Source organism: Bacillus sp. AFS055030 (genome assembly GCF_002574545.1).
In the GTDB taxonomy this organism is placed as follows: Bacteria; Bacillota; Bacilli; order Bacillales; family Bacillaceae_G; genus Gottfriedia.
On record NZ_NUGT01000008.1, the window covers coordinates 1 to 57,671 of the forward strand.

A 57,671-nucleotide genomic window follows, 5' to 3' on the forward strand; every position below is an offset into this window, starting at 1 on the left:
CAGTGAAAATTTTCACTGGCTATCGTTCTCAACATAATGATTCTGTAGGTCCAACAAAGGGTGGAATTCGTTTCCATCCTGAAGTTAACGAAGACGAAGTAAAAGCTTTATCAATGTGGATGAGCTTAAAATGCGGTATCGTTGATTTACCATACGGTGGGGGAAAAGGCGGTATCATTTGTGATCCAAGAAAGATGTCAATTTTTGAGTTAGAGCGTTTAAGTAGAGGATATGTTCGTGCGATTAGCCAAATCGTTGGACCAACAAAAGATATTCCTGCTCCAGACGTATACACTAACCCACAAATTATGGCTTGGATGNNTGAATATAGTAGAATTCAAGAATTTGATTCTCCTGGATTTATTACTGGTAAACCACTTGTATTAGGTGGATCAGAAGGACGTGAAACAGCTACAGCTCAAGGTGTTACAATTTGTATCGAAGAGGCTGCTAAACGTAAGGGAATCGATTTAAAGGGTGCTAGTGTCATTGTTCAAGGATTTGGAAATGCGGGTAGCTTCTTAGCGAAGTTCATGGTTGAAGCAGGTGCAAAAGTAGTTGGTATTTCTGACGCACTTGGCGCATTATACGATCCAGACGGTTTAGATATTCATAGCTTACTAGAAAAAAGAGATAGCTTCGGAACAGTAACTAACTTATTTACTGATGTCATTTCGAATAAAGAATTGCTTGAAAAACCTTGTGATATTTTAGTTCCAGCTGCAATTTCAAACCAAATTACAATTGAAAATGCTCATAACATTAATGCATCAATCGTAGTTGAAGCTGCAAATGGTCCTACTACTTTAGAAGCTACTAAAATATTAACAGAGCGTGGAATTTTACTAGTTCCAGACGTATTAGCAAGTGCTGGTGGAGTTTCTGTTTCATATTTTGAGTGGGTTCAAAATAACCAAGGTTATTACTGGTCTGATGAAGAAGTTGCTCAAAAACTTCGTGAAAAAATGGTACGTTCATTTGATAGTGTTTACCAAACTTCAGTTAATCGCAAAGTAAATATGAGATTAGCGGCATATATGGTTGGTATTCGTAAAATGGCGGAAGCATCTCGTTTCCGTGGATGGGTTTAATAGACTAATAGATTTGCTCCAGGTGGAAATTCCATCTGGAGCACTTATCTTGTATTGACAGATAATAAACTCTATTTTTATAATTAAGATATTATTTCGGTACAATAAGTTTGTATCCGCTTACAGATATTATCTGAAAATTTAGTCTTAAGGTAAGTTGATTTAGAGCGTTTTAGTGTTCATTAAGGAAATAAGTAAACTTGAATTCTATTATGTCAGAATATTTTTACTTATACGCACAATTTGCATCTAGAGGAGGGACTTTCATGAAACAACAAGAACAGGGGTTAAAAAAAGAGCTGAAAAGTAGACACTTGTTTATGATTGCTCTTGGGGGAATTATTGGGACAGGCTTGTTTATGGGATCAGGCTATACAATTAGTGAAGCTGGTCCGGGTGGAGCAATATTAGCCTACTTAGTAGGTGGAATCGTAATGTATTTAACAATGCTATGTTTAGGAGAATTAGCAGTTAGTTTACCAGATGCTGGTTCATATCAAACTTATGCAACTAAATATATTTCTCCGGCGTCAGGCTACGTAGTTGGATGGATGTCGTGGTTAAACTGGTCGGTAACAATTGGTTTAGAGTTAATTACAGTTAGTATGTTAATGAAGAGATGGTTTCCAGATGTATCAACTTGGATCTGGTGTGTAGTATTTGGGGTTCTATTGTTCGCAGTAAATGCTTTATCAACGAAATCTTTTGCTGAAGTTGAGTTTTGGTTTGCAAGTATAAAAGTAGTAACAATTGTTTTATTTATTATTTTAGGTGGAGCAGTCATGTTTGGTATTGTACCAGTAGAAGGGTCAAAAGCTCCAATGCTGACTAACTTTACAGACCACGGTGGACTATTTCCAAATGGCTTTTTAGCGATTATCGTCACAATGGTTGCAGTTAACTTCTCTTTCCAAGGAAGTGAGTTAGTAGGGATTGCAGCTGGTGAAAGTGAAGATCCAGCAAAAGCTGTACCAAAAGCGATTAACAACACTGTATTTCGAATTCTAGTATTCTATATTTTATCAATGTTTGTTTTAGCAGGCTTATTCCCTTGGGAGAAAGCTGGTTTAGTAGATAGTCCGTTCGTAGTAGTATTTGATAACATCGGTATTCCATACGCAGCCGATATTATGAACTTTGTTATTATTACAGCGGTTTTATCAGTTGCTAACTCAGGTTTATATGCTACTTCACGTATGATGTACTCAATGGCTCAAAAGGGAATGGTTAGTGCGAAGTTAGGTAAATTAACGAAAAAAGGTGTACCATTAAACGCGTTAACTTTTAGTATGTTCTTTGGATGTTTATCACTATTAAGTGGTATTTACGCAGAAGATACAGTTTACTTATGGTTATTATCAATTGCAGGATTTGGAGCAGTATTTATTTGGGCAAGCATTGCACTATCAAACCTTTTAGGTAGAAAGAAATATATCCAAGAAGGTGGAAAAGTAGAGGATTTAAAATTTAAAACGCCTCTATATCCAATCGTTCCAATCATTGCTCTAGTTTTAAATGTAGCTGTAATCATTAGTCTTGCATTTATCCCAGATCAACGCATTGCATTGTACTGTGGTGTGCCATTTATGATTGCATGTTTAATTTATTATCACTTCTCAGCTAAGCATAAAATTGAAAAACACGAGCAAGAAGAGAAGAAAAAAGTAAGTTAATATTCGTTTTAAGATTTGCTAAAAAATTTGTTGGACTCGCTAGTAATTTACTACTAGCGAGTTTTTTTGTAGTTGTTTAATTCTACTTTATTAACAAAGTTCACAATTTTTATTAACAATGTATATATATTGGTTAGTTTTTATTGGTTTTGAAGTGGAGAGAGACAACTTATCCACTGTTTTGATGTTAATAACCTTTCATTCATTCAATAAGGGAAGGCTACTTATCCACATTTTCACTATTATGATTTATAGAATTAAAAGGTAGGAGTATAACAAAAAAAGAACTGTCCCAAAAGTACATTGACTTGAGTGACAGTTACATTTTTACTGCTTATTTATTTTTTTCAGACTCTGCACTTGTTACAGAGATATCTTGTAAGTGACCTTGGAAGCCTTGACCAGCTGTTAAATCATAGCCTTTAACGCGCTTATTAACACCATCTAAACCGAAGCGGAATAGAGTAGGGATTACTGGCACTTCTTCATTTACAAGCTCTTGCCATTTATCGTATACTTCTTGACGGTATTTTTCATCAAACGCTTTTGCTGAAATACCTTCTTTTAATAATTTATCATTATCTTCATTTACCCAACGAACGTAGTTGAATGGAGCATTTTTCGCCCAAATTCCAGATGGGTCTGGGTCAGAACCTGTTCCCCAAGCTGCTGCGAAAATATCGATTTTTGGATTATCTTTTTCTACCATATCGTAGAATGAGTTGAATTCATGTAAACGTCCATCTAATAATTGAACATCTAAGCCAACTTCTTTCCATGATTGTAAGTAGAATTGAGCTAATGGTTCAGCGATATCGCCACCACTCATAGAAGCGAAGTTGATTTTAAATGGTTTTCCGTTTGGATCTTCACGTAAACCATCTCCAGTTACATCTTTGTAACCAGCTTCGTCTAGTAATTTTTTCGCTTTTTCAGGATCATGTGAATATCCTTTTAATGCTTTATCAAAGTATTTAGGGAATGATGGTGGAATGACAGATGTTGCTGGCACTCGTAATCCTTTGTATAATTTTTCCCCAACTGCTTTGTTATCAAGGGCAAAAGCCATTGCTTGACGTACACGCTTATCTTGGAATTTTGGATTATCCATTACGTTTACACCATTTTTTGCATCATAATGACCTAATTTAAATCCGATATAAGAGTAAGCTAATTCTGTTTTACCGACTAATGAGATATTTTTCAATTTTTTAGCTTGCTCATATTGGTCAGCTGATACAGAAGCGACATCGATATCTCCATTTGCTAGAGAAGATGTAGCAATAGTTGGATTAACAACTTTTAAAAGTACACCGTCAAGTTTAGGAGCACCGTTCCAATAATCTTTATTCGCTTCAAACTCTACAGCTTCGCCTGGAGTGATCTTTTTAATTTTAAATGGTCCAAAGCCGATTGGAGCTTTACGAATTTGGTCAGATGATACTAATTTTTCGATTGGAACATTCCCTAAATATTTTTTAGGTAGTGGGTATGTCCATAATCCAGTCAATACAGATGGATTTGCTTCTTTAAACGTAATTGAAATGTTATGATCATCAATTACTTTAACACCAGAAATATTCTTTGCTTTACCGTTATGGTATTCTTCCATACCTTCAATCATAGACATTTGTGAATCATAGCGTACACCAGTGTATTTTGGATTTCCAATTACAAGATATGCATACTCTAAATCTGATGCTGTAACAGGATCACCATTATGCCATTTTACATTATCACGAATTGTTAACGTAATTGTCTTTTTGTCATCGCTCAATTTGTATGTAGCAGCACCATCTTGGTCATAAATATAGTTTTCATCTGTTGAAAGTAGTGCCTCATCAAAGAATTGGAGTACTTGAGAATCTGGATCGCCTTCATAGAAAACTGTATTTAAAATTCCTTCAAATGGTGTATCAGAAACTAAACCGTATTTTAAAACGCCACCTGAGATCGATTTTTTGTTATTTGTTACTTTGATAGGGAAAGCAGCTTGATCAACTTTCTTAGGTGTAGTAGCAGTCTTTGTGTCGCCACCTTTACATGCTGAAAGGATCATCATAGATACTGCCATTGCGCTTAATACTTTTGTAAAACTTTTTGCATTTTTCATATTTCCACTCTCCTTAACTTTTTATTATCCTCTTCTTTGTCTAGCATCAGCTGCACGCTTTAGCGCTTCACCGATGAAATTTATACTCAGCATGAGCACCAAAATCATGCACGATGCAGGTAACCAGATCCACAGCTTATTTTGTAAAACATCAGGATTTGTTGCATAACTAACTAGTGTTCCTAAACTCGGTGTACTTTCTGGTAAACCAAATCCAAGGAAGGTAAGACCAGATTCAATTCCAATATTTCCTGCTAGGTTTAAAGTGAATGCAACGATAATTAATGAGCTTACATTTGGTAATACGTGTGAGATAATGATTTTCCAATTCGGCGTACCAATTGCTTTAGCTGCTGCCACATAGTCTAATTCGCTCTCTGATAAAACTTTTGAACGAATTAATCTTGCTTTACCTGTCCATAAGAAAAGACTCATAATAAGGACAAAATTTATAATTGAGAACTTAGGAACAACAGTTACGAATACAATAATTAACATTAATGTTGGTAAGGATAAGAAAAAGTCAATAATACGCATTACGACACTGTCAACCCAGCCACCAAAATAACCAGCTATTAAACCTAATGTTAGGCCCAGTAGATTTGTAATAATGGTGATAAAAAGTCCAATCGTAAAAGAATTTCTAGTACCAATAATGAGTTGTCCAAATATATCGCGTCCCCCATAGTCAGTACCTAACCAATGAGTTGAGGAAGGGGGCTGATAGATTGATAGAAAGTCGACTTTAACGATTTGGTCTTGGTCTAAAATAAGCGAAGTACCATACACACTTATTAATATTAGGCCAAGCACGATAAGAGAACTTAAAGCTAACTTATCTCGTCTAAATTCTGCCCAAATGACACTAAATCCAGATGGACTTTTTCGTTGCTCTGTAATATGAGTTTGATTTTCGATTTTTAATTCCATAAATTTCACCTACCCTATTCAATCCGTATACGTGGATCTACGATGCTTAGAATAATATCTGAGATTAATGTCCCAAATAGTGTTGCAAGACATGTCATTAAAACAAGCGCATTTACAACAGTAAAATCACGTAACATAACGGATTTGACGAACAGCTGCCCAATTCCTGGATAGCCGAAAATAGATTCTAAAAATACAGAACCAGCTATTAAACCAGTAATCTCATAACCTAAAAATGCAGCGATTGGTAAAAATGAATTTCGTAAAATATGTCGAGAATAAACTTTTGCTTCAGGAACACCTTTTGACCTAGCTGTTCTTACAAAATCTTTTAATTTTGTATCAATAATTTCACTGCGTAAATATTGAGAAATCCCTACAGTTGAAATAAGTGCACCTGATAAAGTTGGTAAAACAAGATGATCTAATTTACTTACATAATAAGCAAACGTTCCGTCAGCAACTTGAGGGTCTACGCTACCACCCGTAGGAAAAAGATCAAAATAAAATCCAAAAACAAACAACATGACAATACCAAAAATAAATAAAGGGGTAGCAAAACCTAAATAATTGTATCCGGTTATGAGCTTATCCGCCCACGTGTCATTATAGCGTCCACTAATAATACCAAGTGGGATTGCCAGTAAATAAGTCACAAGAAACACGCATAGGGCAAGTAATACAGTATTTCCAATACGATCACCAATTACATCTACTACATTGATTTTATGTGTATAGGAAACACCAAAATCTCCTTTTGCAACATTTTTAATCCAATGATAATACTGAACATATGCCGGATCATTTAAACCCATTTCTTCACGAATTTTTTCAATCTCTTGTGGATTAGCTTTTGGGTTGATCGATCGACCAGTTAGTGCATCACCTGGCATTGCTTTGGCTAGTGCAAAGATTAGTATACTCAAGATCAGTAGCTGAGGGATCATGATGAGTATACGGCGAATGACAAATTTTAACATATTCGTTACTCCTTTCTAAGGTAATGCTACTCGATGAGTATCTGAGATTGGTTTTAAATCAAATGGTCGACCATTTGCATCAAAGTAAGAAGAAGCATTTTGTTGATATTCCTGTCTAACTGCTTGTCTTTCTTTAATTTTTTCTTCACGAACTTCTGGACGAATATCTGGTATTGCCGCAATTAATCGTTTCGTGTAGATATGTTGCGGGTTGTTTAAGATATCTTCAGTAGTGCCTTCCTCAACAAGTCTTCCTCTATACATAACACCAATTCGATCACATAAATGGCGAATAACACCTAAGTCATGACCGATAAATAAATAAGTTAGTTTGAATTCTTCTTGTAAATCTTGCAAGAAATTAAGTACTTGAGCTTGTACTGAAACATCCAAAGCAGAAACAGGCTCATCTGCAACAATTAACTTAGGTTGTAAAGTTAAAGCTCTAGCAATCCCAATTCGTTGACGTTGCCCACCAGAAAATTCATGTGGATACTTATATAGTGACTCTTTAGATAAACCAACTTTATCAAGGTAGTAAAGTACTCTTTCACGCTCTTCTTCAGCAGTTAAATTTTCAAAGTTTCTTAGCGGTTCTGCAATTAAATCAATAATACGCTTTTTAGGATTTAAAGAAGAGTATGGGTCTTGAAAGATCATTTGAATCTCTTGTCGAAATGCTCGCAATTGCTTTTTATTTAGTTTGATTAAGTCATTGTCTAAAAACTTAATACTCCCATTAGTAGCATGTGTTAATTGAAGAATAGCCTTACCTGCAGTAGATTTTCCGCTACCAGATTCGCCAATTAAACCATATGTTTCGCCTTCTTTTAGTTCAAATGAAATTCCATCAACAGCTCGAACATGATCTACGACTGTTCGGAAAATACCACCACGAATCGGATAATGTACTTTTAAGTTATCAACCTTTAATAGAGACATTTACAATCGGTGCTCCTTTCTCGTTCTTGAAATGGAAATGCTTATAACAAGAACAACGTACATAATGATTTGGTTTAACTTCGTGCAAGATAGGTTGAATTTCATGAGCATAATTTTGAATCCATGGAATACGGTGGCTGAATCGGCAGCCACTTCTAGGTAGTTTGTCTAAAGGTGGCACTGTACCTTCAATAATATGAAGTCGTTGATTTTTTGAATGAGTAGTAGGAATAGAGTTTAATAGTGAGCGCGTATATGGGTGTAATGGATTATTTAGTATTTCTTCAACTGAACCAGTCTCAATGATTTGTCCAGCATACATAACAGCAACACGGTCCGCTACTTCAGCAACAACACTTAGGTCATGCGTAATTAAAATGATGCCTAGCTTCGTTTTCTTTTGAATTTCTTTTAATAAATCTAATATTTGAGCCTGGATCGTTACATCTAAAGCAGTAGTTGGCTCGTCTGCAATAATAAACGAAGGGTTACATGCAATGGCAATTGAAATCATAGCACGTTGTCTCATACCACCAGATAATTCGTGCGGGTACTGTTTATAAGTAACCTCTGGCTTTGGAATTCCAACTTGATCTAGTAGCTCTAGTGCACGCTCTTTTTTTTGTGTCCGTGAAAGATCAGTATGGAAATCTAAATTTTCTTCAATTTGTTTACCAATCGTCATTAATGGATTTAAAGCAGTCAGAGGTTCTTGGAAAATCATTCCGATTTCCTTCCCTCTAATTTTATTTAACTTACTATCATTTAGCGTTAATAAATTTGTACCTTTGTAAGAGATCGATCCATTCATTTTTGTACGATTATTTGAATGTAGTCCTAAAATCGATAGGGCTAATGCACTTTTACCGCAACCCGACTCACCCACAATTGCAAGAACTTCATTTTCATGGACAGTCAGTGATACATCATCCACAGCAGGGTAATATTGGTTGTTTATACGAAACGATGTCGTTAAATGTTCGATTTCCAAAAGAGGTTTTGACATTTCGTGTCTCCTTTCGAGATTTTATGCGCAGAATTATTTATATATTTTGAATTTTCATAAGTATAATATTATTACGCGAATGTTTCAATATGAAAACATTTACTGTAATATCTAGTCCTTTATGACTATAATTCATTCGGAATTCCGATTAACTAGTAAATTAATAGGAAAAAAATGTGATCGTGTTTCGGTGAAAAGGTTGATAGAGTAAATAAAATAAGGGAGAGTAAGAAAAATACAAAATGAAAACGTTTTCAAAACGATAGTTGAAGTTGATTATGAAATGTGTTTGAAAATGAAGGAGAAAAATAGGGGTTTTTGTCGGAAAATGGAATAATTTTGTGGAAAATATTATTTGGATGAGCAATTTGTAGTTTGAAATTCCTAGTTCAAATTGCCTGTTTTTCACATTGAAAATTAAGAAATAGATTAAAAAAAATAAGTATAACTAATCCTCATTTATAGATAAAGAGAAATGAAAAAAGCAGTGTAAACATAGAAGGATCACTAATCCTTTTATTTTACACTGCTTTTCTTAATTTAAGCTTAAGTTTAAATTCAATTTAAGTAAGCTGTTAACATCCAAACATGCTTTGTAAGCTGTTCACGAATGTCTAATAGTAAATCATGTGTAACTGAATCATTTTCAAACTCTGCAATTTCCATACCATCTTTTAATTCTTCAATTAAATAGTTAAAGTCCTTAGCAATGTCCTGTACCATTTCATCAGAAGTAATATTTTTATTAGCTTCTTTAAGACTTGAAGTATCAAGATACTCTCTCATTGTAGCTAGTGGTTTTCCACCAATTATTAACACTCGCTCTGCTAGCTCGTCAATATGTAAACTCGCTTCATTGTAAAATTCCTCAAATTTAGTGTGTAGAGTGAAAAAATTTGGACCTTTTACATACCAATGATAGTTATGTAACTTTACAAATAGAATATTCCAATCTGCTATTTGTTTGTTTAGCACATCAACAGTCGTTTTTGAGATGGACGATGTATCCATTAAAATCCCTCCTCTAAATGATGTAAAAGATTAAAAAACCATATAAACCATCTTAACTGATATTCAGTAAAAATAGTCATGGTAATATTTGATAGCTCAGACAACAATTAGTAAAATTAACGTTAAATTGTCAATAGCATTATATTGAAATAAAAAAACTACATTTTATTTGAGGGGGAGGATTAAAAAATGATTCTTTCTTACCCAAGAAAAGTTTGTAAGTTAACGGAAAGATGAAATGAAAATNNCTGTTATGAGGAAGTATCTTTCAAATTTTCGGCGGTTTTCTTCCTCATGAACCTGTTATAAGTATCTTTCAAATTTTCGGTGGTTTCCTTCCTCATGAACCTGCTATGAGGAAGTATCTTTCAAATTTTCGGCGGTTTCCTTCCCCATGAACCTGTTATGAGGAAGTATCATTCAAATTTTCAGTGGTTTCCTTCCCCATGAACCTGTCATAAGGAATATGAACCTGTTATGAGGAAGTATCTTTCAAATTTTCGGCGGTTTCCTTCCCCATGAACCTGTTATGAGGAAGTATCATTCAAATTTTCGCTCAAATATAAACTTAAACTTCTGTTGTTCAATATTGACAATGCTTTATTTCAACAGTAAAAGAATACCCCCATCACTAGGATGGGGGGGTATTCTATGAATGCTCATTTTCTTTAGGCAGAGAAAGTTTCGGATCTATTCTAAGTGCATCATCCTTATTTAAAGCTCTTTTCAATAACAAAAATAATGAACCAGTCATACCAAGAAGAATAATGACAAAAAAGAAAAAGATGAGTACATCATAGACCAATGATAAAACCCCCTTTTAAAATTTTTCTGTAATTATATATATGAATGAAGAAAAGGACAGATAACCAAAATTCACAAAGTGTTCAAAAATTAAATGCATATTTAAAGTGTGAATAAAATATTTTTATTATTTGGTGATTGAATGAACTAAAAGATAGCGATAACAGCATTCGTAACAGTTACACCTAAAATCTGGATTAGAACACGAAACAAAAAAATAGTTAAAACTCAAACTCATTACCGTTGACTTAGGTAAAAATAGTCGTTGAACGATCGAATAGTATCATGTTACATTTTTCACATATTTAACTGTGAGAATTTGATGGGGGTTTCAAATATAGTAGGCAAATAGTTAAACTATTTGTGTATTGCAAATAAATCGAATAAAGATACTAAACAAAAGTAATCTAATTTGCATGAATTTTTTTAGTCAAGATCAAAAAAGGAGCTATCTATGAATGTACTAAAAAAAATGATTATTATTTTCTTTCTAATAAATATTAATAACTTTCATGCAAGTGCAGCTGAAATGAATTTTGCAGTATCGCCTGTTATGCCAACTAATCAAATTGATCAGAGCAAAACTTATTTTGATTTGAGAATGAAACCAGGACAAAAACAAATCTTAAATGTTCAAATTAAAAATGATACGAATAAAAATATAGTTGTTCAGACAAAAGCTAATTCAGCGACTACAAATAGTAATGGAATTACGGATTACAGTGTTTCAAATTCAAAAGTAGACGATACGTTAGAAATACCTTTCGCTACGATTGCTAAAGTAAAAAAAGAGACAAAAATTCCAGCAAAAAGTGAGTCAACAATAGAGATTACGATTGAGATGCCGAATCAGCAATTCGATGGTGTTATACTAGGTGGACTTCATTTTAGTGAGAAAGAAGACGAAGGAAAAGCAAAAAAAGAAGATGGAAGCGTTCAAATAAAAAATAAATATGCGTATGTTATTGGTGTTTTATTAAGAGAAACCGATAAAGTAGTCAAGCCAGATTTGAAATTAAATGAAGTGAAACCAGCACAAATCAATGCACGAAATGTAGTGACAGCAAATTTACAAAATATAAAGCCAGCTATGTTAAAAAATTTGAGCGTAGATGCGAAAGTATATACGGAACATGGTGAAAAAATCCTTCATGAAACAATGAAAGAAAATCTAAGAATGGCACCGAATTCAAATTTTGATTATGCAATAGATTGGGATGACCAAGCGATTGAGCCTGGTAATTACCGTATAGAAATAAACGCCTCAGATGGTGAGCAATCATGGAAATGGACAAGAATATATACCGTTAAGAGCAATTCAGCAGAAGAACTAAATACTTTAGATCTGAACAAGGATAGTAAAATGTGGTACGTAATCGGCGGTATTTTATTCCTTTTACTAGTCATTTTTACGTTTATCTTAATTAGACGTTTAAAGAATATAGAGAAACAGTAAAGAAAAATTAATTTTGAAATGGGGAAACAAAATGGTGAAAAAAAGAAAACGTCTTTTTAAAGCAATTGTTTTAGCTTCTATTTTTGTCATCATAATGAGTGTGACAAAGCCGAATGAACTTGGAGTTAAGGGATTACTTAAACCTACTACTACAGAAGCAGCAACCTTTCCAAACTTATTTCAAAACTCTACATTTAATTTTGATAGTCAAACAACTACTTTTCCAAATTGGACATTTGTGTCGTATTTAAATAGAGGCCAAGAACTAGGTCCTTATAGCCCTAATTTTGAAGGGCAAAGTGGAGGTTGGTATAAGGTGTTTGGTGAAGTTGATCCACAAAGTTATGTTAAACCTATTTCAGGTATTGGAGGGATTTTATTAAAAGTTTTCAACACTGTAGATTCTCAAGAGTTTGTAGGTATGAAGCAAACGATTAATACAATTCCAGGGCAAACTTATACCTTAAAGTTTTCTTTTAACCTTATTGAACATAAGTATACCAAACCTAGGTATAGCTGGTTATTAAGTGATACTCTTCCTTCGCCAGTAAATGAATGGAAAGACTACACAGATCCTGAGAATATAACGTATACTTTCACCGCTATTGGAACAACAGTAAATTTTAGAATTCTTTTTGAAGACGGTGGACATGAAGCTATTGATGGTAGTGGATATCAAATCTTTCAGGTTTTTCCTGTTTCAGTCACATTGATCGATGCTCAAGCACCAAAAATAACGGATGCTATTATTACCATACCAGAAGATTACACAGGTGGTACATCATGGACCAATAAAAACACGACAATTCACTTCACAGCAACTGATGATTATGGGGTTGATCCGACATCGTACGAGGTTTCTACAAATAATGGTGCTACATGGAATAAAGATGGATTAAGTAATGCAACCTCAACAGGCGTTGATTATACAGTTTCAACCCAAGGTACGACAAATATTCAAATTAGAGTAAAAGATGATTCTGGAAACCAAAGTAATCCGGAAACTGATCCTGGAGCTAAAATTACTGTCAAAATTGATAAAGAACCTCCTATTACTAACTATGCAAACGGGCAATTATATAATAGTAATACAGCAACAAATATTACATTTAGTGATGCGCTAAGCGGTATTGATACAGCAAAATTAAATGGGACTACCATTACTTCTGGTACGATCAATCCTGATGATGGTGAACATACATTAGTCATCACGGATCTAGCAGGTAATCAAACAATTCGACACTTTACAGTAGACAAAACGATTTTACCGCCAGTTATTAATTCCATTACAGATATAAGTACAAGTATAACGGGAACAGCAGAGGCAAGTAGTACAGTAAGGATCATTTTACCAGATCAATCAATTCTAACGACAATCACTGAAACAGATGGTTCGTATTCGGTATCTATACCGCCACGGACGTTGTATGAGGGAGATGTAGTGAGGGCAACTGCAACCGATATTGCAGGGAATACTAGTACAGAAACATTTGCTACCGTAACAGCAGAAACAAAAAATCCAGTTGATCCAACAAACCCAACAAATCCAGTCGAGCCAGTAAACCCAACTGATCCAAATAATCCTCATGAACCAGGAACAAAGAGTTCATTAAGTATTGATTATGTCTCAAATTTTAACTTTGGTGAACATGAAATTTCAGGTAGTAATGAAGTTTATACTGCTCAATTAGATCAAGTAAAACAAACTTCCGATGGTTCAGTCATTCAAGTACCAAATTTCATTCAAGTAACAGACCACCGAAGAGCAAAAACAGGGTGGAAATTATCCGTACAACAAAATGAACAATTTAAGAGTGGAAATAATGAGCTATCTGGTGCCGTATTAAAATTAACTGATCCTATTTTAAACTCAACGACTGACGAGCAGTATAAACCAGTAGCCAAAACAGTAACATTGGTTCCAGGTGGAGGTGCACAGGATGTAGCCTTTGCAGATGAGGGAAAGGGATTCGGAACATGGACGATTTCATATGGTCTGAATTCATCAAATGTTACTCTTTTCGTGCCAGGAGGGGCCTATAAAGAAGTAGGAGCTAAATATAAGACGACTTTAACGTGGACTTTAGCAGATACACCACTTTAAAATCATGAAATAATTTGAAGTAAAAGGAAAAGTTAACCCCCTATCAAGCTGAATAATTGATGGGGGATTCTGTTCCTTTTTAATTTATTTGTAAAGGTTTCTATACTTATGCTGCTTGATTACGGTTCTTTTTAACATGAACAAGAACTGGCGCAGAAGAAAGTAAAATGATTAATAGAACTGCACTAATAATAAATGAAGGAACCATGTACCAAGCATTATATACTAATGAATAAAGTGAAACTGGTGTACCTTTTGGTGCGTATGAACCGTAGAAAACGATCCCAGCAATAAAGTGGCAGATGAATCGAGCAAGTGAGCCGATAAAAGTTCCTAAAATTATATAGGCTGCTGCTCTTTTTTTATTGCCATTTGTTAAGCTATTTTTTATTTGTTTATAAACAAGACCAGCTAATCCGAGACTTGTAAATGCGACAATATAGTCTAAAAATACTTGAATTGGATGAACGAAATATAGCTTTGTAACGATTTGTAGTGCTGCTAATAATAGACCAGTAATTAATCCTTCTTTAAATCCCCAACGAAAAGCAATTAGAAAAACTGGAATCATTGATAATGATACAGAGCCACCTTGAGGTGCAGTAAACAATGGTAAGAAATCAAAAACGATTGCTAGTGCTGCACACATTGCTATTTCCGCCATTAATTGAATCTTTGATGTCTTCATCTCTATTTCCCCCTTTATCTAGTGGACAACCTATGTAGTGAAACACTTTGAAAATAATGAAGTTAGCGACTAGTCGCATACATTTGTCATGCCTAGTTCGTGCGCCTTGCCCTTTGTGGAATCGAGGTATGAGGCGTGCCACTTCCACATTTCAAATTTAGGGAGATTTTAGTAGGAATAAATAAAAAAAGCAATACTGGGTAGCATGATGATCCCGGCATTGCTTTTCATCGTGCCACATCCCTACGTTAGTACTAACTAACAGGTTCAGAGGGTAAGAATAGCTTAATCTATTCACTCTCAGCCAAATGGCTCCCCTTGTGGTTTAACTTACATTTAGTTGTCTTTACTAAATATAGTCAAGGTCATTTAAAAATACAATTAATTTATCTGTAAAAATTAAAAATGTTGATCAAATTTAATGGAATTTGTGAAAGTATCGGTTCATACCTTACAAAGTTTTTTTTAGATAATCAATGAAATTATTTTAAAAAAATGAGTGTAATCATAGCTATTCTGTAAAAAATAAGCATGATAACTCTTATCTTATTTATACTAGCCATAAATTATTCACAATGGCTTGCTTTTCATTTTAAAATATACCGTGTAGAATAATACAAAAGAAACAGCTAAATTTTGGCATAAAGTGTAAATAATTTGAAGGAGACATTGAGATGATTCAAGTATTATTTGTCTGTTTAGGTAACATTTGTCGATCGCCAATGGCTGAGGCTGTTTTTCGTCATTTAGTGACAGAAAAAGGGTTAGATAAACAATTTATGATAGACTCAGCTGGTACTGGAGATTGGCATATTGGCCATCCTCCGCATAAGGGAACACAAGGTTTATTAAGTGAAAAAGGTATAAACTTCGAAGGTATGAAAGCTCGAAAAGTGACAGAAAATGACTTTAAATATTTTAGTTATATTGTCGCTATGGATGCACAGAATAAAGAGGATTTAATGAATTTAGCAAGAAATAATTGTATAGGAGAGATTTCACTACTTTCAGATTATGTTCCAGCATCAATGTGGAAGGAAGTGCCTGATCCATATTATACGGGTAATTTTAATGAAGTATATGAGATCATTACAGAAGGATGCACTCATTTACTTCAGCATATTTTAAAGCAACACCAATTAACAGTTTAGAGGAGGATGTAGAATGTCAAAACGTAACAAAGCTTTACGCAATATTCTAGTCGGAGTCGCAATTGGTGCAGGGGTTACTCTACTTAACAAAGAAAATCGTGAGAAAATCTCACGTAAAGGAAGAAGCGTAACAAACAAATTAAATCAAATTAAAGAAGATCCAGAAATAGTAAAAGGTGCTGTTCGAAATCAGTTGAGAGTAGTACAAAACTCAGTTGAGAAATTAGAAGGCAATGTACAAATTGTAAAAGATAAATGGATCGAAATTAAAGATTCAACACTAAACAAGTTTGATAAAGGCTCTTCTAAAGTAACAGAAAAAGCAGTTGAAGCAGTAGAAGAGAAAATTGAAGATTCAATTGACCTAGAAGAGGGTAAATCGCAAATTTCAGCGACTTCATTAGAAGTAAATCATGAAAATGAAACTTCTCAACATGAAACTTCTGAAACTGACGAGCAGTTAGAAGCTACTCTTGAAGGTATTGAAGAATTAACTGAAGAAAATGCAGATGAAGTACAAGAGAAAGTAGAATCAATTTTATTGGCAGGTAATACATCTAAAGAATAACAATTGAAGGTGTCAATTTGATTAAGAAAAAGAATTCTATTGTAGCATTTGTTTGGGATTTAGTGAAAAAATGTATGGAAGACGAAATAGTATCTCGTTCAGCGGAGCTAGCATATTACTTGATGCTATCTCTTTTTCCATTTCTACTTGTTTTAACGCAAGTCGTAACTTATTTACCGCTATCTACTGAGCAAATATTGTCATTTTTGAGTCAATATGCTCCGCCAGATGCAATGGCGATTATTCGAAGTAATTTACAGTTAATAATCGGACAATCACATGGTGGCGTTTTATCAGTCGGGTTAATCGCGACGATTTGGGCTGCATCCAACGGGATTAATGCAATTATCCGAGCGCTTAATGATGCGTATGATGTTGAGGATAAACGAAATTACTTTGTTGCAAGAGGTGTTTCAATCCTTTTAACCATTATTATGATTTTTGTGATCGTGTTTGCATTGTTAATACCAGTGTTTGGGAAAGTAATTGCGAAGTCTGTATTTGAATTTTTAGACATATCTAATGATTTCTTGGCCACTTGGAGCATTATTCGTTGGTCACTAAGCTTTGTGATTTTAATGGTTGTATTTACTGTTTTATATTCAATTGGACCGAGTAAAGTAGTTCACATTAAAAAAGTATTCTTTGGTTCTCTATTTGCAACATTTGGATGGATTATTTCTTCATTTGGATTTGCTTTTTACGTAGATAATTTTGGTAATTACACAATTCATTATGGTAGTTTAGGTGGAATTATTATCTTGATGATTTGGTTTTTTATTTCGGCAATGGTTGTGATTATTGGTGGGGAGCTTAATGCATTAATAAAGCAAAGACAATATGGTAAGCACAAACCTAAACCAAAATTAATTGACCCAAATAATCCAAATCCAAAATAATTTCTTCTATTGTATAATGGAGTTTTCTTCCATGAGTAGTCTTATTTTAGAGAGGTAAACTAAAATAGACTTCAAAAAGGGAGGAAATTTGAAATGAGTAATAATAAGAAAAATCATAATGATAAATCGAATAAGAAACAAAAAAGCAGCTCTCATCCAAAGAACAAAACTAGTGGTTCGGCAAACGGTCATAATGATTATCATTAAGTTTAGACTGACTAGAATAATTGCTTTTCCTGCTAAAAAGCTCATTATTAGTTAGTTTAAAAAAGAAAGCATCGTACAATTTTGTACGATGCTTTTTTTTTAATCTCTTAATAATCTTAATGAGTTAAGAATAACTAAAATTGTACTTCCTTCGTGACCGATAACACCATAAGGTAAATCAATGATTTGTAGGAAATTTGAACAGATCAGAAATGCAATTATGCTAAGTGAAAAGATAATATTTTGTTTTACGATTTTGTTCATGCGTTTAGATAAAGTGATTGCTTTTGAAATTTTCGTTAAGTCGTTTTTCATTAAAACGACATCTGCCGTTTCTAAAGCAACTCCAGTTCCGCCACCCATTGCAATACCTACATTTGCAGTTGCTAGAGCAGGGGCATCGTTTATACCATCACCAACCATTGCAACTTGACCATAGTTATCTTTTAACTTTTTAACAATCGAAACTTTTTCATCCGGTAAGCATGATGCAAAGTATTCATTGATTTCACTTTCGGCAGCAATTGCTTTTGCCGTTTGTTCTGAGTCACCTGTAATCATGACTGTTTGAACACCTAATTTATTTAAAGTTGATAAGGCTTGCTTTGATTCGTTACGAACTAAATCTTTTAATGAGAAAATCGCAACGACTTGATCTTGAGTACCAACATATACGATTGTATTTCCTTCTTGTTCCCATTGTTGTTCAAATTGAATAAGAGGATTTTGTTTCATCGTTACGAATTCTTTTTTACCTACTCTGTACTCAGTACCATTTAAAATCGCTGATACACCGAAACCAGGATGATCATCAATTTGTTCAAATGACGAAGATACTGTAATTCCTTGTTTCATTGCGTACTCAACAATCGCTGCAGCTAGCGGGTGAGTTGAGTATTTTTCAATTGAAGCAACGATCGATAATAACGCTGTACGATCAAAATCTTCTACTTTTTCAAAACCAGTTACCTCTGGCTTACCAATTGTTAAAGTACCAGTTTTATCGAATGCGATTGCTTTTAATACGCCTAATCGTTCTAAATGAATACCACCTTTAACAAGAATTCCTGACTTTGCTCCATTTGAGATAGCAGATAAAACAGCTGGTGTAATCGATGCGACTAATGCACAAGGTGATGCAACAACTAGTAAAATCATTGCTCGATAAAATGTTGTTGTCCAAGACCAATCTAATGCAAAATGCGGTAAAAACATCATCAATAATACGGCAATTAAAACGCCTTTAACATAAACGCCTTCAAATTTTTCAATAAATTGCTGAGAAGGAGTTTGTTCACTTTGAGCTGTTTGAACAAGATTAATAATTTTTTGGAAAAGAGTCTCATCACTATGTTTCGTAATTTCAACTACTAGTGTTCCTTTAATGTTGATTGTTCCAGCAAAAACTTCATCATTTAAGTTTTTAACAACTGGAATTGATTCACCTGTAAGAGCAGCTTCATCTACTAATGTTTCACCTTTAACGATTTGACCGTCAGCAGGAATTCGTTCTCCAGCTTTAATTAAAATATAATCGCCAATATTTAAACTTTTAATGCCGACAACTTCTTCAACATCATCCACTAATCGAATAGCAGTTTGTGGCTGAAGAGATAAAAGTGAAGAGATCTCTTTATTTGTTTTATTTAACGTATAAGTTTCAAGTGCACCACTTAAAGCAAATATGAAAATCAGTACCGCACCTTCAGTCCAATATCCAATTGCAGCCGAACCAACCGCCGCAATAATCATCAGCATTTCAACATTTAGTTCTTTTTCAGCAATCGTATCTTCAATACCTTCCTTCGCCTTTGCATATCCCCCAATACAAAATGCTAAAACATATAAAATAATCGACATGATTGAACTATCGTTTTTAACGAATGAAGCAATTAGAATTAATACACCCGAAACTAAAGCGGCAATTAATTCTCCATGTTTTGAAAGAAATGATGTAGATTCCACATGGTCAGCTTCATATGTAGCATGAATCGTAGTAACCTTTGGACTTGCTTCCATAATAAATACCCCTTTCTTATTTTCAATTGAGAAAAATAATCAAATTCACTATCCTTATAAAACACGAAAGCTGCCGTCCTTGGACAGCAGCGTACAGATTATAATACTTACTATTTATTTAATCACTATTTATTTAATCTCTATTTATTTAATCTCTTAGTTGTAGAGTTTCTTATTTAAAATAATTCTTATTAAATATATATTACCACATTACTTTAAATGTGATGAAAAAATTTGCTTGTTAATTAAAAAAATTTTAATGAATGTGTTTGAGTTGTGAAAATGTTGGTTAGTGGGGGGGAGACAGGACCAAAATTTTAAAATTTTTGACATTCATTAAAGAATTTTAAGCTACCAACCGATATTTATACAGTGAGCACAAAGTATATCAAATAAATAAAATAAAAGGCTGGTAGTGATTTTGAAAAAAAAATTAATACAATCAATTGCAATCATAGGATCTGTTTCATGCATTAATTCTATGGATCTATTAGAAGCAGATGCAGAAAGTACAAACACAAATCAACCTAAAGTATTGATGCCATCCGCAGACAATTATATTTCAAGTGGGAACGGAGTACGTATTCGTTCAGGGGCAGGAACGGATAATCCGATTTTAGGAAGTGTATATAAGAACGAAAAATTAGATGTTATATCTTCTGAAAATGGTTGGTATAAGGTTAATTATAAGGGAAGAATTGGATACATCGTTGGTACTTACGTAAAGAAACAAAATAGTTATGTTGAAAATGAAAAAATAGAAAACAATACCTCTAATTATATTTCAACAGGGAATGGGGTACGAATTCGATCTGGAGCAGGAACGAATTATCGTATTTTAGGAAGTGTAAATAAGAACGAAAAATTAGATGTTCTATCTTCCTTAAATGGTTGGTACAAAGTTAATTATCAAGGAAGAATTGGCTATATAAGTGACACCTATGTTCAGAAACAAAAGAAAATTGAAGACGAAAAACCTGTATACAATACGAGTAAATATACTGTAACTGGGACCGTAGTAAATATTCGCTCAGGTGCGGGAACGAATTACAATATAATAGGTAGTGCGACAAAAAATCAGAAGGTAGATGTTATTTCAACTTCAAATGGTTGGCACAAGTTTGTCTATCAAGGAAAAACTGCTTATATAAGTGCTGGATATACTGAAAAAGAAAAAGTTCAATCAAATAGTTCCTCTAGTAATGAGCAAGATATGCTTTCATTTGCAAAACGATTTTTAGGAGTTCCTTATAAGTGGGCAGGAGTTTCTCCTTCGGGGTTTGATTGTAGTGGCTTTATTTATTATGTCCTGAAAGAAAATGGTAAGCCATATGGAAGAACGAATGTATCAGGTTATTGGCATAATAATACTTTATTCCAAAAAGTAACAACTTCACAGCCCGGTGATTTGATATTTTTTCAAAATACATACACATATGGACCATCTCACATAGGAATCATGTTAAATGAAAATGAATTTATTCAGGCTAGTAGTAGTAGAGGCGTTACGATTTCGAATATAAATGAATCATATTGGAAAAAGCACTTTTTAGGATATAAGCGAATCATATCATAAAAAGACTCTAAGGCATTGTCTTTAACTTTAGGCACTTTATTTGAATCAAACCGATAGTAGGAATGTCCTATAGATGATAGAATAAACTGTATTCTATAGAGAGAAAAAGGCTTATGGGGGGAAACAATGTCTGCTAAGAGATTTTTTACACATCCTTTGGGAGTGATTGCATCAGCGGTTATTACAACTTTTTTATGGGGAAGCGCATTTCCGTTTATTAAGCTAAGTTATGAGCATTTGCATATTGAGAAGAATGAGATTTGGAAACAAATGATTTTTGCGGGTTATCGTTTCTTTTTGGCCTCATTATTAATTTTACTATTTTTTACGATCATTGGTAGAAAGTTAACCTTTAAGCGAGATACTTTTTTTGTAGTAGGAAAAGTAGGTTTGTTTCAAACGTTTTTACAATATGTGTTGTTTTATATTGGATTGAGCTTTACGACTGGAGTTCAAGGTTCGATCATTGCTGGAACTACTTCGTTTTTTCAACTGTTAGCAGCGCATTTTATGTATAAAAATGATCGTTTAAACTTACGTAAGATTCTTGGTGTAACGGTAGGGTTTGCGGGTGTCATTATCGTGAATATGACAAAGGGCACGCTTTCTTTACATTTAGGAATTGGCGAGATTTTATTATTGTTTGCAATGGCGTTTGGTGGCTATGGTAATGTACTTGCTAAGGAAGCTGCAAAGAAAGTGGATGTTGCCTATTTAACAGCCTATCAAATGATGATCGGTTCGATTGGATTGTTATGTATTGGTGGTTTAACAGCAGGATTTTTACCGTTCCACTTTGATTTAAAAACGTTTGGCATGTTAGTTTATTTATCGTTACTTTCATCTGTCGGTTTCATCCTTTGGAACAATGTCATGAAATATAATCAAGTTGGAAAAGTATCAATGTACTTATTCTTAGTTCCTGTTTTTGGTGTGATTTTATCATCAATCATGTTGAATGAAGTATTATCTTATCTTGTTTTTATTGGTTTAATGATGGTTACATCAGGTATTATCATTGTGAATTATCAAAAGGATCAACGTAGCACTCATATGAAGAGTGCGTCTTGACTCAAATAAAGTATAAAAGCAACTCTACTTTTTCATAATAAGGTGGAGTTGCTTTTTTTTGTGTAGATCGTTTATGAAGGGAGGTACATAGTTGTCGAAGTTTGATAAAGAGGTGAATAAAGAAGTTGAAACAGTTGTAGATGATGCTACTGACTTTAAAGTCTCCTTTCGAAAGAAACGTAGAAATAGTGGAAGTTTTATCGTATTTGTCGGTCCAGCCTTTCTAGTTTTTGCAGCTTTAGTACTTATTCCATTTTTAATGGGTCTGTATTATTCCTTTACAAACTGGAATGGGGTAGTTGGCAATATCCAGTATGTCGGTTTTGATAATTATAAGTACATATTTACGCAAGATGCAGATTTTAAACGGTCTTTTATCATTACGACAAAGTATACGTTTTTCGCAGTAATCTTAACGAATTTGATTGGTTTTGGTTTAGCTTTACTAGTGACAAAGGGGCTAAAAACAAGAAATATTCTTAGGACGATTTTCTTTTTACCAAACTTAATAGGTGGATTATTACTCGGGTTTATTTGGCAATTTATTTTTAATAAAGGTCTCACTTCATTAGGAGCAGCGTTAGGAATTGATTCTCTCATGCAGTCATTGCTAGGTACTGCAAATGGAGCGTTTTGGGCAATTATTATTGTAGCGATCTGGCAAGGTGCAGGTTATATCATGATTATTTATGTAGCCGCACTCCAAGGCGTACCGCAAGAATTGATTGAAGCAGCTCAAGTTGACGGCGCAGATCGTTTTACAACTTTAAGGAAAATTATCATTCCAATGGTAGCACCAGCTGTAACTGTCTGTTTATTTTTAACAATCTCATGGTCCTTTAAAGTATTTGACCAAAATTTATCACTAACTGGTGGTGGACCATTTAAATCGACAGAAATGCTTGCGTTAAACATTTATACAGAAGCATTTGTAAACAACCGATATGGTTTAGGGGAAGCAAAAGCAATTGTCTTCTTCGTCGTTGTCGCAGCTATTTCAATTCTCCAAGTTTATATTACGAAGAAAAGGGAGGTTGAAGCATAGTGGAAAACGAACGCTATACCGGACTGACGTTTTTGCTTGAGCTATTTGGAATCATATTAGCGATATTTTTCCTGGTGCCTTTTTACTATGTATTAGGAAACTCGTTTAAATCCTTTGCAGATATTTTGCAAAATACATCAACGCTACCAAAAACTTTCGATTTTACAAACTACTCACAAGCAATTGTCATTATGGATTTCTGGAGAGCTCTTTTGAATTCTTTAATCATAGCAGTTGCGAGTAATGCCATTATCGTTTTATTTTGCTCAATGGCAGCTTATAAACTAGTTCGCACAAAGCATAAAATTTCAACGATCATTTTCTTTATTTTTGTCGCAACAATGGTAATCCCTTTTCAATCAATAATGATTCCACTTGTTAAAGTCGGAAGTACACTTCATTTAATGAATAGTCATTATGGACTTGTTGTGATGTATTTAGCGTTTGGTTCAGCACTTTCGATTTTTCTCTATCACGGTTTTATTAAAGGGATTCCAATTGAGCTTGAAGAAGCAGCGATTATTGATGGATGTTCACCATTTATGGTTTTTTGGAAAGTAGTGTTCCCTTTACTAAAACCGATTACCGTCACAATAGTTATTTTAAATACGTTATGGATTTGGAATGATTTCTTGTTACCATCTCTCGTTTTGCGTGATCAAGAGCTACGCACAATACCACTGGCTACTTTTTATTTTTTCGGCGCTTATACGAAACAATGGAATTTAGCACTTGCCGGATTAGTTTTAGGCATTACGCCATTATTGATCTTTTTCTTTGCTGCCCAAAAGCAAATTATCCGAGGTATTACAAGTGGCTCAATAAAGTAAGTTAAGGAGGATCATATGAATAAAAAATTAGTTAAATCGATTGCCGTTTTATCAACTAGTATGTTGTTGTTTACTGGATGTAATAATAAAAAAGAAGAAACAAAAAAGCCTGGTGCAGGTGAAAAAATTACATTAAATATTTTTCAGTTTAAAGCAGAGATTGCAAAAGATTTAGAGGCTTTAACAAAGGAATATGAAAAGGAAAATAAAAACGTAACGGTAAAGGTTCAAACAGTAGGTGGAGGTGCAGATTATGGGGCAGCATTGAAAGCTCAATTTGCATCAGGAAATGAACCGGATATATTCAATAATGGTGGATATCAAGAAGCTGTTACTTGGAAGGATAAACTCGAGGACCTGTCAGATCAAGATTGGGTGAAGGATTTATATCCAGAAACCGAAAAACCGATGACAGTTGATGGAAAATTACTCGGAATGCCTATGAACACAGAAGGCTATGGATTCATTTACAATAAAGACTTATTTGATAAAGCTGGTATTACACAATTACCAAAAACATTAACTGAATTAGAAGCAGCGGCAAAAAAATTAAAAGCCGCTGGTATTACGCCGTTTTCAGTTGGCTATGGTGAGTGGTGGATTTTAGGAATACATTTATTAAATATTCCATTCGCACAACAACCAGACCCAGATCAATTTATCGCCGATTTAAATGCAGGCAAAGCAAAAATCCCTGATAATGATAAATTTAAGGACTTTATCAAATTATTTGATTTAACGATTAAATATGGAAATAAAAATCCATTAACAACGGATTATAATACACAAGTTACTAATTTTGCATCTGGAAAAACAGCTATGATGCAACAAGGAAACTGGACACAAGGTATGATTGATGGCATTACGCCAAATATGAATCTTGGTCTTTTACCAATTCCGATTAATGATGATAAAGAAGCAATGGACAAAATCCCGGTCGGCGTACCAAATAACTGGGTAGTAAACAAAAATTCAAAAAACAAAGAAGAAGCGAAGAAGTTCTTAAATTGGATGGTTTCTTCTGATACAGGTAAAAAATATATCGTAGAAAAGTTTAAATTCATTCCAGCAGTTAAAACAATCGAAGGAAAAGGCTTAGGTCCGATTGCTGATGATATTCAAAAATACTCAGCAGACGGAAAAGTACTTTCTTGGAACTGGTTTAAATATCCAAACGGTGCAACAAATGAATTTGGTGCTTCAATGCAAGCATATGTTGGCGGACAAAAAAATCCACAACAATTACTACAATCGCTTCAGGATACATGGGATAAGTTAAAGAAATAGTATATAGGAAAGACAAGCTTTATTTCGAATTAATGTTTCGAATTGGTTTGTCTTTTTTAATGCGGATTTTGTTGGTGATTTAACGATTGGAAGATTTTATAGGATGAATCAAATTAATTATCGTGATATAGTAATTATCGTTGTGGAAATAAATGAAATTCCTGAATTAACCTAAATCAATAGATTAATAGTAAGGGAGAGTAATCAACTATGAAAAAATCGATTAAAAATGTGATCTTATCAACCGCGATTGTCTTTTCTTTAGGAACAACAGTAGTCGGATCAGCTGATGCTGCTTCTGTTGTTTATAAAGTTAAAAAAGGGGACACGCTTTATAAAATTTCTAAAAAATATAAAACAACTGTTACAGAGCTTAAAAAGCAAAATAAACTAAAATCGAACTCAATTCGAATTGGACAAAAAATAACGATTCCTACGAAAACAAAAGTTGCTCCAAAGAAACCAACAACACAGACGAATAGTCCTGTGAAACTCCCAGCAAGTGAATCAGTGAAAAAGATGGCACTAGAAATCACTTCATGGTATGAAACAGCATCATCTGAAGCTGATGCATTCGGTGCAACAAGTGGTAACTTCGATGGTGCTGGTCTATCTTTTGGTGCGCTTCAAGAAAACTTTGGAACAGAAACTTTACAACCAATTATGAAAAATATGTTCACAAATCATAATGGTGTCGTCCTAAAAGCTTTCAATGGAGATATGAATTCATATAATACATTCAAAGATGTAGTGATGAACAAAACAACAAAAGAACAAGTAGCCTGGGGAGATTCAATCAGTGACCCTAATAATAAATACAAAGTTGTAGAGCCTTGGAAGACTTACTTTAAAAATCTAGGGACAAGTAAAGAATGTATTGATGAACAAATTAATGCGTCAAAATGGTACTTCGATCAAGCAGAAAAGTATTACAAAACATTCGGATTATGGTCAAAAAGAGGATATGCACTAATGTTCGATATCTTTGTTCAAAGTGGTGCAATCTCAGATAAAACGAAAAATTTAATTTTAGAAGACTTTAAAAAAATTGATACAAAAAACATGACAAAAGAACAAATCGAAACGAAGAAAATGAATATGATCGTAAATCGTCGAGCTGCAGATGTAAGTGAACAATGGAGAGAAACATGGAAATCTAGAAAATCAGTCATCGCAAACGGCAGCGGAACTGTTGTTGGTTATGGAGACTTCTTTGATGTAACTCCGTATGGTGCGACGTTAACACATGTTAATAAGTAAGTTATTTGAGGGAGTCCGAATGTGGGCTTCCTTTTTTTGTGGAATTTTTAATGAGTGAGGCAATCAATAATACAAAAAAACTGTATCCGATAAAGGACACAGCCGTAGTTATTGATGGAATATATGTTGTTTTTTAGTTGCTCCTAAGGAAGTATATAAACCTTTTGCCCATGTATATTCTATACCCAATGTAAGTCCCTAGAGTATTTAATATAACATCATCTATATCTGACCATCTAAAAGACATCATATATTGGACAACTTCTATACTTACTGATAAAAACAAGCCAACTAATATAACCTTTTTTGTTCGTTTAATGGAAGTCAAAATAAATCCAAATGGCACAAAAAGAAGGATATTTCCAATAACATTAACGATGAATTGCTTAAGACCAAACCCATTAAATAGTTGGATGAAAGGGATTAAATTTAATCCACCCTCGGATACGCCTATGCCTAAAGAAGCGACCGGAAAAAAAGTAAACCTAAAAATAAACAGAAGTGAAAAAATTAACAGTAAAATTTTGATGAAAATCGGCTTCAAAATAAATCTCCCAAAAATATGTATTAATTCATTTATTATACATTAATCATTTTGTATTTCCTCAACAAACCTTTCATTAAATGATGATCGATTCGTCGCACACTTAGATATGCCTGTCTAATTTTAGGAGGAAGAGTTTTGAAAAATGAGCCTGTCAACTACGCCAATTTTTGATTGATTTCCCCTAAAACCTGTCATGAGTAAGAAACTTTCTAATTTTTGGCTCGTTTACTTCCTCATGAATCTGTTATGAGGAAGTACCAATCTATTTTTGGTTGGTATACTTCCACATGAACCTGTTATGAGGAAGTACCTTTCAATTTTTGTTTGGCAGGTATACTTCCACATGAACCAGTTATGAGGAAGTATCTTTCAATTTTTGGCTCGTTTACTTCCACATGAACCAGTTATGAGGAAGTATCTTTCAATTTTTGGTTGGTATACTTCCACATGAACCAGTTATGAGGAAGTACCTTTCAATTTTTGGCAGGTGTACTTCCACATGAACCTGTTATGAGGAAGTATCTTTCTATTTTTCACAGGTGTACTTCCACATGAACCTGTTAAGAGGAAGTATCTTTCTATTTTTCACAGGTGTACTTCCTCATGAACCTGTTAAGAGGAAGTATCTTTCTATTTTTCACAGGTGTACTTCCACATGAACCAGTTATGAGGAAGTTTCTTTCAATTTTTGGCAGGTATACTTCCGCATGAACCAGTTATGAGGAAGTACCTTTCAATTTTTGGCAGGTATACTTCCTCATGAACCAGTTATGAGGAAGTATCTTTCAATTTTTGGTTGGTATACTTCCACATGAACCAGTTAAGAGGAAGTATCTTTCTATTTTTCACAGGTGTACTTCCACATGAACCTGTTAAGAGGAAGTACCTTTCAATTTTTGGCAGGTATACTTCCGCATGAACCAGTTATGAGGAAGTATCTTTCTAATTTTTGGCTGGTGTACTTCCTCATGAACCAGTTATGAGGAAGTACCTTTAAAATTTTTGTTTAAATAATATATACTTAGACGTTTGTTGTTCTATATTGACAATGTTTTATTTCAACAGTCTGCCGGCTAATTTTAGGCGGTTTTTGTGTTAATTCAAAATAAATTTTCCTAACATTAAAAATTAATAATGTTACATGGGTATTTGGAATAGACTTAAATGTACCGTATTTACATCTTAGGAGGGATCACTCGTGGAATGGTATTTAAAAGTATTAAAGAATTACGCAGTATTCAGCGGAAGAGCTAGAAGAACAGAGTATTGGATGTTTTTCCTGTTTAATGCCATTATCACTATTATACTTGCGATTTTACAAAGCATTGCCGGTATCGATGAACTATTAACTGGAATTTACGGTTTACTTACGTTACTACCATCTTTAGCAGTAGGTGCTCGCAGGTTACATGATTCGGGTAGAAGTGGTTGGTGGCTGTTAATTGGAATAATTCCGTTAATTGGTACGATTATTCTATTGGTTTTCTTCTGTTTGGATAGTGATGAGGGAGATAATCGATTTGGGGCTAATCCTAAGTAGTAGGTTATTGGATAAATAATAGAAGTGGAGGCCACCTTTTAAAGGTGGTTTTTTGTGTTTGTGGATTAACTTTGAACAAAGTGTATTTCCATACGATCATTTAAAGAAATAATATTAACTATTTCTCCATTTTGGTGAAAAAACCATTGAGAGACATGTTTAAGAGTGTATTTTGATCGGTATTCGGCAGTTTGTAGCCTATGTAAAAAATGACTAAGTATGTAAAACTAAAAACAATCTAGTCAATATATTCCACCCTACTGTTCAAATGAATACGTTTTCACAACTTGAGAGGTATTTTATGATGATAGTGGAGGTGTTACAGATGATTGAAACGAAAAAAGTGATTGATACAAATTTAACAGATGCCAAGGCAAAGAAGTCATCTAAAAAATTAAGAGATTTTTTAAATTATCTTACGTTTGTAGGACCAGTAACTATTGTTTTTGCAGCGATCGTGTTAACGCCATTTTTGATCGGCTTTTTCTATTCATTTACTGAGTGGGATGGTGTAGCTGATTCTGCTAAGTGGGTCGGGCTTGAAAATTATAAATACATTTTTACAAAGGATACGGATTTTATCCATTCGTTTATTTTAACGGGTAAATATACATTATTTGCTGTGATTTTGACCAATGTGATTGGTTTTAGTTTAGCGTTAATCGTAACGCAAGCATTGAAGACTAGAAATATTTTAAGAACGGTCTTTTTCCTTCCAAATTTAATTGGTGGATTATTATTAGGTTTCATTTGGCAGTTTATTTTTAATAAAGGTTTAATTTCAATTGGACAATTATTGCATTCAGACTTTTTACAAAGAGCACTTTTAGGAGAAGAAAAAGGTGCGTTCTGGGCAATTGTGATCGTAGCAGTTTGGCAAGGTGCAGGTTATATAATGGTTATTTATGTAGCGGCCTTACAAGGTGTACCACAGGAATTAATTGAAGCAGCTCAAATTGATGGTGCGAATAAATTCCAAGTGTTACGTAAAATCATTATTCCAATGGTAGCGCCTGCTGTAACAGTTTGTTTATTCTTAACAATTTCATGGTCATTTAAAGTGTTTGATACGAACCTTTCGTTAACAAATGGTGGACCATTTAAATCTACTGAGATGTTGGCATTAAATATTTACACTGAAGCGTTTGTTAATAACCGTTATGGATTAGGTGAAGCAAAAGCGATTGTATTCTTCGTAGTCGTTGCGTTAATTTCAGTTATTCAAGTGTACATTACGAAGAAGAGGGAGGTTGAGGCATAATGCTGAAAGAACGATATACTGGCTTAACTTTTATATTAGAAATAGCAGCGATTCTACTTGCTCTCGTCTTCTTAGTTCCTTTTTATTATGTGTTAGGTAACTCATTTAAATCATTTGCTGATATTTTACAAAATACATCTTCGCTTCCAAAGAGCTTAGATTTTACAAACTATCAACAAGCAATCGAAATCATGAATTTCTGGAAAGCACTATTGAACTCATTAATCGTAACAATTGTAAGTAATGTTGTAATCGTCTTTTTCTGTTCGATGGCAGCTTATAAACTAGTGCGTTCAAAAAGTAAAATTTCAAATATCATTTTCTTTATCTTTGTAGCAACAATGGTAATCCCGTTCCAATCAATTATGATCCCACTCGTGAAAGTCGGAAGCACGCTTCATTTAATGAATAGCCATTGGGGATTAGTCATTATGTATTTAGGTTTCGGGTCAGCATTATCAATCTTCCTATATCATGGATTTATTAAAACAATTCCAATCGAGTTAGAGGAAGCAGCAATTATTGATGGATGTTCACCGACTATGGTTTTCTGGAAAGTTGTTTTTCCACTTTTAAAACCAATTACGGTTACAATTGTGATCTTAAATACGTTATGGATTTGGAATGACTTCTTATTACCATCACTTGTATTAAGAGATATGGAGTTAAGAACGATTCCTCTTGCTACATTCTACTTCTTTGGAGCATATACAAAACAGTGGAACTTAGCGTTATCTGGACTTGTTTTAGGGATCACACCACTATTAATTTTCTACTTTGCAGCACAGAAACACATTATTAAAGGGATTACAAGCGGTTCAATTAAATAAGGTGACTGGGTGGAAGCTATCAATATATTCCACCCATCATGTCAATTTAGGCTATCTATAGTTGCTTATTTTTAAATGTATAATGAAAGCGTATTCAAAATAAAGAATATTGAGACGGGGGTTTATAGTAATGAAAAAGATGCTAAAAGTAGCAGCTGCATTAACAACTTCAGTGATGTTATTCTCTGCATGTTCTGGAGGGTCTTCAGACAAAGCTTCAAATGAATCAAAGGATAAAAAAGTAACATTAAACGTATTCCAGTTTAAAGCTGAGATTGCGAAAGATTTAGAACAAATGGCGAAGGATTACCATAAGGAAAATCCAAACGTAACAGTTAAAATTCAAACTGTTGGTGGCGGTGCTGACTACGGTGCTGCATTAAAAGCGCAATTTGCTTCAGGTAACGAACCAGATATCTTTAACAACGGTGGATTCCAAGAAGCAGAAACTTGGAAAGATAAATTAGAAGATCTTTCTGATCAATCATGGGTAAAAGACTTATATCCAGGAACTGAAAAACCAATGACAATTGACGGCAAACTTTACGGTATGCCAATGAATACTGAAGGTTACGGCTTTATTTACAATAAAGATTTATTCGCAAAAGCTGGTATTACTGAAGCACCAAAAACATTAAGCGAATTAACTGCTGCAGCTGAAAAGCTTAAAAAAGCAGGGATCACACCATTCTCAGTAGGATACGGTGAGTGGTGGATTCTAGGAATTCACTTATTAAATATTCCTTTCGCTCAACAGCAAGATCCAGACCAATTCATGGCTGATGTTTCTGCTGGTAAAGTGAAAATTCAAGACAATGAGCAATTCAAACAATTTATGAAACTGTTTGACTTAACAATCAAAAACGGAAATAAAAATCCTTTAACAACTGATTACAACACACAAGTTACAAACTTTGCTCAAGGTAAAACAGCTATGATCCAACAAGGTAACTGGATTCAAGGTATGGTTGATGGAATTACTCCTAACATGAACTTAGGCGTATTACCAATTCCAATCAACGATGACAAAGCAGCAATGGACAAATTACCAATGGGTGTACCAAATAACTGGGTAGTTAACAAAAACTCTAAAAACAAAGAAGAAGCTAAAAAATTCTTAGAATGGATGGTTACTTCTGACACTGGTAAGAAATACATTGTAGAAAAATTCAAATTTATCCCAGCACTAAAAACAATTGAAGGTAAAAACTTAGGACCAATCGCAGACGATCTATTAAAATACTCTGCAGAAGGTAAAACATTATCTTGGAACTGGTTCAAATACCCAGATGGAGCTACAAATGAGTTTGGTGCATCAATGCAAGCTTACGTTGGAAAGCAAAAATCTGCTGATGAAATGTTAAAATCGATTGAAGAATCTTGGATGAAATTAAAAAAATAAGTTCTTAATTGGAGGCTTTCCTAAAAGTTCCTCTATAGATTAAGGCTAACCCCACAAGGAGATTACTTGTGGGGTTTTATCTTTATAAATAACGATCTGTTTAATGAACAAAACTTCTTATTTGATTAGAAAGAAAACCATCCAATCAATTTAGTTCACAAAATGTTCTGGTTAAAAGCTTATATTTTACTAATCCCGTGATATGATTTTAGTATGAAATAATAAAGTGTATTAAAAAAATGATATTAACTGGGCATGCTGATGAAAAGGTGAGTGATGCTATGCTTGATGAAATGAGAACGTTCGAAAAAGGATTTCCTGACGGAGTTTTTGTAGAACCAAACTGCACAAGTGAACCTAAAGTAAAGGTTAAGGCATAGTATGAATACTGTAGGAAAAGCGGATTAAAGCCTAAAGATTTAACAGAAAATGAAAGAAAACAGTTTCTTGTTTATGAATGAAAAAATAAACTTTGTATTTAATAGAAGAAACCCAGTGAACTTAAGGAGTTTATAAGGGTGTTATTCGCTCTATATCTTTGATAAACTAATAATAGAAAGTGCAAACGTTTCCGCAAAGGATGTTATCATGAAAAACAGTATTAGAAGAAAGTTGATTACCTTATTGTTAATCGCGACCATTATTCCATTTGGTTTATCGATTATCGCAAGTTATTTTTATACGAAAAACACGGTTACGAAGGAATTTGTCAATACGAATTATGATTTATTGAAGCGTAGTGGGAATGATTTATTGAGTTATTTTAATGAAATTTACGGTATTCCATTGTCCATTTATAGTAATCGACCGTTTTTGTCTGTGTTAGAAAATGGTGCGACAGCTTATATCGAACAAAATTCTGCTGAAATTCAGCGTAGTTTATTAGGACTTTATTTTTCTAGAAGAGAGATCGAGCAGTTGCATTTATATTTAACGAAGGGTAAGGATGATTACACCGTATACAATGCAAAGGTGAGTAGTCGAGGGAAGTTGTATAATTTCAATAAAATTCCCCCATATAGAAATTTAAGTTTTTCGAGGGATTCGTATTATATTCAACCGACTCATCTGATTCAAAATTATAATAATTTATCTGATTTTCGAATTGAGCCAGTTAAGCAGGTCGTATCATTTCATTATTTTTTAAATAATGTTACGTCCGACCAATGGCTAGGCTTTTTATCAATTGATATTGAATTAAGCAGAATTAATGAGATTTTTGATCGTATTTATAAAAAAGGAGAGGAACATCTTTTCGTTGTTGGTGATGGGAATGTTGTTTTGTATTCTTCTGAAAAAAAGCTGATTGGTAAAAAGCTAGAAACGAAATGGTATAAAAAAATTAGCTCAGATCGATCAGGGGAAACTAGTTTTGAATGGAAGGACAAGGACTTTAGAGGGGTCTATGTGTATGACAAAATAAGAAGTAATCATCAACAATGGACAATCATTAAAAGCATTCCTTATAAAAATCTCTATCATAATTCGAATCAATTATTGAAGATTACCGTTACACTTGGGGCGATTTCAGTCTTATTAGTCATCATTTTAACGATTATCGTATCTTTCAGATTTACCCGACCAATACGAATCTTAATTCGAGATATGCAGCGAATTGAGAAGGGGGAACTTGCTGTTTCTTTTGATACGTTAGGAAATGATGAGTTTGGTCAGTTAGGTAAACATTTTACTTCAATGGTCGATACGTTAAATGATTTATATATAAAAGAATACAAGCTTCAAATTGAGAATAAAACGAATCAATTAAAAGTACTTCAGTCTCAAATCAATCCGCATTTTTTATACAATGCCTTGCAGTCAATTGGAACTCTTTCATTAAAAAATGACGGAATTAAAGTGTATCGATTAATTATGTCATTATCAAAAATCATGAGATATAGCATGAAAAATAATGAAGATTTCGTAACGCTTAAAGATGAATTAAACCATATAAAAGATTATTTATCGCTTCAAAATGAACGTTATGATGGTAGATTTGTTTATAACCTGGAAGTGGATGAAGGGGTAAAGAATGTAAAAATGCCAAAAATGATTTTACAGCCAATCGTGGAAAATTTCTTTAAACATGGCTTTGAAAAACAACAAAAGCTTGGTGAATTAAATATTTCGATTCATAGACAACAAGATAATCGTTTAAAAATAGTCATTGCTGATAATGGTGAAGGTGCATCGGAAGAGGAATTAGAAATTATCAATTCATCGCTAGCAGAAGGTGGATTAAATACGAATGAGAGTATCGGTTTAAAAAATATATCTGATCGCCTTCATTTCTATTATGGTAAAAAAGCAGAAGTAAAAATAGAAAGTGTGAAGCATGAAAACTTTGTTGTAACGATAATCTTACCGATTGAAATGACAAGAGGAGAAAGTTAATCATGAAGGTTCTACTAATAGATGACGAAAAGCATGTACGAGAAGGTGTAAAACTTCTTGCAGATTGGGATGCAATTGGTGTTACTGAAATATTAGAAGCAGAAAACGGAGCAATCGCTCAAGACATCATTATAAAGGAAAGACCAACAATCATTTTTACTGACTTAATGATGCCAGAGCTAGACGGTAGAGGACTATTAAAATGGCTTCATTCAGAAAATATTAATTGCAAAGTAATCGTTGTAACGGGATATGATGACTACCATTATATGAGAGAAGCCATCCAGTTCGGTGCATCCGATTATTTATTGAAACCAATTGATCCGGATATTTTGAATGAAACTTTAGTAAAAGTAGTTTCCGATTGGAATGAAAAAGAAAAAGAGAGAATTGATGCATTAAATGACTTTCGTTTACTGCAAGAAGTTTTACCTGTTTACAGAGACAAACAATTAACAAATGCAATTTACGGTAAAGAATATAATCAGAATATATTAAACCAATTAGGATACGAAGAAGGACAAACTTTACATGTTTCTTTACTAAAATTACGAAATCTAGAGACATTCAAAGACATCTGGCCGGAGGATTTATGCTTCTTTGCCCTATTGAATATAGCAAATGAAATTCTTCAAAACCAAAATGGAGGAATTGCATTTCGGAATTTACAAGGAACAAAAGAGATTTGCTTACTATATTGGGGCGAGCAAGTAACTGACAGGATCCAACATATCGCTAAAATTTTATCGACAGTTGTGCCTTTCCCGTTTCATTTTGCAATTAGTAGAAAGTTAACCATTGATTCGATCCAGTCTGGGTATGAGGAAGTTGTAAATGTCTTGCAGCATGTAAATATTTTAGAAAAACGAGATGTACCGGTTTATTCGTATGAAGATATAAAAGAGTATCAACCGATTAATCTAGTAGAAATCATCAACTTATTTGAACAAATGGTTGAGAAACAGGATATTTATATTTACGATGAAGTCATTCAACGTTTTAGTAAACGAATCGCACAGAAGAATTATCTACCTTTTGCACAATTACAATCATTGCATCAGGAGTTTCTAATCTTCCTTAATCACTGGATTAATAAACTATCGCTTCAAACCATTCAGGAAGTGGATTTAGAATTGTTCTGGAATGCGAAAGGACATTTTGAAATTGGTAATTATGTAGCGACTCAAAGGGAAAGAGTACAATCGATTATTCAAGAAAAAAATCAAACGAACCAAGAACTAAATAGTATTGAAGCAATTGCAAATTATATTCAACTGAACTATGCTGAAGAAATTTCACTACAGGAGTTTTCAGAGAAATTCTATTTAAGCCGCGAATATATATCCCGTAAGTTCAAACAAATTTACGGTGTGAATATTTCAGATTATATCGTTTCAATTCGGATCGAAAAAGCGAAGGAATTATTGAAGTTCCCCAATTTAAAAATTTATGAAATAGCTGGGAAAATCGGTTATCAAGATGATAAATACTTCCGAAAAGTGTTTAAGAAAATCGTTGGCATGACCCCAAATGAATACCGAAATATGAATAGTTAGTAAAAAAGTTGCAGGGATTCCTTGGAATCTGGGGAATATGTAATTAGATATGTATTCTATGGTCCGGGGGATTAAAAAATGGAACAGGCAGTTGAAAGAGTTTTTACGAAAGAGATTTTAACGAACGCAGCATCACAATTTGGTATGACAGTAGATGAAAAACCAGTCGGAGAATTCGAGAACTATCTATTTAAAGGTAAACTAGCAGATGGAACAGATCGCATTTTACGATTAACACATTCATCACACCGCTCAAAAGAAGAAATTGAGGCAGAGCTTAAGTTTTTAAAATACGCTAGAGAAAACGGAGCAAATGCAGCAGGTTCTTTAACTTCATTAAACGGTAATCTAGTAGAAGTCCAAAATGCAAGCGATGGCACATTTTTTTACGCATCAATGTTCGAATGGGCAGACGGTCAATTAGTTGATCGAACAAACCCAGCTGTGTGGAATGACAATCTAATGTACACATGGGGAAAAACAATCGGCAAGCTACACGCATTAACAGTTGATTACCCAGTAACAAATCACCGTGAGCATTGGGACGAAGAAGCTTATTTAAGTGAAATGTTAGCTGACGAAGAACTTGGCATTTTTACAAAGGAATTAATAGAAGAAATTCAAAGCTATGAAAGAAAGAAAGATTCATATGGATTAATCCATAGCGACTTGCATCTCCACAATTTCTTCGTAAATGATAAAGGTGAAATAACGACTTTTGATTTCGATGACCTACAATATAATTATTTCATATCAGATATCGCAATTGTCCTATATTATACTGCTTGGGGTAGTAAAACGTCATTCGAAGAAAAATCTAATTTCGCAAAAAGACAGCTAGAAATATTCCGAAGAGGTTATGAAACTGAGTATGTTTTAGATGAAGTATGGTACAGCCGAATTCCTTCATTTTTAAAATGTCGTGATATCGTTCTTTATCACGTGTTGAATATGAAGTATGAAGAAAAAACGCAAAGGGTTATTGAGCTTTGTGAAGAGTTGAAAGATCGAATTGTGAATCAGAAGACGATTATTGAACTTTAAAAGAAAGCTACGATTCAAACATGAATCGTAGCTTTTTTTATTTAAAATGGGGAATACAGAAATTGTTTTTATTAATTAGGTTGTGTCCTCTTTAATAAGATACAAATTTTTTATATAAAAAGTTAATTAAAAAAATTTTTTTGTACATACCCAAATAGACAAAAAAATATGGGAAAAACGGATAAATTTTAACATTTTTTTAACTTAAACAACAAAAATAACTAATGTGTTTGTTTACCAAATAATGGAAAAAATAAAATTTCAATATAACAAAAAGAAATATATGAAATACTCTTTTAAAATGTTTTTATCTCAAATTGAAGAAAATAGTCGGAGAAGTAGGACTTTTGATGTCTTTTTGTAAAATCGAAAAAAAGGTTATGTAAGTAGTTGGAAACAGTATTTACCAACGAAACGATTGAAAATGGAAAAGCTAGGTGAATCTAAAAATCGGGGTCACCTAGCTTTTTATTTTTATAAGTGCAGTAAACAAAAGTTGTAAGATCTTACTCAGAGTGATGTAGCATATACGTATAAGCCGTGTCGTAAAGGTGCTCTAAATCAGCATCCGTCATGAAAACTAAGTCCTCAGTTGAAAATCCTTTTGTTAATTCCAAAAATTGAACCATGTTTTTACGCTCTTCTCTACTCATCATTAACAACACTCCCTTTGATTTAAATGATTAATAATTTACTTTCAATCTGTTTTAATACAGTGTATTTATTTAATAATTATTATATAACAGAAAAGTTGAAACGTGCTAGTGATTTTTACTAAAAATGTAAAAAAATCATTAAATCAATTCATTGCCTAAAATTTAAATTACAGCATAAGTATTATCCTAAAATAATATCTAATGTTACAATTTTCGTTATCGAATGTAACATAACTAGACCAGTTTGTAAGGGTTTCCATAAATTGGGTGAAATAATCGACAAAAAAGCCTATTTTGTGGTAAAATTAACCAAAAAATCCAATTGATAGATTAATTTTTACTTAACATTGTGTTAAGTAATTGTTATACTAGGCACTGTTGTATTTGAGGGTTTATTTTAATAGAATAATAAAGTGCTAGAATTTAAGGAGGAAACGATGGAAGAGACGATTAGTTTACAGGAATTATTCGGCGTTATTAAGAAACGTCTAATCATGATAATTAGTATTACTGTTGTAGCCACAGTGGTTACAGGAGTCATTAGCTATTTATTTTTAACCCCGATTTATCAATCTTCAACACAATTATTAGTAAACCAAAAAGAAACAAAAGATTCTTCGATTTATCAGAATAACCAAGTACAAACAAATGTTCAGTTGATTAATACGTACAATGTTGTTATTAAGAGTCCAGCTATTTTAGATGAAGTTATTAATCAATTAAATTTAGATTATACAGTTGCAGAACTGACTAAAAATATCACTGTTGCAAGCGAAACAAATTCACAAGTATTTACAGTTTCTGTACAAGATTCTGATCCAAAGCAAGCACAAGCGATTGTTAATACGATTGCAAGTGTTTTCCAGACAAAAATCAAAACAATTATGAGTGTAAATAATGTAACTGTTTTAGCAAAAGCAGATTTAAGTGAAGATCCGATTAAACCAAATAAGAAATTAAATGTAGCAATTGGTTTTGTTGTTGGATTAATGATTTCAGTTGGTATTGCATTCTTATTAGAGTTCTTAGATAACACAGTAAAAACTGAAAAACAGCTTGAAGAATTATTAGAGTTACCAATACTGGGTGTAATTTCTGAAGTATCTGAAGGGAAAATCACTCCTAAAATAAATTTAAAATTAGGAAAGGGTGCGTAAAATGGTTAAAAAAACAACTAAAGAAAAATTAAAAAGATTTCTTATTACATTAACAAACCCTAAATCACCATTTGCAGAGCAATATCGAACAGTTCGTACGAACATTCAATTTTCTTCGATTGATCGAAAAATAAAATCTATTTTAGTAACATCTTCTGAACCTTCAGAAGGTAAAACAACGACTATTGCCAATCTTGCAGTTACATATGCTCAGCAGGAAAAGAGAGTGCTTTTAGTAGATGCAGATCTACGTAAACCGCAATTGCATTCTGTTTTTAAGTTGGAAAATTTTAAAGGTTTAACAACTGCAATTACACATGAAAAGTCCTTAAAGGACGTTATACAAAAAACTGAGCTTAACAATCTATCAATTTTAACTTCAGGTCCTATCCCACCAAATCCATCTGAACTATTGTCTTCAGAAAAAATGAAGAAATTGATTGAACAAATGTATGAACAATATGATGTGATACTTTTTGATGCGCCTCCATTATTAGCAGTTACAGATGCTCAAATCATTTCACAAGTTTGTGATGGAACGATTTTAGTTGTGCGAAGAGGGCACGCAGCAAAAGAAAAAATTAAAAAAGCAAAAGAGTTATTAACACTAGTAAACGCAAATATTCTAGGTGTGGTATTAAATAGAGCAGAACAAGAAAAAGACGGTTATTACTATTACTACGGTAACGAAAAATGATTGATTTACACTGTCATATTTTACATGGATTAGATGATGGACCGACTACAATGGAAGATAGTATTAATATGGCTCGAGCAGCTGTGGACAATGGGATTCATACAATTGTTGCATCACCTCATCATCAAAATGGACGTTACAATACAGACAGAAAAGAAATCCTAGAAAAAGTAGAAGAGTTAAATAATGTATTAAAAGAAAAAGCTATACCTTTAACGATTTTACCAGGACAAGAAGTAAGACTTTATGGAGAATTGATTCAAGACTATGAATTTAATCGAATCGTTTCAATTAATGATGGAAGACGCTATTTACTTTGCGAGCTTCCTTCATCTCGTATACCAAAATTTACAGAAAGATTGTTTTACGAGATGCAAGAAAATCGAATACTACCGATTATTGTACATCCTGAACGAAACAAAGTACTTATAAATGAACCTGATATTCTTTTTGAATTTGTCCAAAAAGGGATCTTAACTCAACTTACTGCTTCATCAATAACAGGTAAATTCGGTAAAAAAATTCAAAAATATGCTTTTAAATGTATTGAGTCAAATTGGGTGCATATTGTTGCATCAGATGCACACAACACGAAAAATCGGAATTTTGAGTTAAATGAAGCATATGAAATCATCCGAGAAAAATTTGGAATAGAAACTGAGTTCCAAATGAGAGAAAATGCGCAAACAATATTGAATGGTGATGTTCTTTATCCAGAAGAACCACTTAAGTTTAAACAAAATATTTTTAGTCGTTTACTAGGAATTTAATAAATGATAGGTGATATCTCCTTACCGTTATCAATGGGGGTACTCGGCTATATTGTGGTAGATGATTAAATAGTTTTCCATTTATCTTAATGCAAATAGACCTTATGAAATCACTCAAACAAAAAGGCTATGCGTATTCGAGAAAAGGAGTAATAAACTTGTAATCATCTGCTTAGACGCTGGTCGTCAGAGGTATAGTGTGAGGGGGGGTTAGATGCCCTAATTATTTATTAATATTTGATTTAAATGAACATAGAGTTTCTTCTTGTGTATTTATTCACATGAATATAGAAGTGGTAACTTTATTAACTTGGGGAAAGAAATCAATGGAGGGACTTAGGGAATGAAGAAAGTAAGAAAAGCAATTATACCAGCTGCAGGATTAGGAACACGCTTTTTACCTGCAACTAAAGCAATGCCAAAAGAAATGCTACCAATCGTAGACAAACCAACAATTCAATACATTGTTGAAGAAGCAATCGAATCAGGTATTGAAGATATCATTATCGTAACAGGTAAAGGAAAACGTGCAATTGAAGATCATTTTGATTATTCATATGAGCTAGAACAAAATTTATTAGAAAAAGAAAAATATGCGCTATTAGAACAAGTTAAAGCTCCATCTAATATCGACATTCATTATATTCGTCAAAAAGAACCTAAAGGATTAGGTCATGCTGTTTGGTGTGCTCGTAACTTTATCGGCAACGAACCATTTGCAGTATTACTAGGTGATGATATTGTTGAAGCTAAAACTCCAGGATTAAAGCAGTTAATGGACCAATATGACAATACATATTCTTCAGTTATCGGTGTTCAAACAGTACCAGAAGAAGAAACGCACAGATATGGCATTGTTGAACCGCTTATGCAAGAAGGTAGAAGATACGAAGTAAAAAACTTTGTCGAAAAACCAGCACCAGGTACAGCACCTTCTAATTTAGCAATCATGGGCCGCTATGTATTCACACCTGAAATTTTTATGTACTTAGAAGAACAAAATATCGGTGCAGGTGGCGAAATTCAATTAACAGATGCCATTCAAAAATTAAATTCAATTCAACGTGTATTTGCATATGACTTTGAAGGGAAACGTCATGACGTTGGTGAGAAATTAGGGTTTATTAAAACGACAATAGAGTTTGCATTAAAGAATGAAGAAATAAGAGATGATTTATTGACGTATTTACATGACATGTTAACAGTAAATATTAAATAAGGATGGATGATCAGATTGAAAGCAATGAGATTGGAACAATCAGAATATGCTTCAGGGCCACTCTTATCGATAGAAACAGTTGAAAAAAGAAGGATCTATTTAATTACAAAGAGATTAATGGATTTAATCGGAGCAATCTTTGGTCTTCTATTATTATTACCTGTGTTTATTGTAGTAGCAATTTTTATTAAGGTAGAAGATCCAAAAGGTCCGGTTTTCTTTTATCAAACAAGAGTCGGTAAAAATGGAAAAGAATTCAAAATGTACAAGTTCCGTTCAATGGTAACGGATGCTGAAGAACGATTGAAGGAGCTTCTAAAATACAATGAAGTTTCTGGTGCAATGTTTAAAATGAAGGATGATCCGAGAATTACAAGGATTGGTAAATTTATTCGGAAAACATCGATTGATGAGTTGCCACAATTCATAAATGTTTTATTAGGTGATATGTCACTTGTTGGTCCAAGACCACCACTTCCTCGAGAAGTTGATGAATATACAGATTATGATAAACAGAGATTACTAGTGACGCCTGGTTGTACTGGACTATGGCAAGTTAGTGCCCGAAATAGTGTAGGCTTTGATGAAATGGTTCAATTAGACCTACAATATATCAGAGAAAGATCATTCTTATTTGATATAAAAATTATTTTTAAAACAGTCCTTGTATTATTTGGATCAAAGGATGCATTTTAGGCCACTGAAGTCGTAAGAGGGAACAATATACCCTAGTTTTTTTATTCTGAATATTAAATGGAAGAATTACCGTTGAACACCTATCGAAGGAAATAAAATGAATAAAAGGAGCATTAAAAATTGATAAAGAAGAGAAATCGCAAACCACGATTATGCTTGGTATCTTCTTCAGGAGGTCATTGGGAGCAACTTCAAAAACTGCAACCTCTTATTGAAAAGTACGATGGTTTTATGGTGACTGAGCAAACAGTGTTCGAAGCAAATGCTAAGTATTTAATGAAGCAAACTGATTTAAAGGATAAATGGATGCTACTTAAGATGTTATACAATACAGTATACTCACTCTTAATTTGGTTTAAGGAACGACCTGATTTTGTTGTAACAACTGGTACAATGGTTGCTTATCCATTTTATTTATTGGCTGTACTATTCAATAAGAAATTTATATTTATTGAAACCTTTGGTAGGGCAAATATGCCTACAGTAGCAGGAAAAAAGATGGAGAAACATACTGATTTATTTATTGTTCAGTGGGAGACTCAGAAAAAATTCTATAAGAAAGCTATATACGGTGGGTGTTTATATTGATTTTCATAACAGTAGGTTCAAGGAATTATCCCTTTGATAGACTCTTTATTAAATTAGACGAGTTATATGAGAGTAAGGTTCTTACTCAAAAAGTGTTTGCTCAAATCGGTGCATCCACATATAAGCCAAAACACTTTGAATATAAAGATTATATATCCCAAACCGAATTTCTTCAAAAGGTTCAAGAAGCTGAAATTGTGGTGAGCCATGGGGCTTCGGGCTCAATCATGAAGGCACTTAATGCTGGTAAGAAGGTAATCGCTGTTACCCGCCTTGAAAAGTATGGAGAGCATATTAACGATCATCAAATTCAGAACAATGAAGCGTTCGTGAGTAATAAATATGTCCTAATGGCTGATTTGGAGCTGACAGATTTAGGTGAATGCTTTCAAAAAATTTATGCTGGAACAGACGGACTGGTTCCTTGGGAAAATAAAGATCCAATGGCAATAATTAATCTCATAGATAACTTTATACAGGAAAATTGGAGGACATGATGGACAAAAAGAAATTATTAAAAAAAATAAAGTACTGTCTCCGTATACTCCCAGATTCATTGTATATTCAGATTTACTATTTTGCACAGTTCAAAAAGTTTTGTAATTTACACCAACCCCGAACATATAATGAAAAATTAAATTGGTTAAAAATACATGATCGAAATCCTGAATATATTAAGATGGTTGATAAATATGAGGTAAAAAAATATATTGCTCCAATTATAGGTAGTGAATATGTTGTTCCAACACTTGGGATTTGGGATACATTTGACGAAATTGATTTCGACAAGTTACCTAATCAGTTTGTTTTAAAGTGTACTCATGACTCAGAAGGTCTGGTTATTGTAAAAGATAAAAATAAATTGGATGTAATTGCCGCAAAGAAGAAAATTGAAGCAGCTCAGAAATGTAATTTCTACTATATTGGTCGAGAGTGGCCTTATAAACATCTAAAGCCAAGAATAATTGCAGAAAAGTATATGGAAGATCATGTTGATGGTGAATTACGTGACTATAAGTTTTTCTGCTTTGATGGGGTACCTAAAGCAATGTTTATCGCTTCAGACAGAGAAGTTGGAGAAACAAAATTTGATTATTTTGATTTAGATTTTAATCAGCTTGATATTATCCAAAATTATCCTAATTCCTCGAAAACACTTCGTAAACCTATAACATTTGAAAAAATGATTGAATTATCAAAGGTCTTGTCAAAAGATATTCCACATGTAAGAGTAGATTTTTATGAGGTTGATGGGAAGCTTTATTTTGGAGAATTAACTTTTTATCATTTTAGCGGATTTAAACCGTTTCAGCCTAACAAATGGGATAGAGCATTTGGTGATTGGTTAAAGTTACCAAAATAGATTTGGATGATTTAATATAAAGGATTGTATGGACGTTTTGAAAACTTGCTTTTGCAATTCATCTATTTATGAAAGTGTTATACAAAAAGCTTGATACAGCAGAAATGTTGTAACCTGCAAAAAAATGTAAGACGGAGAAATTAGATATGAAAATTATGATGGTCATTACAGGGATGCAATCTGGCGGGGCAGAACGAGTTATGGCAACGTTGTGCAACGAGCTTTCTAAAAGAAACCAGGTACGTTTGCTGGTAATGAAAGAAAAGAAAACAGATTATGAATTAAAAGATAATATTGAATTTGTTGCTGGTAATGTTACAAATCAGAGCCTTTTGAAATCCGTCCGATTTGTCCGCCAACAAATGGATGATTGGCAACCACAAGTAGTATTGTCGTTTATGACAAAATCGAACCTTATCACGCTTCTTGCCAAAAAAATGGCCAAGTGGAAGGCGCCGGTAATCATTGCAGAGCGTGCAAATCCTAACTACACTGGAAGTCTTCTGAAAGTACTCCGTAAATTTGTATATCCAAGTGCGGATGGCTGCGTATTCCAAACTAAGCAAGCTCAAAAGTATTATAATGATATTCTCAATTGTAACAGTATAGTATTACGAAATCCCTTGAACCCTAATTTTAAAGTTCAATTACACCAAGGGGTTAGAACAAAGAGAATTGTTTCTGTTGGGCGCCTATCTGTGGAAAAAAATCAAAGGTTGCTCATTGAATCATTTTCTAAGATAGCAGTTTCGTATCCGGAATATTCAGTTGAAATCTTTGGAGAAGGTCCATTAAGGAATGAATTGCAGAGCTTTATAAACAAGAAAAATCTGCAAAGTCAAGTTCGTTTAATGGGGAGAAAAGACAATATTCAGGAGTACATCTCTGATGCAGAGATTTTTGTACTTCCGTCAAATTCTGAGGGGATGCCTAATGCCTTATTGGAGGCTATGGCGTTGGGAATGGCATGTATAGCCACAGATTGTCCGATTGGAGGACCTGCAGTAATTATAGAAAATAAGAAAAATGGAATATTGGTGCCTATGAATGAGTCACAGATAATGGCTGATACACTGGAATTACTAATTGGTAATGATGGTCTATCCAGTAGGCTCAGAGCAGAAGCAAAAAAAGTTGTAGAGCATTATGACACAGAAAAAGTATGTGCAGAGTGGGAGACCTATATTAGGGGCGTAGTGAGTTCTATTGCCAAAAATGGTCGAAGTTAAAGAGAGTTAAGGGGATTGACATGAATATTATTGATAAATTTAAAAAGGATCCGAGCTTGTTCATGATTATGTCTCTTGGTCGAGTGTTGCCAGATACAGTAGGATGTGATGCATTTTATCTGAAGCTTCTATATAAAAACAGAATGAAGAAAAAGTTAGAGCTAACAAATCCACAGACATACAATGAAAAATTACAATGGCTGAAACTCTATAATCGACGCCCGGAGTACACAATGATGGTTGATAAATTTCGAGTAAAGGAATATGTTGCTTCTGTTATTGGAGAGGACTATATAATTCCAACTTTGGGTATTTGGGAACGTTTCGATGATATTGATTTTGATAAATTGCCGAATCAATTTGTATTGAAATGTACACATGATAGCGGCGGCCTAGTTATATGTAAAGATAAAACTAAATTGGACAAAGCCAAGGCGAAGAAGCAAATCGAAAGATGCTTAAAAAGAAAATACTTTCTCAACACTAGAGAATGGCCTTATAAGGACGTTTTGCCGCGTATTATAGCAGAAAAATATATGGATGACGAATCTGGAAATGGATTGAATGACTATAAGTTTTTTGCATTTGATGGTATTGTCAAAGCTATGTATATTGCTACTGATAGAGGGGCGGATACTGAAACCTGCTTTGATTACTTTGATAGAGATTTTGTACATCTTCCATTTCGTAATGGATATTCCAATTCACAAAAAAAGCTCGTTAAACCGGAAAACTATGAAAAAATGATTGAACTTGCTGAAAGATTGAGTAGAGATATGCCCCATGCAAGAATTGATTTTTATAATATAAACGGTAAAGTCTATTTTGGGGAGATTACATTCTACCATTGGAGTGGAATGAAGCCTTTTGAACCTCAAGAGTGGGATTATAAGTTTGGTGATTGGATAAATCTGCCGAAGAGATAAACGAAGGAATTAATTATATAAAGACGATTGATTATTATAGTCATACAACCAGCCTCCCTAAGTTAAAATTCCAATTTATTTACTCAATGCTGTGTAAAGAGGAGATTTAAATGAATTACAAAAATAAAAAAATAATATTTGTTACAGGCTCTCTAGCTGATGGCGGGGCAGAGCGTGTAATGTCAATTTTGGCAACAATGTGTGCAGAAGCGGGTGCAGATGTCACTCTAGTAGTTATGCGTGAAAAAAAGTATATATATCATGTATCAGATAAAGTAAATTGTATTCAGATTAAAACTGGTAGTAAAAAATTTAAAACAATTTCAAGGATTAAACAGTTGCGTTCAATATTGAAAAAAAGTGATGACTCGACGGTTATACCCTTTCTGCCATTGATTACGTTATATACTATGATTGCGAATATGGGGATCAATAAACGAGTTATAACTTCTGAACGATCCGATCCCCGTATTAGTTTCTGGGCTAAAAATTTAAGCTGGAAAGATCGAGTTGGAATCCTCATTATGCGTAAGATGGGACTTTATAATTTGGCTGAATTGATGGTATTTCAAACGCCAGATGCACAATCATATTACAATAAAAATCGTCAAAAGAGGAGTTGTATTATTCCAAATCCTTTAGATACAGATAAATTACCTAAAAGATATGAAGGAGAACGTGAAAAACGAATTGTGGCAGCTGGTAGGTTTTCTGAAGAAAAGAATTTTTCACTATTAATTGAAGCCTTTTCGATTTTCCATAAGAAACATCCGGAATATAATATGACAATCTATGGCGAGGGAGCACTGCGAAACCAATTAGAAAGAGAAATAAAGAAATATGACTTAATGAGCATTATTAAGTTACCTGGATTTGCATCAAATTTGCCTGAAGAAATCAACAAAGCTGCAATGTATGTTTCTACTTCTAATCATGAAGGAATATCCAACTCTATGCTTGAAGCTTTGGGCATGGGAATACCATCGATTGTAACAGACTGTCCTGTTGGAGGTGCAAGGATGTTTGTTAAGACCGATGAAAATGGCATTTTAATTCCAATGAATGACTGTGATGCATTAGTAGAAGCTATGAGTAAAATTGCAGAGGATAGAGCGTATGCAGAAAAAATTTCGGCTAATGCTACAAAAATCAGAGAAGAAATATCAGCAAAAAATATTTGCAAAATGTGGTTAGAACTAGTTTGATACCAGATAGAATAATTGAGTAGTATTTATCAAAGTAACTAAAATAATAATTTTTTGGAGGTGACTAGATGAAAGTATTGAAAAAAATTAAAGATCCCAAAAAGATAGCGTTGTATATCAAGTGGAAACTAGATAAAGCTGGTTTTTTTAATTTTTGGAATGATGAGACTTATTTGAAGTTTGTATATAGATTACGGATGGGTAAAAGGTTAAATTTAGCCAATCCTCAATCGTTTAATGAAAAAATGCAGTGGCTAAAATTGTATGATAGAAATCCACGGTATTCGTTAATGGTTGACAAATACGCTGTCAAAACTTATGTAGAAGAAATGGTAGGTCCAGAATACATTATACCAACGATAGGAGTTTACGATAAGTTTGAAGATATTGACTTCAGTCAGTTACCTAATCGATTTGTAATTAAATGTACCCATAACTCTGGAGGAGTAGTTGTAGTTAATGACAAAAAAGATATTGACATTAAAAAAATTGAAAAAGATTTTAAAAGGATGTTGAAGAGAAATTTTTTCTATGCAGGCCGAGAATGGCCCTATAAAAATGTTCCCCCAAGAATTATCATTGAGGAGAATTTGCAAGATGAAAATGAAAAGATACAGATTAATGATTATAAGTTGATGTGTTTTAACGGGGAATTAAAGTGTTCCTTTGTATGCTCTAATAGAAATTCAAAGCAGGGGTTATGTGTTAACTTTTACGATGAAGATTGGTTGCCAATGCCGTTTGAAAGACATTATCCTAGAAATTCAGTTGAAATTGAAAAACCGAGTCAATATGAAAAAATGGTACAATTGGCAAAAATTCTATCCAAAGATATTCCTTTCGTCAGGGTCGATTTTTATCAAAAGGGAGAGCAGGTATATTTTGGTGAATTGACCTTTTATCCAGGAAGTGGTGCAGAAGAATTTACCCCCGAAATTTGGGATTACAAATTAGGACAGTGGATAAATCTATCAACAGTATCACAGGCGCATTTAGTTGAGGAAGATAGGAATCATTCTAAAATAGGGGAGTTTTATGAAGATTAGTAGAAAAAAACTATGCTTGGGAATATTTGAGATAGCGTTTGTTTTCTTACTTTTCCAACAAAATATATTTCCGAGTGAATTGACATTTATTTCGTTATTATTAACAGTCATAGCAGGAATATTTTTGATTATGTTAGATGGGAAGTTTTATTTAAACCCATTTCTTATATCCTATGGTCTATTTTTCCTGTTTGCACTAATCTTATCCTTAATTGGCTGGGGTACAGGGAATGTTGAGGATCGATTGATGCTTTTGCTAATGAAGTACGTATCCTCCATATTTATTTATAATTATCTTATGCGTCTCGAAAAACCTGAAAAATTCATGAGGTTATATGTGGCTATTAGTATAATTTCTTTGGTTATAATATTCCTTTTAGTTGGTGATAATGCAGTAGCATCCAGGTTGGGGCATAACGGTTCTGGTAGTATAGTTAGTTATCAAATAGCAGGGGTTCCTATATACAAAAGTTCTAATGGAACTGCTACCTTTTGCGCTATAGCAACATTATTCTTACTATATTATTCTGTGCGATTTAAAAAGTGGTATTGTTATATTTTTATTGTCTTCTTAACAATTGGAATGTTACTTTCTGGATCAAGAAAAGGATTGTTGATTTATATACTATATATAATATACACGTATTTTTTTATGAGAAAGGGTATTACGTTAAAAAAAATAGTTTTGTTCCTTGTTGTTCCAATAGCAGGATATATACTTCTTTCTAAAGTCCCTATTATTTATGATGCAGTAGGGATTAGGCTTGAGTCTATGATAATGAACATATTTTCACAATCCAATTCATTAGATGGTAACTCTTATCTTATGCGGCAGCAACTAAAAAATGTAGCATATGAATGGATAGGAAGTAAGCCGTTTTTGGGATATGGTTTTAATACTTTCCAAACCGCGACGGGTTATGGTGCTGAAAATAACTTGTTACAAATTATGGTGGAATTTGGACTTATAGGAGCATTAATTTATTATAGTTTCTTATTCTCATTATTTAGAGTAATTTTAAGAATAAAAAATAAATCTGTTTTAGCAGGATTATTTTCTGTCCTAATTTTGTCAATCTTATTACAAGATTATGGAAGTGTAACATATTCGTGGCAACATATGACTATCTGGTATTCAGTATTCTGGGCAGTAGCTAATCATCACATGGAGAGGAAAAAGTTCATTAAACTTTATAATAAATAGGAAGTACGGGTTGGAAAATTGGGTGCCTGGGCTATGAGAATGAGCCTATGATATATATATAAAGCTACGAGCTATGTCCTTTATAAGTGGATCTGTCGAGTTAATACCTGACTTATTCAGTATATGGCCATAGGTCTTTTTCATTGCAAAGAACAACGAAATTGAACATTTGAAGTATTTTTAATAGTGAAATCGAATTATCTTAACTTTAGAAAAATAAATTAGTTCTGTTTTTATTAAGGGGTAAGTATTTTGAATGAGAAAAACCTTCAGAGTAAAGTTTTCCATGCAACAAAATGGTCATCAATAACAGAGATTACAGCAAAGTTATTTAGTCCAGTAACAAATATGATTTTGGCTAGGATTCTAGCACCAGAAGCTTTTGGCGTAGTTACAACAGTAACTATGATAATAAGCTTTGCCGATATGTTAACTGATTCTGGTTTTCAAAAGTATATAGTCCAGAATAAATTTAAAAATGAAGATGAGAAGAATAAATATGCTAATGTGGCTTTTTGGACAAACATGGGGATTTCAATCCTTTTGTGGGGAATTATTTTTATATTCCGTCAACCAATTGCAAATTTGGTTGGAAATCCTGGATTAGGTAATGTCCTTGCAATTGCATGTTTACAATTACCGTTAACCTCGTTTTCAAGTATTCAAATGGCATTGTACCGAAGAAGCTTTGATTTTAAGACATTATTTTGGGTTAGATTAATTTCTATTTTTATACCATTCATTGTTACAATTCCATTAGCCTTATTTGGGTTTGGATATTGGGCATTAATTATTGGAACATTAATCATTCAAGTTTCAAATGCTCTTATTTTAACAATCAATTCAAGTTGGAAACCTACTTTTTTTTACAGCTTTAAAAGATTAAAAAAAATGCTCTCATTCAGTGTGTGGTCATTAATTGAAGCAATTTCAATATGGTTAACAATCTGGGTTGATTCATTTATTATAGGAACAGTTTTAAACCAGTATTATTTAGGATTGTATAAAACATCAACTTCTTTAGTTAATACATTAATGGCACTGATAACTTCTTCAATAGTGCCGGTATTATTTTCTGGATTATCACGTTTGCAAGATAATGACACAAAGTTTAATCAACTATTTTTTAAGTTTCAAAGAATAGTGTCTATAATTGTATTTCCTTTAGGGATTGGTATGTTCCTTTATAGTGATATAGCGACTAAAATTTTGTTAGGAAGTCAATGGTCAGAAGCTAGTAATGTGATAGGAATATGGGCTTTAACCAGCTCAATGCAAATTGTCTTTGCTCATTTTTGTAGTGAAGTATATCGTGCTAAAGGTAGGCCAAAATTATCCTTTCTAGCACAAATACTCCACCTAATAGTTTTAGTTCCTACCTGTATCATTAGTTCTAAATACGGATTTTGGGCATTGGTATATTCACGATCATTGATAAGACTTGAAGGCATCTTAGTTCACTTTATTGTTATGAAATATTTAATTAGGTTTCCAATCTATAAAACATTTAAAAATGTTTTACCGACTATTATATCTGCAGTATCTATGGGGATAATCGGATATGCATTTCAGCAAATAAATGAGGGCTTCATATGGAGTTTTATATCAATTTTTCTATGCATAGTATTCTATTTTGGAATACTATTTTTATTTCCAAGTTTACGAAATGAGACATTAAAAATATCCAAGATGGTAATTTCAAAAAAAAATAAATAATAGCTAAAAAAAATATTAGATAAGGCATTTACCAAATTAGAGTAAATAATCTATAAAGCTCTAGAGCAACTTCGACTTTAAAAATTATAGTATTTGTTACCATCCTAGATATGTAGAGAACGGTAGTAATTGTTTTGTAAAATACATTGGTGATTACCATAAGTTACTTTATGTTCTGATTAGTTAAGTTATTTGATTTTATGTTTATGGATAGAGCGGAAGATAATTTTTAAATAATACTCTTTTGAATGATTAGATTTTTTTAATAAAAGAAACTGAGTTAATTTATGAGAAAAGGAAGCGAGATAATGTACAAGATAGCAGTTGCAGGTACAGGTTATGTCGGATTAGTGGCAGGTGTATGTTTTGCTGAAGTAGGCCACCAAGTAACCTGTGTGGACATCGACGAGAATAAAGTAAATATGATGAAACAAGGAATTTCTCCTATATTTGAGGAAGGACTTGAAGAATTAATGCAAAAGAATTACGCAGCGGGTAGATTAAATTACACGACAGATTATGCACAAGCTTATAAGGAAGCAGACGCTATTTTTATTGGTGTTGGTACACCAGAACTACCTGATGGTTCTGCTAATCTTTCATATATTGCAACAGTTGCTAGACAGATTGCTGAGTCAATTGAAAAGGATTGTTTGGTAGTTGTGAAGTCAACTGTTCCTGTTGGTACAAATGATAAGGTGGAGCAGTTTATCTATGACTTCCTTCCACATGACGGGGAAAAATATATTGGAAACTCCTCTAATAATGGCGAAAAAGAAATTAGAGTAGAAGTCGCATCAAATCCGGAGTTTTTAGCACAGGGTACAGCGGTTAAAGATACTTTACATGCTGCAAGAATTATAATAGGTACAGAAAGTAAATGGGCACAAGAATTGTTAATGAATATTTATGAGCCATTTAATATCCCAATTGTGTCTGTAAGTAGGCGTTCAGCTGAGATGATTAAATATGCTTCGAACGATTTTCTTGCTCTTAAAATTTCTTACATGAACGACATTTCTAATCTATGTGAGCTAGTCGGTGCTGATATTGAAGATGTAGCAGTTGGAATGAGCTTTGATGATCGGATTGGCAGTAAATTTTTAAATGCTGGTATTGGTTACGGTGGCAGCTGTTTCCCTAAAGATACGAAGGCATTGAAGTATATTGCAGAGCAACACGGGTATGAACTTAAAACAGTCAGCGCTGCAATTGATGTAAATACTGAACAAAAAACCCTACTTTATAAGAAAGCAAGTAAGAGATTAATAACATTTAGTGGTTTAAAAGTTGCAGTTTTTGGTTTAACATTCAAGCCTGGTACAGATGACTTGCGAGAGGCACCATCTCTAGACAATGTTCCTTTATTATTGGAACAAGGGGCAGATATTTATGCTTATGATCCGGTCGGAGCAGATAACTTTAAACGTGTTTATCCAGAAGGAAAGAATGGCAGAGGTAGTATAACATATGTTAAAAATCCTCAAGATGCGTTAAAAGATGCAAATGTTTGCTTCATCTTTACAGAGTGGGGCGAAATTAAGGCTATTAAACCAGAAGAATATAAAAATTTAATGAGAACTCCATTAGTTTATGATGGTCGAAATATTTATGGAGTTAGTTATATGAAAGAGGCTGGGGTAGAATACTACTCTGTTGGAAGACAAAATGGGACAAGCAGGCTTGCCATTGTAAAAAATACAAAGGAGAAGAATCTAAGTGAAACAACAGTTTAATTCTATAGACAAAAGCAAGACATACCTAATTACGGGTGCAGTAGGTTTTATCGGTTTCTATTTATCTAAGAAACTTCTTGAACAAGGGGCGCGAGTAATTGGTATTGATAATATAAATGACTATTATGATGTTAACCTTAAGTTTGCTCGTCTCGAGAAACTTAAACCTTTTGCTAACTTTACATTTATTAAAGGTGACATTTCAGATAAAACAATGATTGAGTCTGTTTTTGAGGAGTACAAGCCAAATGTTGTTGTTAACCTTGCTGCCCAGGCTGGGGTGCGTTATTCCATCGAGAACCCAGATGTATACATCCAAAGTAATATTATTGGCTTTTATAACATCCTTGAAGCATGTCGCTATTACCCGGTAGATCATCTTATTTATGCATCATCTAGCTCAGTCTATGGAGCAAACAAGAAGGTTCCTTTTGAGGAAACAGATATGGTAGATAACCCAGTTTCCCTTTATGCAGCAACTAAGAAATCAAATGAATTGATGGCACATACTTATAGCCATCTTTATAAGATCCCAGCAACAGGACTTCGTTTCTTTACAGTTTATGGACCAATGGGTCGTCCGGATATGGCCTATTTTGGATTTACCAATAAGTATTTTGCTGGAGAACCGATTAAAATCTTTAATAATGGTGATTTTGAGAATGATTTGTATCGTGATTTTACTTATGTAGATGATATCGTAGAAGGAATTGAACGATTACTTAACAATCCTTCTGTAGGTGAGGAAGACGTGCCTCATCGAGTATTTAACATTGGTAACAACAGTCCCGAGAAGTTGATGGTGTTTATTGAAACCCTCGAAAAGTGCTTAAGCAATGCATTGGAAAGGGAAGTAAAGTTTGAAAAGGTATTTGAGCCGATTAAGCCAGGGGATGTACCTGCGACTTATGCTTCAACTGAAGCACTAGATCAAGCTGTTGGATTTAAGCCAATGACATCTATTGAAAATGGATTACAGCAATTCGCGGATTGGTATATCGAGTATTATAAAAAGAACTAAATTTGACCTAAACCAACAAGTTAAGTAAGAAATCTCCATTTTTTGAAAGGGTCATATCTTTTCCTTGAGACCAAAAATAACCATACCTGTTACTTCTTGGTTGAATTCTAGAGTTGTAGGATTTCGGAATAGTAAAGGAAAAATACTAGGGAAATATTAGAACTCTATGCCATTATAGATGAATGGCATCAATTCTTTATGTAGGAAAAGTAGAATTTTTTAGGGATGTATTATTTGTTCCTTTGGGGCGTGTTTTACTTTAGCTTAGACTTATTTGTATTAATCCCAAGAGTAAAATTGCAAATGCGAATTGAAATTTAAAAAGCGTTAAAGATCTGATTTAAGAATCTTTAACGCTTTTTTATATTAATACAACTCAATTTAAAAGATAAAGGTAAGTTGGTTGAATTACTTATTTATTTCTGAATAAAATTAAAAATTAAGTCTGGGAAGTTGTATGCGCTTATTTTTGTCCTTAACTACATATTTGTATTTCTTTCCAAAACCCAAAATATTGTTTTGTAATACTAAAATGAAAAATTTAAAACAATCAATTTCAATGTTTATAAAAATCAATAATTGTCAATCGATTGTTTTACGGTTTTAAGAATAAGAGGTAAATTGTAGATGAATCATAAAAATCAATTCAAAAAATGGTACAACCATCCATCACTAGACAATGAACTAAAATCATTACTAGAACAAATGAAATCAAACGAAAAACTAATAGAAGACAGCTTCTACAAAAACCTAGAATTCGGCACAGGCGGAATGCGAGGAGAACTAGGCGCAGGTACAAACCGTCTTAACATTTACACTGTACGAAAAGCATCAGAAGGGTTAGCACGTTTCATCGAGAACCATGGTGAAGAAGCAAAACGTCAAGGTGTAGTAATTGCTTACGATTCACGTCACAAATCACCTGAATTTGCAATGGAAGCAGCAACGACTCTTGGTGCACATGGTATTAAAACATATGTATTCGAAAGCTTGCGTCCGACTCCAGTTTTATCATTTGCAGTTCGTTATTTAGGTGCGTTCAGTGGGATCGTATTAACAGCAAGTCATAACCCACCTGAATACAATGGCTATAAAGTATACGGTCCTGATGGTGGACAATTACCTCCTGCAGAAGCGGATGCATTAACTAGTTTCGTAGATCAGGTTGAAGATGAATTATCAGTGGAGGTAGCTTCAAAAGAAGAGTTACTGTCTAATGGTTTACTAGAAATGATCGGCGAAAAAGTAGATACAGCTTATTTAGAAGAGTTAAAAACAGTTGTTGTAAATGCAAAAATTGTAGAAAAGCATGCGAAGGATTTAACTATTGTTTTCTCACCTTTACATGGGACGTCTAATATTCCTGTTCGTAATGGATTAAGTATGTTGGGTTATACAAATGTAACTGTTGTTAAAGAGCAGGAGCTTCCAGATCCAAACTTTACGACTGTAAAATCTCCGAATCCAGAAGAACATGCAGCATTTGAATTAAGTATTCAGTATGGTGAGAAAGTAAATGCAGATGTATTAATTACAACTGATCCTGATGCAGACCGTTTAGGTGTTGCTGTGCGTAATGCTGAAGGTGAGTTTACGATTTTAACAGGTAACCAAACTGGTGCGTTAATGCTTGAGTATTTATTATCTCAAAAGAAATCACTTGGAACTTTACCTGACAATGGTGTAATTTTAAAAACAATTGTTACATCTGAAATTGGACGTGTTATTGCACAAAACTATGGTATTGATACGATTGATACGCTTACTGGCTTTAAGTTTATTGGTGAGAAGATTAAAGAGTATGAACAAACAGGTGAGTACAAGTTCCAATTTGGCTATGAAGAAAGCTATGGCTATTTAATTCGTGATTTTGTAAGAGATAAGGATGCAGTTCAATCTGTTATATTAGCTTGTGAAGTTGCTGCTTACTATAAATCGCAAGGTAAAACATTATATGATGGTTTACTAGAAATCTTTGAAAAGTATGGTTTCTTTAAAGAAGATTTAGTTTCTATGACATTGAAGGGGAAAGATGGAGCAGAGCAAATTCAACAAATGATGAATGAGTTCCGAGTGAATCCTCCGAAAGAGTTTGCTAGTCTTGAAGTTGCGATCATTGAAGATTATATAGAAAGTACTAGAACAATTCTTAAAGATGGCACAAAAAACGAAATAAATCTTCCGAAATCAAATGTTTTAAAATACATTTTATCAGATGGATCTTGGTGTGCATTACGTCCATCTGGTACTGAGCCGAAAATTAAATTTTATTTCGGGGTTAAAGGAAATACATTAACAAATAGTAATGAAAAATTAGAGGCAATAAAGAAAGACGTTTTAAGTCGTTTTGATAAGTAGGTAATTTTTGCACAGGTAATTTATAATGATTGCCTGTGCATTTTTCTTATGCAAGAAAATAAAAAGTCTGTACCTAAAAAGATTTTGCATTCTTTTAGTTTTTCAAAAAATTAACACATAAATATTATGCAAATGCCTTTCTAATCAAGTAAGATAGAAATATAAGCAATTCTGACTATTTTTCATAGGAAAATAAAGTTCATAATTAAAGGAGAAAAATCTTGTCTAGATCAGAAAAACGCTCATCTAAAAAAATGTCCACGACAAAAAAAGTTCTACTAACCCTAGTTAGTGTACTAGTTGTCATTGGTCTAGGAATAGGCGGTTATGCTTATTCAATTTACCACAATGTAAATAAAACAACAGACGCAATTTATAAAGGCATCAAGAAAACTGATAAACGTAAAGAAGAAGTAAGTGTTGAAAAGAAAGAACCTTTCTCGATTTTACTATTAGGGGTTGACCATCGTCCTGGTGATAAAGGTCGTTCGGATACGATGATTGTGTTAACAGTTAATCCGAATACTAATACAACAAAGATGGTAAGTATTCCACGTGATACGAGAACAGAAATTGTTGGTAAAGGTAAACAAGATAAGATTAATCACGCTTATGCATTTGGTGGAATTCAAATGGCAGTTGACTCGGTTGAAAATTTTTTGAACATTCCAATCGATTATTATCTTGAAGTAAATATGGAAGGCTTTAAAGATATCGTAGAAGCAGTAGGTGGAGTTGATGTGAATAATGACTTAGACTTTACTTATGGTGGAGTTCATTTCACTAAAGGACCAATGCA

50 protein-coding genes and 1 riboswitch (1 of these 51 running past the window's edge) are annotated in these 57,671 nt (G+C 33.4%); of the genes, 39 read left to right on the plus strand and 11 right to left on the minus strand.

Going from position 1 to position 57,671, the window contains the following annotated elements; all coding sequences use genetic code 11:
• The coding region (locus CN925_RS02810; RefSeq protein ID WP_142339177.1) for a Glu/Leu/Phe/Val family dehydrogenase at positions 1-1,091 on the plus strand (1,091 nt) is incomplete at its 5' end.
• A 266-nt stretch (positions 1,092-1,357) separates the two neighbouring features.
• A complete protein-coding gene (locus CN925_RS02815) occupies positions 1,358-2,764 on the plus strand; it encodes an amino acid permease (RefSeq protein WP_098844606.1) in 1,407 nt (468 codons plus the stop codon).
• A 334-nt stretch (positions 2,765-3,098) separates the two neighbouring features.
• On the opposite strand, the gene opp4A is transcribed toward CN925_RS02815, so the two are convergent.
• The 7 genes from opp4A to CN925_RS21175 all read right to left on the minus strand — a co-directional run bounded on the left by opp4A (position 3,099) and on the right by CN925_RS21175 (position 10,551).
• A complete protein-coding gene (gene opp4A, locus CN925_RS02820; protein ID WP_098844609.1) occupies positions 3,099-4,877 on the minus strand; it encodes an oligopeptide ABC transporter substrate-binding protein in 1,779 nt (592 codons plus the stop codon).
• Positions 4,878-4,901: 24 nt separating this feature from the next.
• A complete protein-coding gene (locus CN925_RS02825; protein ID WP_098844611.1) occupies positions 4,902-5,807 on the minus strand; it encodes an ABC transporter permease in 906 nt (301 codons plus the stop codon).
• Between the two features lie 14 nt (positions 5,808-5,821).
• On the minus strand, positions 5,822-6,787 hold the full coding sequence (gene opp4B / locus CN925_RS02830; RefSeq protein WP_098844614.1) for an oligopeptide ABC transporter permease: 966 nt from the start codon (positions 6,785-6,787) through the stop codon (positions 5,822-5,824).
• Between the two features lie 15 nt (positions 6,788-6,802).
• Complete coding sequence (locus tag CN925_RS02835; protein WP_098844617.1) at positions 6,803-7,729, minus strand: ABC transporter ATP-binding protein; 927 nt, start codon at positions 7,727-7,729, stop codon at positions 6,803-6,805.
• A complete protein-coding gene (locus CN925_RS02840; protein WP_098844619.1) occupies positions 7,710-8,735 on the minus strand; it encodes an ABC transporter ATP-binding protein in 1,026 nt (341 codons plus the stop codon). Before CN925_RS02840 ends, CN925_RS02835 begins: the two co-directional genes overlap by 20 nt.
• Before the next feature lie 558 nt (positions 8,736-9,293).
• Entirely contained in the window at positions 9,294-9,731 is a 438-nt protein-coding gene (locus CN925_RS02845; RefSeq protein ID WP_098844749.1) for a Dps family protein, read from the minus strand.
• A gap of 664 nt (positions 9,732-10,395) precedes the next feature.
• On the minus strand, positions 10,396-10,551 hold the full coding sequence (locus CN925_RS21175) for a hypothetical protein (RefSeq protein ID WP_180232811.1): 156 nt from the start codon (positions 10,549-10,551) through the stop codon (positions 10,396-10,398).
• Positions 10,552-11,004: 453 nt separating this feature from the next.
• Between CN925_RS21175 and CN925_RS02850 the strand changes: the two genes are divergently transcribed.
• Both CN925_RS02850 and CN925_RS02855 read left to right on the plus strand, forming a co-directional pair.
• Positions 11,005-12,006 (plus strand): WxLIP family cell surface protein, encoded by a 1,002-nt coding sequence (locus CN925_RS02850; protein ID WP_098844622.1) that lies wholly within the window; start codon positions 11,005-11,007, stop codon positions 12,004-12,006.
• Positions 12,007-12,037: 31 nt separating this feature from the next.
• On the plus strand, positions 12,038-14,110 hold the full coding sequence (locus CN925_RS02855; protein ID WP_286138245.1) for a WxL domain-containing protein: 2,073 nt from the start codon (positions 12,038-12,040) through the stop codon (positions 14,108-14,110).
• A gap of 106 nt (positions 14,111-14,216) precedes the next feature.
• Here the strand turns inward: CN925_RS02855 and thiT are convergent, their stop codons facing one another.
• Positions 14,217-14,798, minus strand: a complete 582-nt coding sequence (gene thiT / locus CN925_RS02860; RefSeq protein WP_098844624.1) for an energy-coupled thiamine transporter ThiT — start codon at positions 14,796-14,798, stop codon at positions 14,217-14,219.
• A gap of 223 nt (positions 14,799-15,021) precedes the next feature.
• A riboswitch (TPP riboswitch) is annotated at positions 15,022-15,127 on the minus strand.
• A gap of 345 nt (positions 15,128-15,472) precedes the next feature.
• On the opposite strand from thiT, the gene CN925_RS02865 reads away from it, so the two are divergent.
• Genes CN925_RS02865 through CN925_RS02875 form a run of 3 tightly spaced genes read left to right on the plus strand, consistent with a single transcriptional unit; the run spans position 15,473 to position 17,416 of the window.
• A complete protein-coding gene (locus tag CN925_RS02865; RefSeq protein ID WP_098844627.1) occupies positions 15,473-15,949 on the plus strand; it encodes a low molecular weight protein-tyrosine-phosphatase in 477 nt (158 codons plus the stop codon).
• A gap of 13 nt (positions 15,950-15,962) precedes the next feature.
• Positions 15,963-16,517 carry a hypothetical protein gene (locus CN925_RS02870; protein WP_098844630.1) on the plus strand — a complete coding sequence of 185 codons (555 nt, stop codon included), beginning with the start codon at positions 15,963-15,965 and terminating at the stop codon, positions 16,515-16,517.
• 17 nt (positions 16,518-16,534) lie between these two features.
• Positions 16,535-17,416 carry a YihY/virulence factor BrkB family protein gene (locus tag CN925_RS02875; protein ID WP_286138246.1) on the plus strand — a complete coding sequence of 294 codons (882 nt, stop codon included), beginning with the start codon at positions 16,535-16,537 and terminating at the stop codon, positions 17,414-17,416.
• A gap of 306 nt (positions 17,417-17,722) precedes the next feature.
• Here CN925_RS02875 and CN925_RS02880 read toward each other — a convergent pair whose 3' ends face one another.
• Positions 17,723-19,642 carry a heavy metal translocating P-type ATPase gene (locus tag CN925_RS02880; protein ID WP_098844633.1) on the minus strand — a complete coding sequence of 640 codons (1,920 nt, stop codon included), beginning with the start codon at positions 19,640-19,642 and terminating at the stop codon, positions 17,723-17,725.
• A gap of 421 nt (positions 19,643-20,063) precedes the next feature.
• Between CN925_RS02880 and CN925_RS02885 the strand changes: the two genes are divergently transcribed.
• From CN925_RS02885 to CN925_RS02910, 6 genes are all read left to right on the plus strand, one after another.
• A complete protein-coding gene (locus tag CN925_RS02885; RefSeq protein WP_098844636.1) occupies positions 20,064-21,218 on the plus strand; it encodes a C40 family peptidase in 1,155 nt (384 codons plus the stop codon).
• 126 nt (positions 21,219-21,344) lie between these two features.
• Entirely contained in the window at positions 21,345-22,289 is a 945-nt protein-coding gene (locus CN925_RS02890; protein ID WP_098844639.1) for a DMT family transporter, read from the plus strand.
• 112 nt (positions 22,290-22,401) lie between these two features.
• Positions 22,402-23,334 carry a carbohydrate ABC transporter permease gene (locus CN925_RS02895; protein WP_483295161.1) on the plus strand — a complete coding sequence of 311 codons (933 nt, stop codon included), beginning with the start codon at positions 22,402-22,404 and terminating at the stop codon, positions 23,332-23,334.
• Positions 23,334-24,164, plus strand: coding sequence for a carbohydrate ABC transporter permease (locus CN925_RS02900; RefSeq protein ID WP_098844642.1), 831 nt, complete (start codon positions 23,334-23,336; stop codon positions 24,162-24,164). Before CN925_RS02895 ends, CN925_RS02900 begins: the two co-directional genes overlap by 1 nt.
• Positions 24,165-24,179: 15 nt before the next feature.
• Entirely contained in the window at positions 24,180-25,451 is a 1,272-nt protein-coding gene (locus CN925_RS02905) for an ABC transporter substrate-binding protein (RefSeq protein ID WP_098844645.1), read from the plus strand.
• 210 nt (positions 25,452-25,661) lie between these two features.
• Complete coding sequence (locus CN925_RS02910) at positions 25,662-26,711, plus strand: LysM peptidoglycan-binding domain-containing protein (protein WP_098844648.1); 1,050 nt, start codon at positions 25,662-25,664, stop codon at positions 26,709-26,711.
• 133 nt (positions 26,712-26,844) lie between these two features.
• Here the strand turns inward: CN925_RS02910 and CN925_RS21695 are convergent, their stop codons facing one another.
• Positions 26,845-27,255 carry a VanZ family protein gene (locus tag CN925_RS21695; protein WP_180232813.1) on the minus strand — a complete coding sequence of 137 codons (411 nt, stop codon included), beginning with the start codon at positions 27,253-27,255 and terminating at the stop codon, positions 26,845-26,847.
• Positions 27,256-28,456: 1,201 nt separating this feature from the next.
• Between CN925_RS21695 and CN925_RS02920 the strand changes: the two genes are divergently transcribed.
• From CN925_RS02920 to CN925_RS02955, 8 genes are all read left to right on the plus strand, one after another.
• Complete coding sequence (locus tag CN925_RS02920; RefSeq protein ID WP_098844653.1) at positions 28,457-28,798, plus strand: DUF805 domain-containing protein; 342 nt, start codon at positions 28,457-28,459, stop codon at positions 28,796-28,798.
• A 325-nt stretch (positions 28,799-29,123) separates the two neighbouring features.
• Positions 29,124-30,059: a carbohydrate ABC transporter permease gene (locus CN925_RS02925; protein WP_286138247.1), complete on the plus strand. Its 936-nt coding sequence runs from the start codon at positions 29,124-29,126 to the stop codon at positions 30,057-30,059.
• Entirely contained in the window at positions 30,059-30,889 is an 831-nt protein-coding gene (locus tag CN925_RS02930) for a carbohydrate ABC transporter permease (protein ID WP_483295159.1), read from the plus strand. The genes CN925_RS02925 and CN925_RS02930 overlap by 1 nt, the downstream gene beginning before the upstream one ends.
• 130 nt (positions 30,890-31,019) lie before the next feature.
• Positions 31,020-32,291 (plus strand): ABC transporter substrate-binding protein, encoded by a 1,272-nt coding sequence (locus tag CN925_RS02935; RefSeq protein ID WP_098844658.1) that lies wholly within the window; start codon positions 31,020-31,022, stop codon positions 32,289-32,291.
• A gap of 239 nt (positions 32,292-32,530) precedes the next feature.
• Positions 32,531-32,671, plus strand: a complete 141-nt coding sequence (locus CN925_RS21505) for a hypothetical protein (RefSeq protein ID WP_286138249.1) — start codon at positions 32,531-32,533, stop codon at positions 32,669-32,671.
• Positions 32,672-32,879: 208 nt separating this feature from the next.
• Positions 32,880-34,685, plus strand: coding sequence for a sensor histidine kinase (locus CN925_RS02945; RefSeq protein WP_098844661.1), 1,806 nt, complete (start codon positions 32,880-32,882; stop codon positions 34,683-34,685).
• A 2-nt stretch (positions 34,686-34,687) separates the two neighbouring features.
• Complete coding sequence (locus CN925_RS02950; RefSeq protein WP_098844664.1) at positions 34,688-36,241, plus strand: response regulator transcription factor; 1,554 nt, start codon at positions 34,688-34,690, stop codon at positions 36,239-36,241.
• 78 nt (positions 36,242-36,319) lie between these two features.
• Entirely contained in the window at positions 36,320-37,285 is a 966-nt protein-coding gene (locus CN925_RS02955) for a phosphotransferase enzyme family protein (protein WP_098844666.1), read from the plus strand.
• Positions 37,286-37,791: 506 nt separating this feature from the next.
• Here the strand turns inward: CN925_RS02955 and CN925_RS02960 are convergent.
• Positions 37,792-37,941, minus strand: coding sequence for a BH0509 family protein (locus CN925_RS02960; protein WP_180232815.1), 150 nt, complete (start codon positions 37,939-37,941; stop codon positions 37,792-37,794).
• A 437-nt stretch (positions 37,942-38,378) separates the two neighbouring features.
• On the opposite strand from CN925_RS02960, the gene CN925_RS02965 reads away from it, so the two are divergent.
• The 18 genes from CN925_RS02965 to tagU all read left to right on the plus strand — a co-directional run.
• Positions 38,379-39,098, plus strand: a complete 720-nt coding sequence (locus CN925_RS02965; RefSeq protein ID WP_098844669.1) for a YveK family protein — start codon at positions 38,379-38,381, stop codon at positions 39,096-39,098.
• 1 nt (position 39,099) lies between these two features.
• Positions 39,100-39,795 (plus strand): CpsD/CapB family tyrosine-protein kinase, encoded by a 696-nt coding sequence (locus tag CN925_RS02970; RefSeq protein WP_098844672.1) that lies wholly within the window; start codon positions 39,100-39,102, stop codon positions 39,793-39,795.
• Positions 39,792-40,565: a tyrosine-protein phosphatase gene (locus CN925_RS02975; protein ID WP_098844675.1), complete on the plus strand. Its 774-nt coding sequence runs from the start codon at positions 39,792-39,794 to the stop codon at positions 40,563-40,565. The genes CN925_RS02970 and CN925_RS02975 overlap by 4 nt, the downstream gene beginning before the upstream one ends.
• A gap of 343 nt (positions 40,566-40,908) precedes the next feature.
• On the plus strand, positions 40,909-41,784 hold the full coding sequence (galU, locus tag CN925_RS02980; protein ID WP_098844678.1) for a UTP--glucose-1-phosphate uridylyltransferase GalU: 876 nt from the start codon (positions 40,909-40,911) through the stop codon (positions 41,782-41,784).
• Between the two features lie 24 nt (positions 41,785-41,808).
• The gene (locus CN925_RS02985; RefSeq protein WP_286138251.1) at positions 41,809-42,480 is read left to right on the plus strand and encodes a sugar transferase; all 672 of its coding nucleotides are present in this window, start codon (positions 41,809-41,811) and stop codon (positions 42,478-42,480) included.
• Positions 42,481-42,600: 120 nt separating this feature from the next.
• Positions 42,601-43,068: a PssD/Cps14F family polysaccharide biosynthesis glycosyltransferase gene (gene pssD / locus CN925_RS02990; RefSeq protein ID WP_218937213.1), complete on the plus strand. Its 468-nt coding sequence runs from the start codon at positions 42,601-42,603 to the stop codon at positions 43,066-43,068.
• Positions 43,065-43,565: a glycosyltransferase gene (locus CN925_RS02995; protein ID WP_098844684.1), complete on the plus strand. Its 501-nt coding sequence runs from the start codon at positions 43,065-43,067 to the stop codon at positions 43,563-43,565. Before pssD ends, CN925_RS02995 begins: the two co-directional genes overlap by 4 nt.
• Positions 43,565-44,431 carry an ATP-grasp fold amidoligase family protein gene (locus CN925_RS03000; protein ID WP_098844687.1) on the plus strand — a complete coding sequence of 289 codons (867 nt, stop codon included), beginning with the start codon at positions 43,565-43,567 and terminating at the stop codon, positions 44,429-44,431. The genes CN925_RS02995 and CN925_RS03000 overlap by 1 nt, the downstream gene beginning before the upstream one ends.
• 146 nt (positions 44,432-44,577) lie before the next feature.
• The gene (locus tag CN925_RS03005; RefSeq protein WP_098844689.1) at positions 44,578-45,660 is read left to right on the plus strand and encodes a glycosyltransferase; all 1,083 of its coding nucleotides are present in this window, start codon (positions 44,578-44,580) and stop codon (positions 45,658-45,660) included.
• Positions 45,661-45,680: 20 nt separating this feature from the next.
• Entirely contained in the window at positions 45,681-46,586 is a 906-nt protein-coding gene (locus CN925_RS03010) for an ATP-grasp fold amidoligase family protein (protein WP_098844692.1), read from the plus strand.
• A 110-nt stretch (positions 46,587-46,696) separates the two neighbouring features.
• Positions 46,697-47,791: a glycosyltransferase gene (locus CN925_RS03015; RefSeq protein WP_098844695.1), complete on the plus strand. Its 1,095-nt coding sequence runs from the start codon at positions 46,697-46,699 to the stop codon at positions 47,789-47,791.
• A 68-nt stretch (positions 47,792-47,859) separates the two neighbouring features.
• On the plus strand, positions 47,860-48,837 hold the full coding sequence (locus CN925_RS03020) for an ATP-grasp fold amidoligase family protein (protein ID WP_098844698.1): 978 nt from the start codon (positions 47,860-47,862) through the stop codon (positions 48,835-48,837).
• Entirely contained in the window at positions 48,827-50,041 is a 1,215-nt protein-coding gene (locus tag CN925_RS03025) for an O-antigen ligase family protein (protein WP_098844701.1), read from the plus strand. The genes CN925_RS03020 and CN925_RS03025 overlap by 11 nt, the downstream gene beginning before the upstream one ends.
• 252 nt (positions 50,042-50,293) lie before the next feature.
• Positions 50,294-51,757 (plus strand): lipopolysaccharide biosynthesis protein, encoded by a 1,464-nt coding sequence (locus CN925_RS03030; RefSeq protein WP_098844704.1) that lies wholly within the window; start codon positions 50,294-50,296, stop codon positions 51,755-51,757.
• A 308-nt stretch (positions 51,758-52,065) separates the two neighbouring features.
• On the plus strand, positions 52,066-53,493 hold the full coding sequence (locus tag CN925_RS03035; protein WP_098844707.1) for a UDP-glucose dehydrogenase family protein: 1,428 nt from the start codon (positions 52,066-52,068) through the stop codon (positions 53,491-53,493).
• Positions 53,477-54,514: a GDP-mannose 4,6-dehydratase gene (locus CN925_RS03040; protein ID WP_098844709.1), complete on the plus strand. Its 1,038-nt coding sequence runs from the start codon at positions 53,477-53,479 to the stop codon at positions 54,512-54,514. Before CN925_RS03035 ends, CN925_RS03040 begins: the two co-directional genes overlap by 17 nt.
• Before the next feature lie 627 nt (positions 54,515-55,141).
• The gene (locus CN925_RS03045; protein ID WP_098844712.1) at positions 55,142-56,872 is read left to right on the plus strand and encodes a phospho-sugar mutase; all 1,731 of its coding nucleotides are present in this window, start codon (positions 55,142-55,144) and stop codon (positions 56,870-56,872) included.
• Between the two features lie 221 nt (positions 56,873-57,093).
• A protein-coding gene (gene tagU, locus CN925_RS03050) for a polyisoprenyl-teichoic acid--peptidoglycan teichoic acid transferase TagU (protein WP_483295160.1) crosses the window boundary here: on the plus strand, positions 57,094-57,671 show its 5' portion. Its footprint extends 376 nt past the window's final position; only the first 578 of its 954 coding nucleotides appear in the window; the start codon lies at positions 57,094-57,096; the stop codon falls past the right edge of the window.

Bases quoted from the DNA above. Each gene is read 5' to 3' on its own strand.
- opp4A (WP_098844609.1), bottom strand. From the start codon at position 4,877: ATGAAAAATGCAAAAAGTTTTACAAAAGTATTAAGCGCAATGGCAGTA.
- CN925_RS02955 (WP_098844666.1), top strand. From the start codon at position 36,320: ATGGAACAGGCAGTTGAAAGAGTTTTTACGAAAGAGATTTTAACGAAC.
- CN925_RS02950 (WP_098844664.1), top strand. From the start codon at position 34,688: ATGAAGGTTCTACTAATAGATGACGAAAAGCATGTACGAGAAGGTGTA.
- CN925_RS02975 (WP_098844675.1), top strand. From the start codon at position 39,792: ATGATTGATTTACACTGTCATATTTTACATGGATTAGATGATGGACCG.
- galU (WP_098844678.1), top strand. From the start codon at position 40,909: ATGAAGAAAGTAAGAAAAGCAATTATACCAGCTGCAGGATTAGGAACA.
- opp4B (WP_098844614.1), bottom strand. From the start codon at position 6,787: ATGTTAAAATTTGTCATTCGCCGTATACTCATCATGATCCCTCAGCTA.
- CN925_RS02930 (WP_483295159.1), top strand. From the start codon at position 30,059: ATGCTGAAAGAACGATATACTGGCTTAACTTTTATATTAGAAATAGCA.
- CN925_RS02825 (WP_098844611.1), bottom strand. From the start codon at position 5,807: ATGGAATTAAAAATCGAAAATCAAACTCATATTACAGAGCAACGAAAA.
- CN925_RS02985 (WP_286138251.1), top strand. From the start codon at position 41,809: ATGAGATTGGAACAATCAGAATATGCTTCAGGGCCACTCTTATCGATA.
- CN925_RS02840 (WP_098844619.1), bottom strand. From the start codon at position 8,735: ATGTCAAAACCTCTTTTGGAAATCGAACATTTAACGACATCGTTTCGT.
- CN925_RS02970 (WP_098844672.1), top strand. From the start codon at position 39,100: ATGGTTAAAAAAACAACTAAAGAAAAATTAAAAAGATTTCTTATTACA.
- CN925_RS03020 (WP_098844698.1), top strand. From the start codon at position 47,860: ATGAAAGTATTGAAAAAAATTAAAGATCCCAAAAAGATAGCGTTGTAT.
- CN925_RS02835 (WP_098844617.1), bottom strand. From the start codon at position 7,729: ATGTCTCTATTAAAGGTTGATAACTTAAAAGTACATTATCCGATTCGT.
- CN925_RS02850 (WP_098844622.1), top strand. From the start codon at position 11,005: ATGAATGTACTAAAAAAAATGATTATTATTTTCTTTCTAATAAATATT.
- CN925_RS02865 (WP_098844627.1), top strand. From the start codon at position 15,473: ATGATTCAAGTATTATTTGTCTGTTTAGGTAACATTTGTCGATCGCCA.
- CN925_RS02905 (WP_098844645.1), top strand. From the start codon at position 24,180: ATGAATAAAAAATTAGTTAAATCGATTGCCGTTTTATCAACTAGTATG.
- CN925_RS02815 (WP_098844606.1), top strand. From the start codon at position 1,358: ATGAAACAACAAGAACAGGGGTTAAAAAAAGAGCTGAAAAGTAGACAC.
- CN925_RS03035 (WP_098844707.1), top strand. From the start codon at position 52,066: ATGTACAAGATAGCAGTTGCAGGTACAGGTTATGTCGGATTAGTGGCA.
- CN925_RS02880 (WP_098844633.1), bottom strand. From the start codon at position 19,642: ATGGAAGCAAGTCCAAAGGTTACTACGATTCATGCTACATATGAAGCT.
- thiT (WP_098844624.1), bottom strand. From the start codon at position 14,798: ATGAAGACATCAAAGATTCAATTAATGGCGGAAATAGCAATGTGTGCA.
- CN925_RS02910 (WP_098844648.1), top strand. From the start codon at position 25,662: ATGAAAAAATCGATTAAAAATGTGATCTTATCAACCGCGATTGTCTTT.
- CN925_RS21505 (WP_286138249.1), top strand. From the start codon at position 32,531: ATGATATTAACTGGGCATGCTGATGAAAAGGTGAGTGATGCTATGCTT.
- CN925_RS02870 (WP_098844630.1), top strand. From the start codon at position 15,963: ATGTCAAAACGTAACAAAGCTTTACGCAATATTCTAGTCGGAGTCGCA.
- CN925_RS03005 (WP_098844689.1), top strand. From the start codon at position 44,578: ATGAAAATTATGATGGTCATTACAGGGATGCAATCTGGCGGGGCAGAA.
- CN925_RS02965 (WP_098844669.1), top strand. From the start codon at position 38,379: ATGGAAGAGACGATTAGTTTACAGGAATTATTCGGCGTTATTAAGAAA.
- CN925_RS02945 (WP_098844661.1), top strand. From the start codon at position 32,880: ATGAAAAACAGTATTAGAAGAAAGTTGATTACCTTATTGTTAATCGCG.
- CN925_RS03015 (WP_098844695.1), top strand. From the start codon at position 46,697: ATGAATTACAAAAATAAAAAAATAATATTTGTTACAGGCTCTCTAGCT.
- CN925_RS03025 (WP_098844701.1), top strand. From the start codon at position 48,827: ATGAAGATTAGTAGAAAAAAACTATGCTTGGGAATATTTGAGATAGCG.
- CN925_RS02925 (WP_286138247.1), top strand. From the start codon at position 29,124: ATGATTGAAACGAAAAAAGTGATTGATACAAATTTAACAGATGCCAAG.
- CN925_RS02890 (WP_098844639.1), top strand. From the start codon at position 21,345: ATGTCTGCTAAGAGATTTTTTACACATCCTTTGGGAGTGATTGCATCA.
- CN925_RS02855 (WP_286138245.1), top strand. From the start codon at position 12,038: ATGGTGAAAAAAAGAAAACGTCTTTTTAAAGCAATTGTTTTAGCTTCT.
- CN925_RS02935 (WP_098844658.1), top strand. From the start codon at position 31,020: ATGAAAAAGATGCTAAAAGTAGCAGCTGCATTAACAACTTCAGTGATG.
- CN925_RS03010 (WP_098844692.1), top strand. From the start codon at position 45,681: ATGAATATTATTGATAAATTTAAAAAGGATCCGAGCTTGTTCATGATT.
- CN925_RS03045 (WP_098844712.1), top strand. From the start codon at position 55,142: ATGAATCATAAAAATCAATTCAAAAAATGGTACAACCATCCATCACTA.
- CN925_RS03000 (WP_098844687.1), top strand. From the start codon at position 43,565: ATGGACAAAAAGAAATTATTAAAAAAAATAAAGTACTGTCTCCGTATA.
- CN925_RS02960 (WP_180232815.1), bottom strand. From the start codon at position 37,941: ATGATGAGTAGAGAAGAGCGTAAAAACATGGTTCAATTTTTGGAATTA.